The following is a 56,227-nucleotide window of genomic DNA, read 5'->3' on the forward strand; positions in this document are numbered from 1 at the left end:
GAAGACCTCTTAGATTCAGTTGGCAGTTGTGGTAAACCACCAACCTTAGAGGTCTTCACCCTTTCACCGTGTAACCAACGTCCTGTCGCAGTACACCTAGCCGGCGAAGACCAACCGGATGATCAGCAGGACGGCCCCGCCGGCCGAGGCGATCAGGGCAACCAAGCGCAGCCGCCGCGCATCCAGGTAACGGTTGAGCCAGCGCGACAACACGAAACCAACCAGCACCACCGGCGCCAGCCAGAGGAAGGCCGAGACGGTCCCGCTGGTGACGGCGCCGGCTGCCGCCAGCAGGCTCACCGAAACGACGGAACCGACCAGGAAAAACGCGCTCATGGTGCCGCGCAGACGCGCGGGCGGTTGACCTTGCCAGACAATGGCCATCGGAGCGCCGCCGATCGCCGTCGCGGTTCCCATCACCCCGGAGAGACCGCCGGCAGCCACCAGATTGGTCCGGTTCGGGACCGGCCGCCAGCCTAGGAACGCCGAGCCGACTCCGACCAGGACACAGCCGGCCACCAGCCAGGAGAGCGCCGAGGTAGACATCGCCACGGCCAGCCACGCGCCCAGGACGCTGCCCGGGATCCGTCCGGCCAGCGCCCAGCCGGCGCCCTTGAGGTCCAGATGGGCGCGTTCGCGGACGGTCACCAACAGGGTGACCAGGCAGGCCAGCATCACCACCAGCGCCGGCAGAAGTTCCGGCGCCACCAAGGCAATCACCGGGGCAGCCACCAGTCCGGCACCGAACCCGATGGATCCTTGCAGGGCGGTGGCGGCGCAGACCGCCACCGCCAGAATCAGATAATCGGCGGGGTTCACTCCCCAACCGTGGCCGACTGGAGGCCGGCTTCGGCGGCGACGGTCAGCGGGAAGTGGCATTCGGCGGCGTGGGCCGGTGCTGCTGCCCGGCGTACCTGCGGAACGCCAAGCTGGACCAGGCCGTTTTGTTCAGCTGTCTGCGCGGGCGGTGCCTGCCGCGCACAGATGTCCTGCGCTTTCCAGCAGCGGGTGCGGAAGCGGCAGCCCGACGGCGGGTCCAGTGGAGAAGGCAGTTCGCCGCGCAGCACGATCCGTTCGGCGGGGCGCTCGGCCGGGTCCAACTTCGGCGACGCGGACATGAGCGCTGCGGTGTAGGGGTGCAGCGGACGTTCGAAGACGTCCTCGGTGGTGCCGGTTTCGATGATCCGGCCCAGGTACATCACGGCCACGCGGTCGGTGACGTGGCGGACCACTGACAGATCGTGCGAGATAAAGATGTAGCTGACGCCCAGTTTCTCCTGCAGTTCGTTGAGCAGATTGAGCACCTGGGCCTGCACGGAGAGGTCCAGGGCGGAGACCGGCTCGTCCAGGATGATCAGTTCCGGGTTCAGCGCCAGGGCCCTGGCGATGCCGATGCGCTGGCGCTGCCCGCCGGAGAATTCCTGCGGCGATTTCTTTGCGTCCGAGGCGCGCAGACCCACCAGCTCCAGCAGTTCGTGCAGCCGGGCTTCGCGTTCGCGTCCGCTGCGGAAGAGTCCGCGGTGGGTGGCCCAGGGTTCGGCGATGATTTCGCCGGCAGTCATCCGGGCGTTCAGCGAAGCGAACGGGTCCTGGAACACCATCTGTACGCGGCGGCGCCAGGCCATGAGTTCCTTACCGCGCAGGCTGAAGGGATCCTTGCCTTCGAAGGTCACGGTGCCGGAGTCTGGCTTTTCCAGCAGCATCAGGGTGCGGGCGAGGGTGGATTTTCCGCAGCCGGACTCACCCACCAGGCCCAGGGTTTCCCCGCGTCCTACCGAGAGGTTAATGCCGTCAAGGGCGCGCAACTGGTTGCTGCCGGAGCCGCTGCGGGCCACGTGAAAGGTCTTGGTGACGTCGCGGACCTCGAGGGCCGCGGTCCCGGCCTCCTGCACACGGTCGAACTGTGCGGTCATGACTGGGTCTCCTGGAGGGATGTCTCGGCTTCGAGAAGGTCGGAAAAGTGGCAGGCTGCGTAGCGACCGGGGGCGGTCTCGCGCAGGGACGGCCGTTCGGCGCGGCAGAGTTCCTGCGCCAGCGGGCAGCGGTCTTGGTAGACGCAGCCGGAGGGGATGTTCATCAGTTCAGGCGGGCTGCCCGGGATCGAGGCCAACGTCGCCCCGCGTTCGGCCTGGGCCGGGACGGACTCCAGCAGGCCTTTGGTATAGGGGTGACGGGGGTTGCCGAATACCTCGGCCACGGGTCCGGATTCGGCCACCGTGCCGGCATACATCACGCAGACCGTGTCGGCTTCTTCTGCGACGACGGCGAGGTCGTGCGTGATCAGCACCACCGCCATGTCTTCCTCTTCGCGCAGCCGGCGCAACAGGTCCATGATCTGGGCCTGAACGGTCACGTCCAGAGCGGTGGTCGGCTCGTCCGCGATCAGCAGGCGCGGGCCCAGGGCCACCGCCATGGCAATCAGGATGCGCTGCCGCATGCCGCCGGAGAACTGGTGCGGGAAGGCATCCACCCGGGACTCCGGATGGGGGATGCCCACCCGGTCCATCAGCGCGACGGCTTCCTTGCGGGCGTCGGCGGCGGAGAGGCCCCGGTGGATCCGGAAGGCCTCGCCGATCTGCACACCCACCGGGTAGACCGGGTTCAGCGCGGTCAAGGCGTCCTGGAACACGATGCCCAGTTCCGCACCGGCGATCTTGCGCCGCTGCTTGGCGCCCATGCCGGCCAGTTCCTTGCCTTCGAGCTCCATCGAGCCGCCGGCCACGTGCGCCACCGGATCCAGCAGCCCGGCAATGGCCTTGGCCGTCATCGACTTGCCGCAGCCGGACTCGCCCAGCAGCGCCAGGGTCTGGCCGGCCCGCGCCTCGAACCCGGCCTGGCTGACGGCCCGCACCGTGCCCAGCGGAGTGCGGATATCGACGTTGAGTCCGTCGACCCGCAGGACTACCGGATGGGCGTCGTCGGAACGCATGGCATCAGTGGTTGCCGTCATGGTCACTTGGACTCCTTGGCAGAAATACGGGTAATGAACTTCTTGCGGCCCGGCAGCGTCAGCCGCCAGCGCTGACTCGGATCGGTGGCGATGCGCAACCAGGCGGCCAGCATGTTCGCGGCGATGGCAGTAATCACGATGGCAACGCCCGGGAAGATGGACAGCCACCAGGCGGTCTGCAGGTACTGCCGTCCCTGGGCCACCAGCAGGCCCCAGCTGATGTCCGGCGGCTGGATGCCGATGCCCAGGAAGGACAGCGAGGACTCGGCCAGCATCACGTAGCAGAACTCCAGCGTGGCCAGCGTCAGCAGGGTCGGCGCGACTACCGGAATCACGTGCCGCCGGATGATGGCGTTCGGGGTGGAGCCAAAGGTGCGTGCGGCGTCTACGAACGTGCGGCTTTGCAGCTCGGCGGACTCGGCCCGGGCGGTTCTGAGGTAGATCGGGATGCGGGTCAGCGCCAGGATCAGCACAATGTTGGCGATCGAGGGGCTGAAGACGTACAGCACGACGACGGCCAGCAGCAGCGAGGGGAAGCTCATGATCACATCGGCCACCCGCATGGAAACGTTTTCCCGCCAGCCGCGGTGATAGCCGGCCCACACACCCCAGAGTGAACCGATCAGCAGCGCCGCCGCCACCGCCGGAATGGCTACCAGCAAGGTGGTCCGGGTTGCCACGACCAGGCGGGCCAACACGGAGCGGCCCAGTGAATCGGAGCCCAGAAAATACTCCCAGCCATTGGCCGGGTCGAACGGGGGCTTGTTGGCGAACATCAGGTTCTGTTTCGTGGCCAGCTCGCCCATTAACAGGGGGCCGAACACCGCGGTGGCGAGCACGATCAGCAGGATCGCGGCTCCCGTGCTGGCGAACTTGTCGCGGAGCAGCATACGCAGCATGCTGGGGTTGTTGGATTTGGCGGATGCCTTGCCCTTGGCCTGCCGCCGGTCTCCGGCGCCGGGCACGGCTTCTGTGCGCGTGGTTTCGCTCATGGTGTCCTCCTAGACCTGGACCGGAGCGGCAGGGGTGGATTCAGCAGGTTCGGCTTCCGCGGGGGCGGCGGGCCTGGCCGGGGCCTTCTTCCGCCGCCGCGCACCGGCGCTGGCCGGGCGGACCCGCGGATCCAGCAGGGCATAGGCCAGGTCAATCAGGATGTTCAGTACGAAGATCGCGATGGCGGTCAGCAGGACGGCTGCCTGCAGGACGGCGAAGTCCCGCTGCAGGATCGAATCGATCATCAGCTTGCCGATGCCGGGCCAGCCGAAGATTGTCTCCACCACCACGGCACCGTTGATCAGGCCGACGGTCAGGTCACCGGCCACCGTCAGGGCCGGTGCCGCCGCGTTGCGGAGCGCGTGCCGGGTGACCACGCGTGTCTGCGAGGCCCCTTTGCTGCGGGCCAACTTGATATACGGCTCAGACAAAGCCGAGACCATCGCGCCGCGCACCACCTGGACCAGCGCACCGAACGGTCGCATCACCAGCGTGGCGATCGGAAGCACCCAAGCCTCCGCACCGGCGACGCCGGAGGTCGGGACCCAGCCCAGGGTGATCGCGAAGACCCAGATGCCCACAATGGCAAGCCAGAAATCGGGAATGGAAGCCGCCGCCATGGAGACGAAGCTGGCAATCCGGTCGGCGATGCCGTTGGGCTTCAGCGCGGCCCAGCTGCCGACCAGCACTGCCAGGACGATGGCGATCACCATGGTGGTGGCCGCCAGTTGAAGGGTGGCCGGGAAAGCCCGCAGCGCCATGGCTGCCGCGGACTCCCCCGTCCTGAGGGAAGTGCCGAAGTCCAGTTGCAGGACGCCGCCGAAGTAGTCCGCCATCTGCGCCAGCAACGGCTGGTCCAGTCCGTTCCGGGCGGCAAAATCCGCGCGCATCTGCTCGGTGGCATTCAGCGGCAGGTACAGACTGGCCGGATTGCCGGTCAGCCTCGCCAGGGCGAAGACTCCGATGACCACGACCACCAGCGGCAAGGCACTGGAAATGATCCGTTTCCGTAGATAGGTCAGCACAGCTTCCCTCTCCTTCTCAAACTCCGGTAGGCGCGAGGACTACTGGGCGGGGGTGATCTCGGCCAAGCGCAGCTCGTCACCGCTGGACGAGTTCGGCTCATAGTTGACCGTCGCGGCCTTGCCGATCATGCCGGTCTGGTGCGCGATGTGGGCGAACTGCACTACGTCCTCGTTCTGGGCCGTGAAGACCTTTTCAAACGCAGCCTGCCGGTCGGGGCCAGTTGCCGCGTCTGCCTCTTTAATCAGCTTGTCCAGCTCGGGAGTGCCAAAGGCGCTCTGCGCGCCGTCGGTCAACATGTACTGGTCCACCGTGAAGGCGGCGTCGCCGGCCTGGTTGCCGTGCTGGGTCATGTGCAGGATCGCGCCGTCGTCCTCGACGAAGGGGCGTACCTGATACTGCAGGTGCTGGCTGGTTTCCATCATTTTCAGCTTGACGTTCAGGCCGGCCTGGGTGAGCTGTTCCTGAATCACCTGGCCCAGTTCCTCGATCTTCGGGAACTGGGCAGTACGGACAATCAGGCTGATCTGGGCGCTGGTATCGACTCCGTCGGCCTTGGCCTCGGCAACCAGGGACTTGGCCTTCTCCGGATCGTATGACCAGCCCTTGAGTGCTGCGTTGTGGCCAACGACTCCTTCCGGCACCAACTGTGCTGCCACCTGGTCGCGGCCGCCGTACAGGCTGGAAACGATGCCTTCCTTATCGATGGCGTAGTTGACCGCCTCGCGCACCCGGATGTCGGTGAACGGAGCCTTGTCGTTGTGCATGCGCAGCGCCACGGTCTCGTTGTTCGGGTACGGCACGCCCAGATCGCCGATGTTGTCCTCGGGGCTCAGGCCCATCGCAATGTCGGCCTCGCCGGAGGTGACCATGGCGGCGCGGACGCTGCCTTCGGAACGCCACTGGTACTCGGCAGCCGCGTAGGCCGGCTTCTCGCCCCAGTAACCGTCATAGGCGGAGACGGTGATCTTCTGGCCGGCCTGCCACTCGTCCAACTGGTAGGGGCCGGTGCCGATCGGTTCGCGGACCTTCTCGGTGTCCGAGGTCTCGCTCGGGACAACTTCCAGGAAGGACAGACGCAGCGGCAGGATCGGGTCAGCAGCAGCAGCGGTCACCTTCAGCGTGGTTTCATCGACCACCTCGACGCCGAGGTCCTCGTCGCCGAAGACGTAGCCCTCCACGTTGCAGCCCAGCTTGGAGTTGACCGCTCGCTCGATGGTGTGGGCGGCGTCCTCTGCGGTGAAGTCACTGCCGTCGTGGAAGGTCACGCCCTCGCGGAGCTTGAACGTCCACACGGTGTCGTCTTCCGAGCTCCACTCGGTGGCGAGCTTGGGCTCGAGTTCACCCGTGGACGGGTTGCGCTCGACGAGAGGTTCGGTGATGGTGGAGCGGTCGACGACGCCGGTGCTCGTCAGGTTCGATTCACAGGGTTCCAGCGTGGGCGGTTCCTGCTGGAGCACCACGCGGAGGGTTTCCGAAGCCGCGCCGGTGGCTCCGCCGGCTGCGTTCTCCGAGTTGGCCACCGAGCAGCCGCTGAGCACCATGGTGCCGCCGACCGCTGCAGTTGCCACGGCCAGACTCAGGCGACGGCGCTTGGTCGTACCAGTCGTTCCAGACGATCTGGTAGGGGATTCAAACGTCATTGTTTCCTCCGAAGGAGCGAAAGATTGGTGCCGGGCTCGTCTACGTATGAAGCCGGCGGTTGGATGGGTATGCAACAGCTTTGTGAGCGCGATCACCGTACGTCAAGGGCAGACTTTTGCGTCGCACCCGTAACTGCTGCGGAAGATGGCCCGCGGAGCGCCGAAATCCGCGGCGCTCCGCGGCGGATTTGAATCCATGCCACAGGGGTATTGATCAATGCAATCTGTGTGTTGGACGTGAATCACTGGGTTTCTTACTGTTCTTGACATGAGTACCCACACAGCGGCGCAGGCCGAGAACCCTACCGTTATCGGCGGCGAGCAGATCCTCCAGGTCGGACCGGTGAATCCCACCGTGGCCGCTGCGCTGGCCGACGAGTTCGGAGCCGTGCGGCTTCCGGATGGCCCCGAGCGCACAGCGTTCCTGCAGCGGCACGCCGCCGGAATCCGGGTAGCGGTCTGCTCCGGCCGGATCGGTGTGGACACTGCACTGATGCGCCAGCTGCCGAATCTCGAGGCGATCGTGAACTTCGGTGTGGGCTACGATGCGACCGACGTCGCGCAGGCGAACGACCGCAACATCCCGATCAGCAACACTCCTGAAGTGCTCACCGACTGCGTGGCCGACACCGCCCTGGCCCTCTATCTGGATGTACTGCGCCAGACCACCGCAGCCGACAGATTCGTCCGCCGCGGCGAGTGGGAGTCCACCCCGTCCTACCCGCTGACCACCCGCGCTTCCGGCAAAAAGGTCGGCGTCGTCGGCCTCGGCCGGATCGGCAAGGCCATCGCCAAGCGGCTGGAGGCCTTCGGGTGCGAAATCCATTACCACAACCGCCGCCCTGTCGAAGGCTCCGGCTACACCTACCATGCCTCGCCGGCCGAGCTGGCCGAGGCCGTGGACGTGTTGGTCATCGCCGCAGCCGGAGGCCCGGAGACGGCCAACCTGGTGGACGCCGACGTGCTGGCCAAGCTCGGCCCGGAGGGCTACCTGGTCAACATCGCCCGCGGCTCGGTGGTGGACGAAGCAGCCCTGGTCTCCGCCTTGACTGAGGGCCGCTTGGCCGGTGCCGGGCTGGATGTCTTTACCTCCGAGCCTCATGTCCCCGCCGAGCTGATGGAACTGGAGAACGTTGTCCTGCTCCCCCACGTCGGCAGCGGAACCCACGAGACCCGCGCCGACATGGCGGCCCTGACACTTGAGAATCTACGCAGCTACCTGCGCGATGCTTCGCTGGTCACCCCGGTGAGTTGATCCCGGCAGCGCCCGGACCGCCGTTCGGGCTCCGGGCGCTGCCGTCACCGGCTGCCGCCGCCGCCTAGGATGGGCTCAGACAGTGGGAAAGGGGCGCCATGGCGGATCCGGCCGACCATCCATCCGGAGTGCGGGAAGTAAAATCCGCGGCCCGCACCATCGACATCCTCGAAGTGCTCGCGGCCCGCGGCAATGCACCCGTCACCATCCGGGAGCTCTGCTCTGTCCTGGTTGCCCCGCGGAGCAGCATCTACGCACTGCTCCGGACCCTGGTCGACGCCGGATGGGTCCGCACTGATCCTTCCCGGACCACCTACAGCATCGGCATCCGCGCGCTACTGGCCGGGACCACCTACCTGGATGCGGACCCCCTGCTGAAAGTCATCCGGCCCCAACTCGGTCTGCTCGGCAAAAAGGTGGGCGGAACCGTGAACTTCGGGCGACTGGACGGCGGCCACATCGTCTACCTGGCCACCTGGGAGGCACCCGGCCAAGAACGCACCGCCGCACGCGTGGGCCGCAGACTGCCCGCCCATGCCACAGCCCTGGGCCAGGCGGCACTCGCGTCGCTGGACCCCGCTGCGCTGCGGTCGCAGCTGCCGGCCGAACTCACCTCGCTGACCGGCAAGACCATCACCTCGCAGGCCGCCCTGGTCCGCGAACTGGCCGCCGTACGCCGCCGCGGCTACGCCGTCGAACGCGAACAGAACACCGTGGGCATCGCCTGCGTGGCCGTCTCCGTCGACTGCGGGCCGGAGGGCGTCGACGCGCTCTCGGTATCGCTTCCGCTGTCCAAGCTGCGGTCGGCGCGGGAACGCGATATCGCCGCAGCGCTCCGCGAGACGGCCGCCGTTACCGAGGAGATCGTCGGCGGATTGGCCGGCTTGCTGGGCTGAAGGAAAGGCACGCTCCCCGGAAACCGATGGGACTTGTAGAACAAGTTAGCCACTTGTAGGATGAGTTTATTCTGCACCTCCCCGCGTAAGGACTGTCATGCCCTACACACCCGATGCCATCCGGCACGTCAAGCTTTCTACGGCCACGCTGCCGCTGGCCACGCCGATTTCCGACGCCAAGGTCTTCACCGGGCGCCAGAAGCCGATGACCGAAGTCGTCTTCTTGTTTGCCGAAATCACCACCGAACAGGGCCACCAGGGACTGGGCTTTAGCTACTCAAAGCGCGCCGGCGGGCCGGCCCAGTACGCCCATGCCAAGGAAGTTGCCGACACCATGATCGGCGAGGACCCCAACGACATCGCCAAGCTGTACAACAAGCTGCTGTGGGCCGGCGCCTCGGTGGGCCGCTCCGGCGTGGCCACCCAGGCCTTGGCAGCCCTGGACATTGCACTGTACGACCTCAAGGCCAAGCGGGCCGGGCTGCCGCTGGCCAAGTTCCTGGGCGCCCACCGCGACTCGGTCCGCACCTACAACACCTCCGGCGGTTTCCTGAATGCCTCCATCGACGAGGTCAAGGACCGCGCCAGCCGCTCCATCGAGGAGGGCATCGGCGGCATCAAGATCAAGGTCGGCCTGCCCGACTCTGCCGAGGACCTGCGCCGTGTTGCGGCCGTCCGCGAGCACATCGGCGGCGATGTGCCGCTGATGGTGGACGCCAACCAGCAATGGGACCGCGCCACGGCGCTGCGGATGGGACGCCGCCTGGAGCAGTTCGACCTGGTCTGGATCGAAGAGCCGCTGGACGCCTACGACGCCGAGGGCCACGCCGCCCTTGCCGCCGCGTTGGACACACCGATCGCGACCGGCGAAATGCTGGCCTCGGTGGCCGAGCACGAACGGCTGATTGCCGCCCGCGCCTGCGATATGATCCAGCCCGATGCGCCGCGCGTCGGCGGCATCACCCAATTCCTCCGGCTGGCCACGCTGGCCGATCAGGCCGGGCTGGATCTGGCCCCGCACTTCGCCATGGAAATCCACCTGCACCTAGCTGCCGCCTACCCGCGCGAGCCGTGGGTGGAGCATTTCGACTGGCTCGATCCGCTGTTCAACGAGCGTCTCGAGACCCGTGACGGCCGTATGATCGTGCCGGACCGCCCGGGCCTCGGCTTCAGCTTTAGCGACCAGGCCCGTGCCTGGACCACGGACAGCGTGGAGTTCGGCCGCGCCTGACCCGGCCCGCGCTTGGCCCACATGACGACGGCGGTGCCCGCACCGCCGTCGTTCCCCTATCTGTCTCGAAGGAAGCCACCGGATGAAACCCAACCTGACGGCCGCTCTGGTCGATGAGCTGCGCCGGCGCATTGTCGACGGCGAAATCGCCCCGGGCGACAAGCTGCCTAGCGAGAACACGCTGATCGCCGAACACGGCGTGAGCCGCACGGTGGTGCGCGAAGCCATCACCCGACTGCAGGCCGAGGGGCTGGTGCATACCCGGCGCGGCAGCGGCAGCTATGCCCTGACCCCGCCGGTTGAACCGGACGGACCGCGGACCGCCCGGCCGGTGCGCACGCTGCAGGACCGGCGGGCCCTGGTGGAATTCCGCACCGGCGTGGAGAGCGAAGCGGCGGCGCTGGCCGCCGTCCGGCGGACCAAGCAGCAGGTGTCGTCCCTGCGGGCCGCGAATGAGGACTTCTCCCGCTCCGGCGCCAACCCGGCCGCGGCGCTGGCCCACGACTTCGAGTTCCACCGCACCGTTGCCGAGGCCAGCGGCAACCCCTTCCTGCAGGATGCGATAGCCGCCCTCGGCCCAGCTATGATCGCCATGCCCCGCTACCGGCTGGAGGCCAGTGCTGCCGAGGGGGAAAGCACCCGCCTGGCCGAGGTGGCCGCCGAGCACGCAGCGGTGCTGGCCGCGGTCGAGTCCGGCGATGCCATGGCCGCAGCCGCCGCCATGCGCACGCATCTGGTCAACTCGCGGCACCGACTGGAGCGTGAATCCGGCCATTGACCCGCCCGGTCCGTGGTGGACAGCAGAGCGGCAGCAGACAAAGGGTCTGCTGCCGCTTCGATGTTGTCGCGTGGTGTGGCTGAGCTAATCAGCTGCTTTGACGGCCAGCACCGGCCGGTCGGCCTGCAGCAGGATGCGTTGGGCATGCGACCCCATGATGAACTTGCCCACCTGGCTGCGCTGGCGGAGGCCGATCACGATCAGCGAGACCTCGCGTTCCCGGGCCAACTCAAGGATCTCCTCGGCCAAATCATCGCGGTGCGTCGGGCGCAAGACCTCGGCTATCACCCCCGCCGCATCGGCCGCTGTCTTCAGCCGCAGGATGTCGCCCTCGGAGGCGACTGTCTTGTCAACCAAAGCGCCTTCGCGGGTGGAGTTGACGATCAGCAACTCTTCATTGCGGAGTTTTGCTTCCGCGATCCCGGCGGCCACGGCCGCCTCGCCCACTGGAGTGGGTACATAACCGACCAGGATGCTCATGCGTTCTCCTTAGATTTGGTGAGGGAGGCGGTCTGGGTAGTCTTCCTGCGGTCCATGGCGGTCTTGACCATCGGCCACACCGCGACCAGCACGAAGACCACCAGCAGTGTGGCAGAGATCGGGCGGCCCATAAATCCGGCGACGTCTCCGTCGAGCACCAGCAGCGAGCGCCGCAGGCTGGACTCCAGCAGCGCGCCCAGCACGAAGGCCAGCACCAGCGGTCCAGGCTCGAAGCCGAATTTCTTCATCAGGTAGCCGACAGCACCGAACAGGACCACCAGCAGCACATCGAACATCGAGTTGCGGATGGTGTACGCGCCCAGCAAGGTAATCAGGGCGGTAATCGGCGCCAGGATGGCCGCGCGCACCCGGAGGATGCGGACGAACAGGCCGACCAGCGGGATGGACATGATCAGCAGCAGGATGTTGCCGATGTACATCGAGTTGACCACGCCCCAGAACAGGTCCGGGTTGTCGACCATCAACTGCGGGCCCGGGGTCACACCCTGGATGAGCAGTGCGCCAAAGATGATGGCCATGGTGGCGTTGGCTGGTATGCCCAAGGTCAGCAGGGGGATGAAGGAACTGGTGGCCGCGGCGTTGTTGGCGGTCTCGGGGCCCGCAACGCCTTCGACCGCGCCCTTGCCGAAGCGCTCCGGGTTCTTGGCGCGCTTCTTCTCCACCGCGTAGGCAGCCAGTGAGGAGATGGTGGCGCCGCCGCCGGGCAGGATGCCCAGGAAGAAGCCAAGCACCGAGCCGCGACCGATCGCCCCGGCCGACTGCTTGAGGTCCTTCTTGGACGGCCACACGTTGGCCACGGTTGCCGGTGCCTGGGCCGCACGGTGGCGTTCTTCCAGGTTGTAGAGAATCTCGCCGACGCCGAACAGGCCCATCGCCACCGGGACGAAGTCAATGCCGTCCGCAAGGCTCAGGTTGCCGAAGGTGAAGCGTTCGGCGCCCGTGAAGATGTCTCGTCCCACGGTGGCGAGCAGCAGTCCGAAGGCGGCCGCAATCAGTGCCTTGATCTTGGCGCCGTTGCTGATGGTGGCCACCAGCAGGATGCCGACCAGCGCCAGCGCGGCGTACTCCGGGGGGCCGAAGTCCAGCGCGAAGCTGGCCACCAGTGGAGCCAGGAAGGTGAGTCCGATGATGGCCACGGTGCCGCCGATGAACGAGCCAATGGCAGCAATGCCCAAGGCCGTTCCGGCTTTGCCCTTGCGGGCGAGCTGGTAGCCGTCGAAGACAGTGACCACGGAACTGGCTTCGCCGGGCAGGCGCAGCAGCACCGAAGTGATGGTGCCGCCGTATTGCGCACCGTAGAAAATGCCGGCCAGCATGATGATGGCCGTGACTGGCTCGATTCCGTAAGTCAGCGGCAGCAGGATGGCGATGGTCGCTGCCGGACCGAGGCCCGGCAGCACGCCAATGAGCATGCCGATGACGACGCCCAGCAGGCAGTACAGCAGGTTGGAGGGCATAAGGACGACGCCGAAGCCGTCGATGACCGGTTGCAGGAAATCCATGCTAAGACCTTTGGATCAGTGGGCAAGGGTGGAGCGCGAGGGTCCCCGGGCGGCGGCATAGCCGACAGCGGGGAGCGCACCGCCCGCTAGAACAGGTGGGGAATCGAGGTTCCCAAGGCCAGGATGAAGATGCCGTAGAAGGCTGCGACAACCAGCAGGGAGTAGATGATGGCTCCGCGCCAGGTTTCCCCACCGAGGAACTTCATCCAAATCAAGCAGAGGAGCAGTGCCGGGACCTCGAAACCGATCATCGGCATGAGCCACACCATCACCAGCAGGGTCACAAACCCGATGGCCGCCAGCCAGGACAGCTTGGAGAATTTCTCGCCGTCGCGGCCCCCGCGCCGCCCAATAATCAGCTGGGCGAGCGCGAGGACGGCGATGATCAAGCTGACCACGAACGGCCACATTCCGGGCTTGGGCTGGGAAGGAGTTCCCAGCCCCAGGCCGACCGACATGACGAGCCCTGCCACACCCAGCGCGAGCACCACAAGGGATGATGCGAGGTTGGCGATGGGTCCTGCCGGCGGCGGGGCTTCGGCCTCCCATTGGGCTGCCAGTTCCTCCGGTGTCAGGTCGTCGTCGACGACGGTGACCGCCTCGCTGCCTTCTGCTGGCGTCTCGCGGTGGGGCGTCATGGTTTACTCGATTCGCTGTGAAGGCCGGTCGGCCTTACGTGGGTGGTGCTACTCGCCGGCCAGCGAGATGTCGTACTTCTCGGTGAGCTCCTTGTACTTGGCAGCCAAGTCGTTCCACTGCTGGACGACTTCCTCGCCGGAGATCTCCTTCGGGGTCAGCATGTTCTTCTCGTTGAACGCCTTGTAGCTGTCGGTGGCCTGGGCGGCCTCGACGGATGCGACCAGCTTCGCCTTCACGTCCTCCGGCAGACCCTTCGGGGCGGCCAGGGCGCGGTACTGGGACACCGGAACCTCGTAGCCTTCTTCGATGGCGGTGGGGACGTCCGGCAGGAAGGTGTTGCGCTCGTCGGAGAAGACGACGATCGGCTTGACGGTGCCGGCGTCGATCTGCGGCTTGGCCTCACCGAGCTGGATGGTGGCCAGCTGGACCTGGTTGCCCATGACAGCGGTCAGCGCGGGCGAACCCGAATCGAAGGGGACCGCGGTGCCCGTGATATCGGCCTGGGCGAACAGGATGGCCTGCGACAGCTGCGAGCCGGTGCCCACGCCAGTGGTGCCGAAGGTCAGCTTCTTGGAGCTCTTCTTGATGTCGTCCAGGTTTTCAAAGCCGGAGTCGGCGCTGGCCACCAGCACGTAGTCGTCCTGGGACAGGCCCTTGATCACGTCCACTTCGTCCAGGGTGACGGCTTCGCCTTCGGACACTGCCAGCGGAGTGATGGTGATCAGCGAGGCATTCAGCAGAACGAGGTTCTGTCCGTCGGGCTCCATGGCTGCGACCTCCTGGGTCGCGAGGGCTCCGTTGGCGCCGGGCTTGTTGACCACCGGCACCGCGACGCCGAGCTCGTCCGCCATGCCTTCGGCCGCAGTGCGCGCGATCAGGTCCGTGGAGCCGCCGGGAGCCTGGCCGACTGTCAGGGTGATCGGGCCGTCGGGGAAGGTCCCCCCTTCGGAGGCGGTGCTGCCGCCGACGTTGCCGCCGCAGGCAGTCAGCGCCAGCGCTGCAGAGGCGGCGGTCAGACCTAGAACGGTCCGGCGGATGGAGAGTGCTTTCACTTCGGGCTCCTTGCTCGATGAACAGCGTTGTTCGAACGGGTCGTGGCCGTGACGCGGTTCATATGAAGCAGGTCACTGTGGCTCGGACATCGAGCTTAGAAAGAGACTATGATGCATGTCCAAGCCCATTAGTGCATTGAATGATACTTGAAAGGCATCATGTTTACCCTCGACCAAGCCCGCGGTTTCATCGCCGTCGCCGAAGAACTGCATTTCGGACGAGCCGCCGAGCGGCTGAGCATGACCCAGCCTCCGCTCAGCCGGCAGATCCAGAAACTGGAGCGCAGCATCGGCGTCGAACTGCTGGAGCGGGATAACCGCAAGGTGGCGCTGACCGCTGCCGGGCACGCCTTTCTTGCCGAGGCGCGGAAGCTGGTGGTGTCGGCCGACCGGGCACCGCGGACGGCGCGCCGCATCGCCGCGGGCCGGGCGGGCGAAATCCGGATCGGCTTCACAGCCGCCACCGCCTTCAGCGTGCTGGGCCCCTTGCTCGCCGAGATTGCACAGGAACTGCCTGAAGTCGACGTCGAACTCGAGGAACTCGTGACCGGAGAGCAGGTCCGGGCCATCATGGACGGCGACCTCGACCTGGGGCTCGCCCGTCCGCCCTTTGATACCGAGCTTTTCGAGTCGCACCTCATGCTCTCCGAGAACCTGATGCTGGCTGTTCCCGGCGGGCACCCGCTGGACCAACTGTCGCGTCCGCTGGCCCTGGCCGATCTGAAAGACGTGCCGCTGATCATGCATTCACCGATCAAGGCCCGCTATTTTTACGATCTGGTGGTGCGTCAGATTCCGATCGAACACGGCAACGTGGTGCACACCGTGAGCCAGATCCTGACCATGGTGGCGCTGGTGGCGGCCGACCGCGGCGTCGCCTTCGTGCCCGAGTCAGCTCAACTGCTGGGAGTCGAGGGCGTGAGCTACTTGCATCTGCCGGGGCTGGCGCCGGACTCGGTGGAGCTGCACGCCATCTGGAACCGGACCGCCCACAATCCCGCGCTGCGCAGGATGCTCGACAGTGTCTGGAGCAAAGCGGCGTAGCCGCCGGGGCCCGGTCCCGCTGCCCACCCACAGCAGGGCAATACTCTTAGTGCATCAATCCATACAAAAGTGGGCTTGGACAGGCATCATCCGGGCTTCCTAGGGTGGAACCAACGCATTCAACCCCGCCGCTACCGGCACCCATGCAAAGGAAGATGCACGTGGCCCAGTACACGCCCCAAGAACTCGCAGACAAGCTCAAGGACGGGCTGCTGTCCTTCCCGGTAACGGCCTTCGACGCGGAATTGAACGTTGATGAAGCTGCCTACCGCAAGCACTTGGACTGGCAGTCCAGCTTCGACGTTGCCGGCCTGTTTGCCGCCGGCGGCACGGGAGAAGGCTTCAGCCTGACGCCGGCAGAGTCGGCCCGCGTGGTCCGCATGGCGGTTGAGGAAGCCGGTAGCCGGGTTCCCGTCCTCGCTTCCGCCGGTGGTTCCACCGCCCAGGCGATCCAGAACGCCAAGGACGCCGAGGCCGCTGGCGCCGAAGGGCTGCTGCTGCTGCCGCCGTACCTGACCGAATGCGACCAGGCCGGCCTGCTGGCCCACGTGTCCGCCGTCTGCGCCGCCACCAACGTCGGCGTCATCGTTTACAACCGCGCCAACGCGATCTACGCCGCGGACACCGTGGCCGCGCTGGCCGACCGGCACGCGAACTTCATCGGTTTCAAGGACGCCCTGGGCGACATCGAACACCTCACCAAGGTCTACGCCAAGAACGGCGACCGGCTGTTCTACCTGGGCGGCCTGCCGACGGCGGAGACATTTGCACTGCCGCTGCTGCAGTTGGGCATGAGCACCTACTCCTCCGCCATGTACAACTTCGTGCCGGAGTTCGCGCTGGACTTCTACCGCGACGTCCGCAACCAGGACCGCGATGCCGTGACGGAGAAGCTCAACCGCTTCGTGCTCCCGTACCTGGACATCCGCGACCGGGTCAAGGGCTACGGTGTCTCCATCGTCAAGGGCGGTTTGAAGGCCATCGGCCGCGACGGTGGCCTGGTCCGTCCGCCGCTGCAGGATCTGACCGAGAAGGACATTGCCGACCTGTCGGCCCTGATTGACGCCGCCGGCATCCGCCCGGCGGACACCGTCCTGCAGAACGCCTAGGTTCCATGCCCCGAAGCGGCCGCCCGATACGGGCGGCCGCTTTCCGGCCCTCAGCCACAGCCGACCACCCGCAGCAAAGAAGCAGTAAAGAAGGAGCATCCGATGCCCACCACGCAGACAACTCTGACAGGCCATTCGATCATTGCCGGCGAATCAGTCACCGGCACCGGCGGTACCGTCAACGGCTTCGACCCTGCCAGCAACGAAGTCCTCGAACCCGCCTACAGCCTCATTGACGCAGCCCAGCTCGCCACCGCCACTGCTGCAGCCGAGGAAGCGTTCGCCTCCTTCAGCTCGCTGGATCCGGAAACTCACGCCGTCTTCCTGGAAAAGATCGCCGACAACATCGAAGCCGTCGGCGCCGAGCTGGTCGAGCGTGCGATGGCCGAAACCGGACTCCCGGCTGCCCGGCTGAACGGCGAACGCGGCCGCACCACCGGCCAGCTGCGTCTCTTTGCGGCGGTGGTGCGCCAGGGCGACCACCGCGGTGTCCGCATTGATCCGGCCCAGCCGGACCGCCAGCCGATGCCGCGCGCCGACATCCGGCAGCGCAAGGTTCCGCTGGGTCCGGTTGCCGTCTTCGGGGCGAGCAATTTCCCGCTGGCCTTCTCCACGGCCGGCGGCGACACCGCCTCGGCGCTGGCCGCCGGCTGCCCGGTGGTCTTCAAGGCCCACAACGCCCACCCTGGCACCAGCGAAATCGTCGGCCATGCCATTGCCGACGCCGTGCGCGACTCCGGCCTGCATCCCGGTGTGTTCTCGCTGATCTACGGTCCCGGTGCCAGCATCGGCCAGTCCCTCGTCTCCGACCCGGCGATCAAGGCCGTCGGCTTCACCGGCTCCCGCTCCGGCGGCACCGCTCTGGTGGCCACCGCCGCCGCACGGCCGGAACCTATCCCGGTCTACGCCGAGATGAGCTCGATCAACCCGGTCTTCTTCTTCGACGGCGCACTCAAGGGCGACCTGGACGCGCTGGCTGCAGCCTACGTCGGCTCGGTCACCGGCTCCAGCGGCCAGCTCTGCACGGCGCCGGGCCTGGTCTTCGTTCCGGCCGGCGAAACCGGAGATACTTTCGCGGCCGCGGTGCACCGCGCGATGGCCCCGTCCGCCGGACAAACCATGCTGACCCGCGGCATCGCCGAGTCCTGGACCGCCGGCGTCGATTCCCTCGGCAAGCAGGATGGCGTGGATCTGGTGGCCCGCGGCCAGGCCGGAGCCACGCAGAACGCCCCGGCGCCGGCCGTGTTCGGCACCGATGTCCCCACGTTCCTCTCCAACGACGTGCTGCACGAGGAAATCTTCGGCGCGGCGTCGCTGATGGTCCGCTACACCTCCACGGACGACCTGCTCGCGGCCGCCAAGCGGCTGGAAGGCCAGCTGACCGTCACTCTGCACATGACCGATGAGGACCAGTCCACTGTCGCGCCGCTGCTGCCGGTGCTGGAGCGCAAGGCAGGCCGCATCCTGGCCAATGGCTGGCCTACCGGCGTCGAAGTGGGACACGCCATGGTCCACGGCGGCCCCTTCCCTGCCACCTCGGATACCCGCACGACGTCGGTGGGCACCCTGGCGATCGAGCGGTTCCTCCGCCCGGTGGCGTACCAGAACATTCCGGACGCCCTGCTTCCGAAGGCCCTGCAGCAGTCCAACCCGTGGCAGCTGAACCGGCGCATCGACGGCACCATCGAAGGCGCAGGAGAGTAAAGCATGAGCAACCAACCCACCATTGCCGCCGTCGAGGTGGTCCCGGTTGCCGGGCACGACTCGATGCTGCTGAACCTCTCCGGTGCGCACGGTCCGTTCTTCACCCGGAACGTGGTCATCGTGACCGATTCCGACGGGCGCACCGGCCTGGGCGAAGTCCCCGGCGGCGAGAAAATCCGCACCACCATCGAGGATGCCGGTGCCATGATCACCGGCCGGCCGGTGGCCCGTTTCCGCAGCCTGCTGCGGGAAATCGCCGCAGCGTTCGCCGACCGCGACTCCGGCGGCCGGGGTCTGCAGACTTTCGACCTGCGCACCACCGTGCACGCCGTGACGGCCATCGAATCGGCGCTGCTGGATCTGCACGGACAGTTCCTGGGTGTCCCGGTGGCCGAACTGCTGGGCGATGGCCAGCAGCGGGATGCGGTGCCGATGCTCGGCTACCTGTTCTATGTGGGCAACCCCGACGCCACCGATCTGCCGTACCTGCGTGAGCCCAACGGGGCGGACGCCTGGGAGCGCGTGCGCCGCGAAGAGGCCATGACGCCGGAGGCCGTGGTCTGCCTGGCCGAGGCCGCACAGGCCCGCTACGGCTTCCAGGACTTCAAGCTCAAGGGCGGCGTGCAGGCCGGCGACTTGGAAGTCGACGCGGTGACCGCGCTCAAGGATCGCTTCCCGGATGCCCGCATCACGCTGGACCCGAACGGCGGCTGGCTGCTGCAGGACGCCGTCCGGCTGGGCAAGCGCATGCAGGGTGTGGTGGCGTACGCCGAAGACCCGTGCGGCGCCGAAGGCAAGTTCTCCGGCCGTGAAGTCATGGCGGAGTTCCGCCGGGCCACCGGACTGCAGACGGCCACCAACATGATCGCCACCGACTGGCGCGAAATGGCACATGCGGTGCGCACCAACGCCGTCGACATTCCGCTGGCCGATCCGCACTTCTGGACGATGGCCGGCTCCGTCCGGGTGGCGCAGTTGTGCAACGAGTTCGGCCTGACCTGGGGCTCGCACTCGAACAACCACTTCGATGTCTCGCTGGCCATGTTCACCCAGGTCGGCGCGGCTGCTCCGGGCGAGATCACCGCGCTGGACACGCACTGGATCTGGCAGGACGGCCAGGGCCTGACCAAGGAGCCGTTGCTGATCCGCGACGGCGAGATCAAGGTGCCGCAGGCCCCGGGTCTGGGCGTCGAGCTGGACCGCGAGCGGCTGGCCGAGGCGAACGCACTGTACCTCGAGCATGGCCTCGGCGCGCGCGACGACGCCGTCTCCATGCAGTACCTGGTTCAGGGTTGGGAATTCGATCCCAAGCGCCCCTGCCTGGTCCGCTAGGACCTTCCGCCCGCCCCGCGCACCGCGGGGCGGGCGGATTTTTCTGTTTTACCGTGTGAGGCTCTGTCCGGTCGGCCGCTTCTGGCCGGCCGGACATTGCCGTGATGTGAAGGAGGTTCCGTGGAAGGAGTACTGCTCGGCTTCGGCGTCGTGCTGGTGATCGTGGCGGTGGGCTTCGCGGCCGCAGCCATCTTGCCGCAGAAGGCGCCGGACATGCAGCGCGGGCTCACGCCGGTGATCTTCTACATCACCAATCCGGCGCTGATGCTGGTGTTGCTCGCGGACACGGACCTGGCATCGGTGATCGGTGTGTACACCCCGATCGCGCTGATCACAGCCGCTGTTGCCGGCGCGGCCTACGCGCTGTTCAGCCGCTTCGTGCTGCGCCGTTCGGCCGCACAGACGGCCGGCGGCGCCATGGCCTCCACCTACGTGAACGCCGGGAACATCGGTGTGCCCATCGCCCTCTACGCGGTGGGCAGCGCGGACCCGGTAGTCTCGGTGCTGCTGGCCCAACTGCTGGTCATTGCGCCGATCTACCTGTCCGTCTTCGCGTGGTGCCAGCGGAAGGCCGCGGCCGCTAAGCCCTGTCATCCCGACGGCGGTGCTCCCGCGACTGTCCCGCTGTGGCGCACCGTGGTGCGGTCCATCCTGAACCCCGTCACCGTTGCCACCGCCGTTGGCGCCCTGATGTCGCTGACCGGGCTGCACTTTCCGGAGGTGCTCTGGGCACCGATAGAAATGGTGGGCAACGCTTCCATTCCCCTGCTGCTGATGCTGTTCGGCATGAGCCTGTACGGGCAGAAGCCGCTAACCCAGCGGAGCCTGCGCGCAGATGTGGCACTGGGCACCGTCGTGAAGCTCATCCTGATGCCGGCCCTCGCGTGGGCGATCGGGCATTTCCTCTTCCAGTTGGACGGAGTCCCGCTGCTGGGCGTTGTGGTCATGGCCGCCTTGCCCACAGCGCAGAACGTCTTCCTGTTCGCCAGCCAGTTCAGGATGCAGTCCACCCTGGTGCGGGACATCATCTTCCTCACCTCGCTGCTCTCGCTTCCCGCAGTCCTGCTCGTAGCCCTGCTGCTGGGCTAACCTCTGGGGTCCAAGAGCGATGCGGCCCGCGGTGTCGATGACACCGCGGGCCGCAGGGGACTCACCGCATTTATCAGTTTGCCGGGCTGACCGCAGCCAGCCTCAGTTCGTCCCCGGTAGCGGAGTCCGGCTCGTAGTCCACACCCGCGGCCTTCGCCAAGACACCGGTCATCCGCGCGATGTAGGCGAACTGCACCACCTCGTTCCGTTCATACGCGAAGGCGTCGGCAAAGGCCCGCTGCCGCTCCTCGCCAGTCTGTGCCGAGGCCTTGGCCAGGACGTCGTCGAACGCTTCCGTGCCGAACATGCTCATCTGGCCGTCGGTTGTCATATAGGAGTCGACGCTGAAGGACGCATCGCCGGCCTGATTGCCGTGCTGGACGACCATCGCAATGGCACCCTCGTTCAGAATGAACGGACGCACCTGGTACTGCAGTCCGGTAGAGGTTTCAACGACCTTGGCTTCGGCATTGAGGCCAATCTGCTTTAACTGTTCCTGCAGCACTTCGGTCAACTGGTCGATCTTCGGGAACTGCCCGCTCCGGGCAACAATGGTGATTTTCTGGTCCACTGGCACGCCGTCGGCTTTTGCTTCCGCGACCAGTTCCTTGGCCTTTTGCAGATTGAATTCCCACGGTTCAAGATCGTCGTTGTAGCCAACGACGCCCGGCGGAATGATCTGTGAGGCCGGTTCGCTCTTGCCCGCGTAAAGGGACTGGGTGATGCCGGTCTTGTCGATGGCAAAGTTGATCGCCTGCCGGACCCGAATGTCGTCCAAGGGTGCAATATCGCCGCTGAACCGCAGCGCGACCGTCTCGTTGTTCGGATAGTCGATGCCCAGTTCTCCCGCGCCGTCGTCAGTGCTGAGGCCCATCGCAATGTCGGCTTCGTTTCCGGTGACCATCGCGGCCCGCACGGTTCCCTCCGACCGCCATTGGTACTCGGCACGTTGGTAAGCGGGTGCGCTGCCCCAATAGTCCTCGTTCCGCTGGAGCGTGATCTTGAGTCCCGCATCCCAGCTGTCGATGGCGTAAGGGCCGGTGCCGATGGGTTCGCGGACCTTGGCCTCAGCGTCGGTCGGGGCTCCGATCTCAATGAAGGAAAGGCGAAGCGGCAGAACCGGGTCCGGGTCAGGAGTGCTGACCTTGAGGGTGAGGCTGTCCACGGTCTCGACGACCAGATCCGCGTCGCCAAAGATCTGCCCTTCGACGTCACAGCTGAGATCGCCATTGACGGCACGGTCGATCGCGAGGGCAGCCGCTTCAGCGTTGAAGGGTGTCCCGTCCTGGAAGCTGACGCCCTCGCGCAGCGTGAAGGTCCATTCCGTGTCTCCGGTTGCTTCCCAACTGGTCGCGAGCAGCGGATGGAGTTCGCCGCTGGTCGGATCCCGCTCGATGAGTGGTTCCGTGATGTTGGATCGGACGACGACGCCGGTGGAAGCCAGCGACGAATCGCACGGCTCGAGCGTCGTCGGCTCCATCGGCAGCACCAGCCTGAGCGCCTGCCCGCCGGCGGGAGAATCTGCCGCAGAATTGGCCACTGAACATCCGGATAAGGCCAGTGCTGCCGCAGCAGCGATCACGATCGGGGCACGGAACGGACCACGCCTCGTGTTGCGTGCATCAGAAGAAAACATCGTTGATTCCTTAGGAAGATGGGGATAGATATTTGAGCCCGGGCGGCCGGGCCGGTCCGGAAGATCATGAGCGGTACCCGACACCTCGACTCTGGAAAGGTGAACTAAGCTGACCAGCATGACCTCGTTGCCGGACGCTGTTTCCTTGTCCCCGTTGCCCGCTATGGGGCCGGCACCGACCCGCTCCGGCCTGATCGTCGAGTCTCTGAAGAGCGCGATCTTTTCGGGCACGCTGCGCCCCGGTGAAACCCTCGTGGAACGAAGGATTGCCGACCAGTTGGGCGTTTCCAAAACCCCAGTCCGGGAAGCCCTGATCGTCCTGGAGCGGTCCGGCTTGGTGGCCACGGCTAACCGGCGCATCGAAGTGCGGCGGCTGAGCTTTGCCGATGTCCGCCATATTTACGAGCAGCGGGTCCTGCTTGAACCGTGGGCCATCGAGGACGCAGCCCGGATCGATCCAGGCTTTACCGCCGCGCTCCAGGCCTTGGATGATGCGCGGCAACACGCCAAGGAGGGAAACACGGCGGGCCAGGCGCTGGCGAACCGCCGCTTCCACCGCGGAATGTACTCGAACTGCGAGAACGACTTCGTGGTCAAGGCCTTGGACAGCCTCCAAGACCTCACGGCCCTCGCCGTCGTCGGCGTGCTCTGGGAACGCTGGCCGCGCGGTGCTGCCGAGGCGGCCGAGCACGAGGCGATCTACGAGGCTGCACACCGAGGGGATGCCAAGGCGGCCGCCGCCATGATGCGTGACCACATCACGGCCTCCATAGACCTTGTCAGGCAGCACGAGCGCCGCTCGGATGCTCATTCCGCGAAGCGCGACAGCTTGTCCTGGTAAGCCTGGCGAACCTGCTCGTTGGGCGGATAGGTTCCGCGCAACGGCTTTCCGCCTGCAATCTGTTCCAGGATGAACCCTTCAAGGCGTTCTTGCTCCAGGGCGTCCCGGGCAACTTCTTCCGCAAGATGCCGCGGAATGCAAACGACGCCGTCCCGGTCTCCGACCATGATGTCGCCTGGGTAAATTGGCACCTCGGCACAGCCGATGGGCACCTGGACGTCAACCACATGGTGCTGCGCCAGATTGGTCGTCGGCGAGGCGCCGGCGGAGAAAGTCGGCAAGTCCAGATCCTCGAACCCTGCCATGTCCCGGAAAGAGCCGTCGGTGACAATCCCCTCGGCTCCTCTGACCTTCAGCCGCGTGGCCAGGATGTGCCCCAGCGACGCCGCCCGTTTGCGCCCGCGCGAATCGACGACCAGAACCTGGCCGGGCTGCACAGCTTCGACGCCGGTGCGCTGCGGATGATCGTAGTCCTGAAAGATTTCGGGAATATCGATGTCTTCCCGCGCAGGAATGCACCGCATGGTGAAGGCTTCGCCCACCATCCGCTGACGGGAGGGATTAGAGAACGCCAGGCCCTCGAGATACGTATTACGGTAGCCGCGGGACATCAATTGTGTGGTGATGGTGGCGGTACTGACGCGGAGCAACGCCTCCCGCACGGTGGAACTCAACGGAACGCGGATTTGCTGCTCTCCCTCTGCTGGCGCAGAAGGGACAAGGCCTAGGGACATGGGCTTCCTCTCACTCGATATCTTGGTATACCAAGATATCGAGGAGCCTAGCGCAGAAGTAGCAGGAAAGGAACGCCTCCCGGCTACCGAGCGCCCGGCCTTGCCAGAACGACGGGGCGCTCACGCAGCGCGGAGGCACTCCCCCACAGAACGGTCCCCGAGCTCTACACCGAGGGCAAGGCGGATGCCCTCTTTAGATGCCAAGGTGTCCGCCAGATACTCCGCCAGCCCGCGTGCGGTGACTAACCGGCGATCGGCGATAATTCCGCCTTGCAACACCGCCTGCGTGCGACCGATGTCAGCAGGGGTGAAGCTGGCACCTCCGACGCCGTCTTCCACCATCAGTTCGATACTGTTGCGGAAGACCCGCTCGTCACCTTTGTGTGGCGACGCCGTCAGGGTGAAAACAATCTTGCTCTGTGTCACATTTACCTCCTAAAAAAATTAGTGCGCGGCTTATTATGCAGATCGCGCCCGTTACGCTCTGCTAGCGCCTTTCCGGTTTTTCCCGGCTTTCTTCCCGCGCTGCGACCTGAGGATTTTGGAAAAGTGAATTGCCGAGAACTCCGTAGGCGCCGACGGCAGCGAGAATGAACCCGACGACGGCGACTGCCAAGAACTTAGCAGCGGGTCCCACGGGCAGGACCATGATCCCCATCAGCAGCACCAGCGACAGCCAGACATGACGAGCCTTGACCCTAGTGCCGCCGGATCCAGCCCGCAGTTTCTGCGCAAGATCAGGGTCGTCCAGGCTGAGATAGTGCTCTATGGCCTCGAGCTGTTCTTGTTCTTCAGGGGATAAGGGCATCCGCATCTCCTCACGGGCTGCACCGCCGAGAGCTTGCGTCGTCGTGGTGGTCTTAGGCGTTCGCCGCGACAAAACGGTCCCACAGAATCATCACGACGTCAGGTAGGGGTAGCCCTGCAGACCTAGGGTGATGGAAGTTTGAAAATCAATTTCTTTCATCGGTTCCGAAAAGCAGGAATTTCACTACCTACTCGGATTGTATCCAGTGGCATGGCATTAAGCTAATAATCGGGTTCGCTGCGAGCGAATGGGGACAGCAAGAGAGTTTGTTCGTGTCTATTCAATCATTCGCGGAGCATTCTTTTCGTGACCGGAAAGTGAATGCACAATATCACCTGGCCGTTAAATGCCAACGGCACCCGGACTGGTCGAGACCAGAATCCGGGTGCCGCCGTCGATGGTGTGGTGGTGGCTCAGCCCCAGGGGATGGCACCGAGCAGGATCCCGACCGCCAGCATGACCAGCGAGACGATGGCCGCGCGCCAGAGCACCTTCTTGTGGTGGTCGCCCAGCTCCACGCTGGCCAGCGAGACCAGCAGCAGGATGGCTGGGACCAGCGGGCTCTGCATGTGCACCGGCTGGCCGGTGATCGAGGCCCGGGCCATCTCGGCGGGGGCAATGCCGAAGTGGGCGGCGGTCTCGCTGAGCACCGGCAGCACGCCGAAGTAGAACGCGTCGTTGCTCATGAAGAAGGTCATCGGGATGCTGAGCAGGCCGGTGATGACGGCCATGAACGGGCCCATGGAATCCGGAATGATGTCCACCAGCCAGGCCGCCATGGCGTCCACCATGCCGGTGCCGTTGAGCACGCCGGTCAGCACGCCCGCTGCCATCACCATGGAGACGACGGCAACAATGCTTTTGCCGTGCGCAACCAGCTGGGTTGCCTGCTCCTTGACGTTCGGGAAGTTGACCACCAGGGCGATCGCGGCGCCCACCATGAAGACGTAGGCCAGCGGGACGATGTCCAGCACCAGGATCACCATGACGGCAACGGTCAGGGCCAGATTGAACCAGAACAGCTTCGGGCGAAGGGTGGAGCGGTTGGGATCCAGGGCCGAATCGGTCAGCGATCCGCCGGCGGCCTCCTCCTCGGCAGGCGCGTCCAGCACAGCCACCGAGCCGCCGGCCGGAGCTGTGCCGGCCGGGGAGGTGCCGGGGACCGGCTTGCGGGTACCGGCGCCGCGGCCTCCGCCGAAGACCGAGCCAGCGTTTCCGCGGGCGGTGCCGGCACCGCCGTCGTTGTTCTCCGCAGCTTCGGCCCACAGATCGGGCTTACCCTTGGCCGTGGCCTTCGGGTTGCCGCCGGCCAGGCGCTTGCGCTCGCTCAGGCCGAGCGTCCAGGCGAACACCATCACAATGATCATGCCGGCCAGCAGCGAGGGGATCATCGGAACGAAGACATCGGTCGGCGAGACATCAAGCGCCGCGGCAGCGCGGGCAGTCGGGCCGCCCCAAGGCACAATGTTCATGGTGCCGTTGGCCAGGCCGGCCACGCAGGTCAGCACCACCGGGCTCATGCCCAGCCGCAGGTAGATCGGCAGCATCGCGGCCGTGGTCAGGATGAAGGTGGTGGAACCATCGCCGTCCAGCGAGACGACGGCGGCCAGCACCGCGGTGCCCAGCACCACCTTGGCCGGGTCATTGCCCAGGGTGCGCAGGATGAAGCGCACCAGCGGGTCGAACAATCCGACGTCGATCATCAGGCCGAAGAAGATGATGGCGAACATCAGCAGGGCTGCTGTGGACGTCAACGACTTCATCGACTCGAGGACCATGTCGCCCAGACCAAGGCCTGCCCCGGCGAAAAGGCCGAAGATGGTGGGCACAATAATCAGGGCCAAAACGGGTGTCAGTTTCTTGGTCATGATCAGCGCCATAAAGACCGCGATCATTGCGAAGCCGAGAAATACCAGCACAGCAACTCCTTTGTTCTAACGCAGCCGGTGTGACCGGCCCTACAGACATTAGGGTGGTCCGCGTCACGGATGGCGGTTTTGCTCCCTTCAGGTGCATACTGCTTATTGCGCACGTTTTGCTCATTTAGCTCACAGCCGGCGGAAGCCGCACCCGGGAGGCACCATGGAGGACGGGGGCGGCCGCCGTCCGCGGATGGGCTTCTCCGGCCGCATGCTGCTTCTCCAGATGGCCGTGGTGGCGGTGGTGCTGCTGCTCTCCGCCCTCGTCACGGGCTGGCTCACCTACCAGCGGCTGGGCGAAGATGCGGAGGGCCAGGCGCTTGCCGTGGCCCGCACCGTGGCGGCCTCGGATGCCGTTCGGGCCGGGACCGCCGCACTGGCTGACGCCGGGCCTGAACAGCTGTCCGGCAAAGCGCTGGCCGGAGGGCCGCTGCAGGAGTTGGCCGAAGATATCCGGCTGCGGACCGGGGCGCTGTTCGTGGTGATCACCGATGATTCCGGCCTGCGGCTGGCGCACCCCAATCCGGCGGAGCTGGGCCGGATGGTCAGCACCGACCCCTCCGAAGCGCTGGCCGGACGCGAAGTCACCGTGCAGGAACAGGGCACGCTGGGCCACTCGGCGCGCGCCAAGGTGCCCGTGTACGCCCCGGGTTCCACGTCCGTGGTGGGCGAGGTCAGCGTGGGGTTCTCCAGCGAGGACGTCCTGCAGTCCCTGGCCAGCAGCATCCTGCCCGTCGCCGCTACCACCGCGGGAGCGCTTGCGCTGGGTCTGGCGGCATCGCTGCTGCTGGGCCGGCGGCTCAAGCGGCTGACGCTTGGACTCGAGCCCGAGGAGATCGCCGCCCTCACCCAGGACCAGGAGGCGGTGCTGCGCGGCGTGGACGAGGGCGTCATCGGCGTTGCCGCCGACCGCCGGATCACCGTCTTCAACCGCGAAGCCAAGCGGCTGCTGGGCTTCGCCATTGATGCCGAACTGGTCGGCCAGCCGCTGGCGGGACTGCAGCTGCCGGGCTTGGAGGAATCCGTTGTGCCGGACGCGCTGGGCCAACTGCTCGATGCCGCCGACCCGCAGTCCCCGACCGTGGAACTGGTGGTCGGCTCCCGCGTGCTGATCCTCTCCGCCCGGGAGGTGCAGGCCAGCCGGACTCCCGGCCGGCGCGGCTACCGCCCCGGGACGGGCATCGGCGCGGTGGTTCCGCGCGCCCCCGAACTGGGCTGGGTGATCATGTTGCGCGACCGTACGGCGGTCCAGTCGCTGACCCGCCAACTGGATGCCGTCGGTGCGCTGAGCACCGCGCTGCGAGCGCAGCGGCATGAGTTCGCCAACCGGCTGCATACGATTTCCGGCCTGCTGGCCACCGGGAATCCCGACCAGGCGCAGGACTACCTCACCTCGATCATGCAGACCGGTCCGCTGAACTACCCCGCCGAACAGGCCGAACTGCTGCAGGATGCGTACCTGCAGGCCTTCGTCGGAGCCAAGAGCATGGAGGCGGCCGAGCGCGGAGTGACGCTCCGGGTGGGCCCGGAAACGCTGGTCCGCGGCCGGGTCACCGATCCGCAGGACGTGACCACCGTGATCGGGAACCTGGTGGACAACGCCGTCCGGGCGGCGGTGCACGGGAGCGATCCGGACCGATGGGTGGAGGTGGAGATCATGGACGAACTGACCGACGGCGGCGGAACGCTGCATCTGGTGGTCGCGGACTCCGGGGACGGACTGCCCGGGCTCGCCGACGGCGCGGCAGCCGACGACGGCGGCTCCGGGCTTGAGCGGATCTTCGCCGAAGGATTTTCGACGGCGGGCGGCTCCTCGAACGGGACGGCGGAAGCGGCGGCGGACGCGGGGTTAGCCGAGGCCGATCCGGCGGTCCTGCCGGACATCCACGGCCAGGGCTTCGGCTTGTCGCTGATCCGTCGGCTCGCGCGTCGCCGGGGCGGGGACGTCTGGGTGGCCGATCCCGGACATCCGGGCGGCCCGGGGGCCGTCTTCTGTGCCCGGCTGCCGGGCACCGTCGAACCAGCATCACCAGGAGCAAACCATGACTGACTTATCGGTACTGATTGTGGACGACGACTTCCACGTGGGGCGCCTGCACGCCAGCTACGTGGATTCCGTCCCAGGATTCAGCGCGCTCGCGCCGGTCGGAACGGCGGAGCAGGCCTTGCGCACCGTGCACGGCCATGCCCCGGACCTGATGCTGCTGGACGTGTACTTGCCGGATGCGCTGGGCCTGGACCTGCTGCGCAAAGTGGACGTGGACACCATCATGCTGACCGCGGCAGCGGATGCCCCATCGGTCCGCAAGGCCCTGCGCCGCGGTGCGCTCGGCTACCTGATCAAACCGTTCACGGCCGAGGAACTGGCGCGGAAGCTGCGCGCCTACGCCCGTTACCGGCGGCTGTTGGCCGAGCAGCTTGCGGTGGACCAGGACACGGTCGACCGAGCGCTGCATGCGCTGCATCCGGCCGAGGCTGCGGTGGCTGCCCGCACCCGGTCCGCCACCGAGGCCGCCGTGCTGGAGGCGCTGGCGTCCGGGCTGCAGCGTTCGGCGGCGGAAGTGGCCCAGTCGGTCGGTGTCTCCCGGGCCACCGCGCAACGCTACCTGTCCGCCCTGGCCGACGACGGCGCGGTGGAGATCCACCTGCGCTACGGCAGCACCGGGCGGCCCGAGCACCGCTACGGACGGGCCGGCTGACGGCGTGCGGACAATCCACCGCATCGCACCGCACCGCTGCGCCGCTGTGGCCGGACTCAGGCACCGCGGCATGAACGGGAGCGAAGGATGATTGGATGGCAGGCATGACCATTGGCTTGGTACTGGACCTCTTCGGCACGTTCTTCTTTGCCATGTCCGGTTGCATCCTGGCGGCCCGCCGGAAATTCGACATTATCGGATCGTTGTTCCTGGGCACGTTGGCAGGGCTGGGCGGCGGGATCATCCGGGACTTGATCCTGGACACCGTCCCCAGTGCCTTCACAAATCCGCTCTATTTCGTCCCGCCGGTACTGGCCGCGCTGCTGGTGTTCTTCCTGTTCCGCAGCGTGGAGCGGTTCCAGCGCCCGCTGTTGATTTTCGACGCCGGCGGGCTGGCCCTGTTCTGCATCACCGGAACCGTCAAAGCTCTGACTCTTGGCATGAACCCCGTTGCTTCGGCGCTGCTGGGCCTCACTACAGCCGTTGGCGGTGGAATGCTGCGCGACGTCGTCGCCAACCGGGTCCCGCAATTGTTCAACCCGGATGACCTGTACGCCGTGCCGGCCATGCTGGGCTCGGCACTGGTGGTGGTGTTGTGGTCCGCCGGGATCTACGGCACGGCGGCCGCGGTGGGCGTGGCCGCCGTGGTGTTCGGACTGCGTGTGGTCTCGCTGCACTACGGCTGGCACATTCCGCACGCCGCGCCCGTGCGGTACACGGACCGGCACGGCGACTGATGGGAAGCACGATGGTTGAGTTGAGCTGGTTGGAAAAGCAGATTGTGGCTGCGCTACAAGTCGATCCGCGGGCGTCCTGGCGCACCATCGCCGCCGTGCTGCGGGAGCCGGAACGAACTGTAGCCCGTCGAGGCGGTGACCTACTGGCCTCCGGTGTTGTGGCCGTGCGCGGGATCCAGTTGAAGCCCAAACCGGTCCTCGTCGAGATGCGCTGCGCCCCGGGCACATCGCGGATGGCTGTCCAGGCGCTGTCCCAGCGCACTGATACTTCCTTCGTTTACACCATCACCGGCAGCAGCGACTGTGTTGCCGAAATACTGACTGACCGTGCCCGGCTGCATACCGCCCTCTCTGATGAGTTGCCGGCCATCGTTGGGCTCCAGCGAGTGAATACCTATCCCATCCTGCGCTACTTCAAGACTCTCCGCGCGTGGCAGCCAGGTATTCTGACCGCGGAACAGCGACGGGCGCTCCGTCCGGTCCCGCTCAACGATCCGAAGATTTTCGGTGAGCATCCTTCCCTGACGGAAACAGACAGGCAGATCGTGGCCGCCCTCTGTGAAGACGGTCGAATGTCATTTGAAGCGATCGCCAGACGCGCCGGTACCTCTGAAGCAACCGCACGGCGAAGGACGGATTGGCTGCTGGAGACCAACTGCTTGAACCTGCGCGCTTTGGTGGAGCCCTCGTCATTGGGACTGCCCGTGGAAGCCCTGCTCTGGATCAAAACGGCACCGGATCGACTGGAGTCGTTGGGCCGGAGACTGGCCCAACTCATGGAAGCCCGCTACGTTGCCGCGATTACCGGCGAATACCAGATTCTCGCCGACGTGACGGTGGCCAGCAATGAGGCGCTATACGACTTCACCAGCAGCAGCGACTGGACGGTCGACGTTGCCGAGCTGAGCACGTCGCTACTGCTGGATGCACGAAAACGTGGCGGGCGGCTCAACCCGGTCTTGTCTTAGGTCCCGTCCGGACGACGCTTTTCGCCACCCGGCCGCCTTGACGGCTGCCCGGTGACGGAATCGGCCAGAAAAGTGACCGTTTCCTTCACGTCTTGCACCGGTATGGCTGATACAAGCAAGGTTGGTCCATCCTGTCCTAGCTTTTGAGACGTGCATCACGCCGGAGGAAACATGTTGACCCATTTGGTACCGACCGCCGCCGGCGGCGGCAGCTCTACGGATGTGCTGGCTTTAGCCAACATGCCGCTTCTGTGGATCTGCGCGGCCGGCGTCTTTGCCGTCATCGCCGTGCAGTCTGTCATCTACATGAAGGCCGTACGCAAGGCTGCGCCTGCGGCAGGCATCACGCAGGAGGAACTGAAGGTCTCGTTCCGCTCCGGCGCCATTGCCGCCATCGGTCCGTCGCTCGCCGTCGCACTCGTGGCCGTTGCCCTGCTGGCCGTCTTCGGGACGCCGGCAGTGCTGGTGCGGATCGGCTTGATTGGGTCGGCCGCCTACGAGACCGGCGCAGCGAGCATCGCCATTGGAACCACCGGAGCCGAGCTGGGCGGCGCTGGCTACACCCAGAACGCCTTCGCCATTGCCTTCTTTGCCATGAGCTTGGGCGGTGCCATGTGGATGCTGGCCACCCTGGTCCTGACGCCACTGATGAAGCGAGGCGGCAGCAGGCTCGCCAAGACCAGCCCGGTGGCGATGGCAATCGTTCCTACCGCCGCCCTGCTCGGCGCCTTCGTCTCGCTGAGCATTGCCGAGGTGCCCAAGTCGCTGGTTCACGTGGTCGCCCTTCTCACGGCCGCAGCTGTCATGGGGATCTGCGCCGTGATCGGCCGGTCACCCAAGCGAGCATGGCTTCGCGAATGGAGCCTAGGCTTCGCCATCGTGGCTGCTCTTGCGGTCGCCTACGTTGTCCACACCGCCGGCATGCCCGCGGCCTGACCAGACCCGACGCGAGAAGGAACCGAAATGTCTTCACCTGTTGTTGCCACAATTCCGGAAGCCGCCGCAGGGCTGGCCGAATTCGACCGCACCACGTCCCGCTGGGGACGTTTGACCATGCTCGCCGGACTGCTGGTGTCGCTCGCGGGTCCGCTCTACCTGGTGTTCTTCGCTGACTTGGACGTGACCGCCGCCCAGCTGTGGACGGCCTTCGGAGCAGTGGCCGCGGTGTTCATGATGATCTGGCTGGTAGAGCCCATCACCTACTTCCCGATCCTGGGTCCGGCCGCAATGTACCAGGCGTTTATGATCGGCAACATCTCCAGCAAGCTGCTGCCCTCGGCGCTGGTAGCCCAGAACCGGATCGGCGCCAAACCCGGCACGCCGCGCGGCGACTTCGCAGCCGTCGCCGCCATCTGCGGAGCGGCGGCCCTTCACTTGCTCTCGCTGGCCGTTTTCGTCGGTCTGCTGGGTACGTGGTTGATCAGCATCATTCCCGTCGACGTGATCGACGTGGTCCGGCTGTACATCCTGCCCTCGGTGCTGGGTGCCGTTGTGGTGCAGGCGATCATCTCCGTCAAGCAGCCGCGGATCACCGCTGTGGCTGTGGCTGTCTCACTGCTGGTTCAGTTCGTCCTGGTGCCGCTGGTTCCCGGCACAGCCTTCCTCGCCACGGGAATCGCAGTCATGGCCACTATTGCGGTCTCGTGGCTGGTCCGGGAACGCATGCCGCAGCCCGCCGTCGAGCACTGACCCGCCCCAAAGAGCCCCATCCCACGCGATCCACCGGAGAGACATGACAGACATACTCGCATCCCAGTCCACCCCCCAAGCCACCCTCGCCTTAACAGGCGAAGCCCAGGCGGAGATGCACGACCTGTACAAGCACCTACACGCGCACCCGGAGCTCTCGATGCAGGAGCACAACACCGCTGAACTGATCGAGCAACGCTTGGCAGGACTGGGCGTCGAACACTTCCGCTGCGGCGGAACGGGCGTGGTGGGCATCCTGCGCAACGGCCCCGGCCCCATCGTCGGCTTCCGGGCGGACACCGACGGGCTTCCCATTCAGGAAGACACCGGCCTGGATTACGCCAGCACCGCCACCGGCACCCTGCCGGACGGAACGGTCGTGCCGGTGATGCACGGCTGCGGGCACGACACCCATGTTGCGGTGCTGCTGACCGTGGCGGGCCTGTTCGCCGAAGCGCGCAGTGCCTGGTCGGGCACGTTGGTCCTGATCTTCCAGCCGGGCGAGGAAACCGGGGCCGGCGCGGCGGCCATGGTGGCCGACGGCCTGTGGGAGCGCGCGCCGCAGCCGGAGATCATATTCGGCCAGCACGTGATGCCCGGTCCGGCGGGAACGTTATCTCTCTCGGTGGGCAGCGCGATGGCGATGGCGGACTCGCTCAAGGTCACGGTCCGCGGCCGCCAGTCCCATGGGTCACAGCCGCAGGATTCGATCGATCCGATAGTTTTGGGCGCCCACATGGTGGTCCGGCTGCAGACCATCGTCGCTCGCGAACTGGACCCGCGGAAGTCCGCCGTCGTGACGGTGGGAACGTTCCAATCCGGACTCAAAGAAAACATCATCCCGGCCGCGGCGGAATTTACGTTGAACATTCGGACTTTCGACGACGATGTGCGCGCCCAAGTGCTGGCATCGGTTCGCCGCATCATCGCTGCCGAGGCCGTAGCCTCCGGCGCCCCGGAGCCGCAGGTCGAGGAGCTCTACACCTTTCCAGCCTGCTACAACGACCCGGACGAAGCTCAGACACTGGCCGCCGTCTTCGGCGAAGCACTCGGCGAGGAGGCTGTGTCGGTACAGCCTGCGCTGATGGGAAGCGAAGACTTCGGGCATCTAGGCACGGCCATCGGGGTCCCGTCCGTGTTCTGGATGTTCGGGGGCCATCCGGCTGAGGTGGTGGACGGTCCGGGCCCGGTGCCGATGAACCATTCGCCGTTCTTCGGACCGGCCATGGAACCGACGTTGTCCACGGGAGTCAACGCGGCGGTCACGGCGCTGCTCTCGCGGCTCGCGGCCTGAGCTGGGTCAGCCGCCCGAATCAGCTGCCCGGATTCCTATCCCGGTTTTGCCGGTGGATCTCCTCGATGATGCGGATGGCCGCGAGGGCATCCGCCGGCTCCACCGGCACAGGGGCGCCGTCGTTGATGGCCGCGGCCAATTGCCGGTAGAAGTCCGGGTACGCTCCGCGCTCGGACTGAACCTGGCGGACGTCGCCCGGCGTGCCGAGTGTGCCCCACCGCTCTTCGGGTTCCACTCCGTAGCGGTCCGTCCCGGGCACCGCACCGGCAATCAGCGCGGCCTCCTGGCCGTCGGTCCCCCAGGATGTGAAGGCCGCGGCCGAGCCAAGGACGTGGAACCGCGGTGCGGGCAGTGCGGAGATCAGATTCATGGATAGCCGCGAGCGGACACCGGATTCGTGCAGCAGCGAGACAAACGCGTCCTCGTCCGCTCCGGATCCGGCCGCGGCCCCCGACGCTGGTTCGGCCGCGCCTCGGGCGGACGCGGTGTGGCGGGCAGTCTCCCCGTAGACTGTGACGGCCGGGCCGAAGAGCGTGAGCGCCTGGTCGATCAGGTGCACGCCCAGGTCGAACAGGATGCCGCCGCCCTCCGCGGTGTCCGCCGTGGCCTTCCACGCCCGCAGCCCCTCCGGCTTCCACCGCTCAAAGCGTGATTCGAAGGTGTACACCCGGCCCAGTGCGCCGTCGTCGATGAGTTTCTTCAGGGTGAGAAAATCCGCGTCCCAGCGGCGGTTCTGGTACACCGAAAGCACCACGCCGGACTGCCGGGCCTTGGCGATCAGGTCCTCGCCCTGGGCTGCAGCCGGTACAAAGGGCTTGTCCACCACCACGTGCATCCCGCGGTTAATCGCCGCCTCGGCGAGCGCGTAATGGCTGCTGGGCGGGGTGCCGACCACCACCAGGTCCAGCAGCTCCGGCGCCGCGAACAGTTCGTCCGCCGTCGCCACGATCCGTGCGTCGGGGTGTGCGGCTGCTGCCTGCGCCGCCCGCTCTGGACTGGAGGTCACGATGGCATCCAGCGAATAGTCCTCGGAAGCTTCCAGGAACGGCGCATGGAAGACCCGGCCGGAGAGGCCAAAGCCAATCAGCGCGGTGCGCAGCGGCCGATGTGCGGCCATGGACAACTCCTCGCGTGTATCCGGGTGCCGGCCCGGGGTGGCGGCTGCGTCCGAGCCTACCGCGTGCGGCCAACCCACCAACTGCCTTGCGTTCCCGACTGCTCCCGAGCTACCGGCCGGCCTGCGGCTGCTCGCGCAGCTTCTGCGTGAGCTTGTGCGCTTCCTCCAGCAGCAGCTTGCCCAGGAACTCCTGCCTGTCCGGGCGGAAGCGCTGCTCGATGCCGGTCAGCGACAGCGCCCACGCCGGCCGGCCTTGCCGGTCAAAGACGGCGGCGCCCATCCCCCAGCTGCCTTCCAGGATCAGTCCGGGATTGACCGTGTAGCCGCGCTCCCGGGTCGCCGCCAAGTTGCGGCGGATCTGTTCCGGCGCATGGGCCGGGCCGAACCGCTGCAGCCGGGCACCGCCGTCGTCAAGCAGCCGGTCAATCTCCTCGGCCTCCAGGAACGCCATGATGGCCAGCCCCGCGGAGGCAATGCCCAGCGGGAAGCGGACGCCTTCGTGCAGCACGAACGAGCGCACCGGGAAGCTTCCCTCCACCCGGACCAGGCAGACCGTCTCGTCGCCGCGGCGGATGGAAAGGAACGCGCTCTCGCCGGTCTCGTCCGCCAAGCGTTGCAGGCTCGGCCGGGCCAGGTCTTCGATGGCGAACCGACTGGCGGCCACCGAGCCGAGCACGTAGAGCTCCGGCCCCAGCTGCCAGCTGCCGGTTTCGGCATGGTGGTCCAGCAGCCCCTCGGCGGCCAGCGAGTTCAGCAGCCGGTAGACCGTGGGCCGGGTGAGGCCGGATGCCTGCACAATGTCGCCGAGGGCGGCCCCGGTCTCCGGCGCGCGGCCCACGATCCGCAGCAGCCTGGCCACCCGGCTGACCACTTGGGCGCCTTGCACTTGCTTGTCTGGCATCAGGTTCCCTTCCCGGCCGGCGGACGCCCGCCAGCTGCCTTTTCACTGCATCAATCCACAATGTGGACAGTCTATCCGGGCTTGTCCATAGTGTGAATACGGGCTCCGCGCCGTCGTTGACGTGGCCTGCGCAACACCTCTAGGCTGCCGGATAGAAGGTGTCCACAAGATGGACAACAGAGCAGGAACCGGTGGACCCCCCGCAGGGGAAAGCACTCAACGAGGAGGAAAGCAGATGTCCAAACTGACCGCAGGACCCGCCGCCGCGCTGGCAGGCGTGCTGCATGACGGCATGACCATTGCGGTGGGAGGGTTCGGGCTCTCCGGCATCCCCGCGGACCTGATCGACGCGGTGCGTGATTCCGGCGTCAAGGACCTGACCGTGGTGTCCAACAACATGGGCATCGACGGCAAGGGCCTGGGCGTGCTGATCGAGGCCGGACAGGTGCGCAAGGTGCTGGCCTCCTACGTGGGCGAGAACAAGTTGTTCGCCCAGCAGTTCCTGGCCGGCACCTTGGAGGTCGAGTTCAACCCGCAGGGCACCCTCGCCGAACGGCTCCGCGCCGGCGGGGCCGGCATCGCGGCCTTCTACACCAAGACAGGCGTCGGCACGGTGATCGCCGAGGGCAAGCCGCACCAGGAGTTCGACGGCGAGCTCTACGTGCAGGAGCGGGGCATCGTGGCCGACCTGGCGCTGGTCCATGCGCACACCGCTGACACCGACGGCAACCTGATCTACCGCCACACCGCCCGCAACTTCAACCCGGTGGTGGCCACCGCGGGCCGCGTCACCATTGCCGAGGCCGAGGTGATCGTCGAACCGGGCCAGCTGGACCCGAACCACATCGTCACCCCGAGCGTGTACGTGCAGCGGCTGGTGCAGGCGTCCGGCCGCGTCAAGGACATCGAGCAGCGCACCGTCCGCCCCCGCCCCGCCGTCGTCGGCGCCTGAAGACAACCCCCGAAGGAGAGAACCATGGCCTGGACACGAGATGAAATGGCGGCCATCGCCGCCAGCGAACTGAACGACGGCGACTACGTCAACCTGGGCATCGGCATTCCCACGCTGGTGGCCAACAACCTGCCCGACGGCGTCCGGGTGGTGCTGCAGAGCGAGAACGGGCTGCTGGGCATGGGCCCGTTCCCGTACGACGGCGACGAGGACGCGGACCTGATCAACGCCGGCAAGCAGACCGTTACGGTCCTGCCCGGCGGCTCCATCTTCGACTCGGCCACCAGCTTCGGCATGATCCGCGGCGGCCATGTGAAGATCGCCGTGCTGGGCGCCATGCAGGTCTCCGCCACCGGCGACCTGGCCAACTGGACCATCCCGGGCAAGATGGTCAAGGGCATGGGCGGCGCGATGGACCTGGTGGCCGGCACCCCGCGCGTGCTGGTGCTGACCGAGCACGTGGCCAAGGACGGCACCCCCAAGATCGTCAACGAGTGCTCGCTGCCGCTCACCGGCGTGCGCGTGGTGGACCGGATCATCACGGATCTGGCGGTCTTTGATATTGAGAACGACGGCGGTGCCGCCTCGCTGCGGCTGGTCCGCCTTGCGCCCGGGGTCACCGTCGCAGAGGTGCGGGAGAAGACCGAGCCGGACTTCGCCGTCGCGCCCGAACTGGACGAGGCTCCGGAGACCGCTCTGGAAGCCGCATTGGAAGGAACGCACTGATGAGCCTGCAGGAACAATTCGGCAAGGACATCCTGCTCACCGGCTGGGGGCACACCCCGTTCGGCAAGTTGGTGGATGAGACGCTGGAGTCGCTGATTGTCGGCGTGGCCCGGGATGCCATTGCCAACGCCGGGCTGGAGCCGGGGCAGATCGACGAGGTCTACCTGGGCCAGTTCAACTCCGGCATGGTGCCTCTGGGCTTCGCGTCCTCGCTTGCGCTGCAGGTCTCGGATGAGCTGGCCAACGTGCCGGCCACCCGGGTGGAGAATGCCTGCGCGTCCGGCTCGGCCGCGGTGCAACAGGGCGCCAAGTCGCTGCTGGCCGGCACCGCCCGCAACGTGCTGGTGATCGGCGCGGAGAAGATGACGCACGCCGGTGCCGACGTGGTGGGTGCCGCCCTGCTCGGCGCCGATTACGAGGCGGCCGGCAAGCCGAGCTCCACCGGCTTCGCCGGACTGTTCGCGGAGACCGCCAAGCACTACCAGAAGCGCTACGGCGAGGTGGGCGACGTGCTCGGCTCGATCGCGGCAAAGAACCACCGCAACGGCGTGGCCAATCCCTACGCCCAGCTGCGCAAAGACCTGGGCGAGGAGTTCTGCCAGACCATCTCGGACAAGAACCCGGTGGTTGCCGAGCCGCTGCGCCGGACCGACTGCTCGCCGGTCTCGGACGGCGCCGCCGCGGTGGTGCTCAGCACGGAAGCGCCGCGGTCCGGGGCCGCAGCTGCTGCCGTTCGGCTGGCCGGATTCGGCCATGCCAACGACTTCATGCCGGCCGAGAAGCGCGATCCCACGGCTTTCTCGGGCAGCCGGGCCGCCTGGCAGCGTGCGCTGGGCATGGCCGGTGTGGGCCTAGTGGACCTGGACCTGGCCGAGGTGCACGACTGCTTCACCATCGCCGAACTGATCATGTACGAGGTCATGGGGCTGACCGCTGCGGGCGAGGGCCGGCGGGCCATCGAGGAGGGCCTGGTGTACCGCGACGGCAAGCTGCCGGTGAACCTGTCCGGCGGGCTCAAGGCCAAGGGGCACCCAGTCGGCGCCACCGGCGTCTCGCAGCACGTGGTCACCGCCATGCAGCTTTCCGGCACGGCCGGGGACATGCAGCTGGCCGGTGCCCGGCGCGCGGCCGTGCACAACATGGGCGGGCTGGCGATCGCCAACTACGTCAGCGTGCTCGAAGCCGTCTAGCCAGCGGCCGCTGCCGGTCCACCATCGACTGTACCGATCTGGCCCTTCCGGATTGTCCGGGAGGGCCAGATCGGTGCGGTCGGTCGTGTTTTCGATGCGCCCGTTGTGCTTAACCCAGAGCGCGCAGATACCGCTTGCGGGCGAAGCGCTGCGCGATCAGAAGCAGCGGGTAGAGGGTCCGCCACGGCTGTTGCGGCGCTGCCCGGGTCAGCGAGCGCACCGTGAACTGCACTTCCCCGCCGTCGCGGTGCACGATGAACGCTTCCTCACCGTTGACGGGATGACCCGGCCGGGTGCGGTAGGCGAACCCAACCCGGTCCGCGGTTTTCACGACGGCCACGACTTCAATTGGCTCCTCGATGCTCACGCCGAGCAGGCTGGCCGTGATGAGAACCTTCTCTCCTTGGCGCACCGGACCCCTTGAGTCCAGCGAAAACCCGCTCGCGGTTTTCACTTTCCAGCGCAGCACGTCCCTGGTGGCCCGTTCCCACAGGTCATCCCCGCTACCCATGACCGCGGAAACCTCCGAGCGGCGGAACGCAGGGTTGGGTGGCGGCCATACCGCGAGCTCGGGGCTGGTCATTCCGGGCTCCGGACTGGTCATGCCGCGGCCTCCGGGCCGGTCGCTACGCAAGGTCCGGTCCGGTTATGCCGCGCATCCGCGCATCCGCGCAGCCGGCGCAGTCGTGCTCGCAGTCATTGGTTCCTCCGGATGACGCCGGTATCCAGCAGGTCCTGCAGGCCTTGCCGAAAGAGTTCCTTGCCGCCGTGGGCGGGGTGGCGGATCTTGGGCACGTCCAGCCCGCTGGCGGTAACGCTCCGGTGCCCGATGTTCCCCACCGCCACGACGGAGTCGATCCCGAACAGCCGGGCCAGGTCCTGCCAGAAGATCAGGCCGGCCGCGATCTCCGGTGCCGAGGGCGTGCGGTTGGACTGCGGCCGCCCGGGCTGGTGAGGATGGAACGGATAGGCGCTCCACAGCAGCGGCAGGAAGTCCAGTTCCGCCAGCACGTTCCACATCACCGTGGCGGAGGGCTCGGCCGGCACGGTCAGCACCTCCGGGGGCATCGTGTACCCGTTGTCCGGCCCGAACATGCCGAAAGGATCGTTGCCGGAAATCAGCGCCTTGTTGGTGAACGGGACGCCGGTGACGGTCATGCCGCGGTAGCCCGGGGCCTCCCCCACCAGCAGGACGCTGGGCCGGCGTTCCAGCATCTGCTCGAAGTAGCGGGTGATGTTATGCCTGCGGGCCGCGTTCTCAGGCAACTCCGTAGAGAAGAAGTTGCGGCTGGCGGGCCCGGCTCTGAAACTCCCCAGCCGTTCCACGAACTCCCGGATCCCCTGCTCCGTCATCGATGCCGTCCCATCATGCTTCGAGCCTAGCTTCGGGGTGGGCGCCGATCGAACGGACACAACGAGTGGTGAGGTGGGTTTGCGCGCGGGGGGATATGGGGTTTGTGCGCGCGGGGAGGTGGGTTTGCGCGCGTGCATTAGCGCGGCTACAACTGGGTCTCGCCGCGCACACAACAAACGCCGGCACCCACGGCGAGGAAGAATCCCCACCCGGGCACCGGCGTCGTGCTGTGAAGTTGTCAGGCTGCGGCGCGAAGCCTGCCGCCCATCCGCTAGGCGCGGGAGGAATCCTTGGGCAGCCGGGCCGCCAGCTTCCAGGCGGCCGGCATGGCGGCGGCCGCGATCAGGGACTTCACGATGCCGCCAATGATGAACGGGTACAGGCCCCACTCGAGCGTCTGCTGCAGATCGGCGCCCAGCGAGATGGACAGCCAGGCCATGCCGAAGACGAAGGTGGTCACGGTGCCGGCGAGGAAGGAGACCGTGGCGCCCAGGAACTTCTTGTCCCAGTTGCGCTTGGCCAGCCAGCCGGTCAGGCCTGCCGCCGCAACGAAGCCCACCAGATAGCCGCCGGTCGGACCAACGGCAGCGGCCAGGCCCGAGGAAGCCTCAGAGAACACCGGCATGCCGGCGACACCGGCAACCCAGTACAGCGCCATCGCCAGCATCCCGCGGACCGGGCCGAGGGTGCTGCCGACCAGCAGCACGGCCAGGGTCTGGCCGGTGATCGGGACCGGCCACAGAGGCACGGCCAGCTGCGCCATCACGGCGGTCAGGCCGGCGCCGCCGATAACCAGGGCGGTGTTGGTCAGGGCGGTGCTGGGGACGAGGGCATCGGCCAGAACACCCTGGCGTGCGACGACGGCTGTACTCATGTTTGCTCCTTCTCGAGGGGTCTATCCCTGCGATACTCCGGATCCGGATTTGGCACCACTGTACCGGCAGCCCCGAACGGCATCACGGTTTGTGGCGCAGATTACGGCTCAGGCGGCAATGCCTCGGGCCTGCGCGGTCAGCTCCAGGGCGCGCAGCCGCTGCGCGACGGTCGGGGCCTGGAACGCCACGATCAGCTCGTCGGCACCGGCGTGCTTGGCAAATCCCTCCAGGTACTCCGTCACGGCATCGGGCGTGCCGACGGCCGAGTACTTGACCATCTGCTCCACGTGCTGGCCCTGCGGCGAGTCCAGGATCAGGTCGGCTTCCTCGTCCGTGAACTTCCGGTCGCGGCCGAACAGCAGTGAGACCCGGCTGCGCCGGACAATCCGGAACTGCTCCTGCGCCTCCTCGTTGGTGTCCGCGGCGATGGCATTCACGCCGGCAATCACGTACGGCTCGGCGAGCTGCTCCGAGGGCTGGAATTCGCGGCGGTAAGCGGCCACGGCATCCTGCAGCGCATTCGGCGCGAAGTGCGAGGCAAACGAGTACGGCAACCCCAGCGCGGCCGCCAGCTTGGCGCCGAACAGCGAGGAACCCAGGATGTACAGCGGCACGTTGCTGCCCTTGCCCGGAGTCGCGTCCACGCCCTTGATCCGTGTTTCTCCGGTGAGGTAGCCCTGCAGTTCCAGCACGTCCTGCGGGAACGAATCTGCGCTCATCGGATCGCGGCGCAGCGCTCTCAGCGTGTTCTGGTCGCTGCCCGGTGCGCGCCCCAAACCCAGGTCGATCCGGCCCGGGTGCAGCGCCTCCAGCGTGCCGAACTGCTCGGCAATGGTCAGCGGGGCATGGTTGGGCAGCATGATCCCGCCGGCGCCCAGCCGGATGGTGCTGGTGTGCGCGGCAACGTGGGCGATCAGCACGCTGGTGGCGGAAGACGCGATCGAGGCCATGTTGTGGTGCTCGGCGTACCAGACCCGCCGGTAGCCCAGTTCCTCGGCCCGCTGCGCCAGTGCCACGCTGCCGGCCAGGCTTTCGCCCACGGTTTCGTTCGTTCCGATGGTTGCCAGGTCAAGGATGGACAGAGGTACGTTCACGCCGGCAGGCCTTTCGTTGCGGGATGACCCACGGTAGTTGCCGCGGGCACACGTCGGGCATAACGACGGCGGTGCCCGCCTTATTTCTTCCCCTCCCCCTCGGCGGGTCGTGGCTGACGGCCAGACCATCGCCGTCGTGCGGATGAAGCAGCCGAGGCGTTCTGTGCGGAGCGTCCCCCGGCGTAAAGTCTGAACGCATGGAACACAGCCATCAAGGCCAGGCGGAGGATCCAGACCAGTTCTGGGAGTCCTTTTACGCCGAGCGGGACCAGATCTGGAGCGGCCGACCCAACGCCATGCTGGTCCGCGAGCTCTCCGGTCTGCGCCCCGGCACCGCCCTGGAACTGGGATGTGGCGAGGGCGCTGATGCCATCTGGCTCGCCGAACAGGGCTGGCAGGTCACCGGTCTGGACATGTCCGGGCTCGCCTTGCGGCGGGCAGCCCGGCACGCTGAGGACGCCGGGGTGGCGGACCGGATTCAATGGCGCCGGCAGGACCTGGCCGGCTGGGAAGCCGCCGAGCAGTACGATCTGGTCTGCGCGCAGTTCCTCCACTCACCGGTCGAGCTGCCGCGGAACGCGATCCTCGCAGCGGGAGCCCGCGCCGTCTCCCCCGGCGGTGAGCTGCTGATTGTCGGCCACGAATCGTTTCCGCCGTGGTCCAGGCATCCCGAGCCGGAGGAAGCGCTGCCCACCGCGGCCGAGCTCGCCGCTGAGCTTGGGCTCGACGGTCCGGGCTGGACCCTGGAGACAGTGGACTCGGTGGAGCGCGACGTCACCGGACCGGACGGCGACAGCGGCACGGTGACGGACAGCGTGCTGCGCGCGCGCAAGCTGGCTGTTTAGCCGGCAGCGCGTTTGTCACCGGGTGGCGCGCGCTGGCGAGCCTGCCCGGCAGCGCTTATCCGGCCGCGTGCTCGATGCTGCAGTCGGTGCCTGGGAAGACCACGCTCTCGTGTCCGTCGTCGAATCTGACGAAGTAAGGCGGGGCGCCGCCGGCGCCGCGGACCTCGATGACTTCACCGTGCCGGTCCGAGGATTCCACCGTCTTTCCCCTGATGACGATGCGGTCTCCGGGTGCTGCGATCATGACCGCTCACCTCCCTCCCCCATAGCGTAGGGCAACGAGGTGCCGCCGACCAGAGTCAGCGCACCCAGCGGTGCGGAGCGGGACGCCGGGTGCTGGGCAGCGCGTTGTTCTCCCGCCATTCATGCAGCCACTCGGGCAGCACCAGGTCGGCCGGCGGTTGCTGGCCGGTCGCCGCGAAGATCTCCTCATTAGCAACCGGCCCCTGCTGGGACACCAGCCGGGTGGCAACGTAGGCGCGGGCATAGATCTCGCCGCCGGATACCATGCGCTGCTCAAAATAGATGGCCCGGTCGTCGAAGCCGATGATCCGGGTTTCAATGCTGTACCGCTGGCCGAGCGTGAGCGACTTGCGGAAGGCTATGGTCTCCGCACTGACCACCGGCGACCAGCCCTTGCGGCGGAAGACGTCCCAGACGCCGGCGCGCACCATCAGCTCGAAGCGCCCAAGGTCCATCAGCGAGAAGTACATCCCGTTGTTGACGTGCAGGGCAATGTCGATGTCGGTAGGCAGCACCCGCAGGGGCAGGGTCGACGAATCCCAAATTCCCAGCGCGGGCCGGCGTCGCGCCATGACAAGCAGCAACAGTGTACGGAAGATCAGGTGCATGCCGTCATGCTACCCGCTGGTAACTTAGCTGCCCAGCACCCGTGTCGGTCGCTTGCGACGACGGGCCTGCGGGCGGCTGGGCCATGCTCCGTACTCACGGACTAAACTTCTGCTGTGCAGAACATGAACATCGTGAAGAAGCCCGGCTACGCAGTGGACTCCGTCGACCGGGCGCTGCAGCTGATCATGCTTCTCCAAGAGCGGGACTGGCTGCGGATCACCGACGCGGCCAAGGCACTGGACGTGGCCCCGTCAACCGCCCACCGGCTCATGGCCATGCTGGTGTACCGGGGTTTTGCCTTGCAGGATGACCAGCGGCGCTACTGCGCCGGTCCGACCCTGCGAACCGACCCCGCCGCCGACCCTGCCCGTAGCGCCGCCACGATCGCCCGCCCACATCTTGAGGCGCTGGCGCTCTCAGTGCGCGAAACGGTGAACCTCGTTGAGCGGGTCGGCGTCACCGCCCGCTACCTGTTCACGGCCGAGGGCCCTCAGTTGCTCCGGGTCGGCAACCGCACCGGCACGGTCCTTCCGGCACACCTCTCCTCCGCCGGCAAGGCCATCCTGGCCACACTGCCGGAGCCGTCGGTCGCGCAGCTCTACACCGGCCGGCAGGCGCAAAAAACCGGCGGCAGCCTCGCAGCGGCGGAGCTGGAGGGCCTGCAGCGCGAGCTGGCGGAAGCGCGGACTCGGGGTTACGCCGTCAACCTCGGGCGCACGGAAGCGGACCTCGCGGCGGTCGGCGCACCGCTGGCCACAACGGATCGGCCTGCAGCCCTGGCCGTATCGATCAGCTCGCCGTTGTCCCGCAGCGGAGATATCCAGCAACCGCAGGTCATCCAGGCCCTCCATGCCACCTGCGAAGCAGTGTTGGGCGACCTTCAAGCGGAAGGCGTTCCGCCCTCCCCATGACATTCTGCCGGACAGAATCTCTTGGCTGATGCGTTGCGCCGGTCACTACCATGTGGTGCAACGCGACCGACGCAGCCCGCAGACGAGGGCCAACCAACCAGCAGGAGCATCATGCAGTTTTATCTCGACGGCTACCATCCAGGCGACCCCGAACTACGGCCGGCCGCGGAAGGCCGCCCGGACAGCCAGGGCGTAATGCCGGACGAGGTGGATGTCCTGGTGGTTGGTACCGGACCGGCGGGGGTAGTGCTGGCCGCCCAACTGGCCGAGTTCCCGGGAATCACCACGCGTGTGGTGGAACGGCGGGAAGGCCCGCTGGCGCTGGGGCAGGCCGACGGCGTGGCCTGCCGGACGGTCGAAATGTTCAACGCCTTCGGCCTGGCCGAGCGCCTGGTCCGCGAAGGGTACTGGGTCAACGAAACCGTGTTCTGGCGGCCGGATGATCAGGACCGTTCACGGATCGTCCGCAGCGGCAGGGTCCAGGACGTTGCGGAGGGGTTGTCCGAGTACCCGCACGTGATCGTCAACCAGGCCCGGATGCAGGACTATCTGCTGGAGCACATGCGCAAGTCCCCCACTCGGCTGGAACCGGACTACGGCTTGGAAGTCACCGGCGTCGAGGCCGAAGGATCGGGTGACTACCCGGTCAGCGTCACCATGCGCCGGACCAACGGCGAGGAACCGTCGGAAGAGGTTACCGTCCGCGCCAAGTACGTGGTGGGTTGCGACGGCGCCCGCAGCTCGGTCCGTCGGTCGATCGGTTTGGAACTGCGCGGAGACGCCCGCAATCATGCCTGGGGCGTGGCTGACGTCCTGGCCATCACCGACTTTCCGGATGTCCGCTTCAAGGCTGCCATCCAGTCGGCACAGGATGGCAACATCCTGTTGATCCCGCGCGAAGGCGGCTACCTGATCCGCCTCTACGTGGACCTGGGCGATCTTGATCCGGGCGATCGCGAGGCCCGGCAGCGGTTCACCTCGGACATGATCATCGAGGCGGCGCAGCGGATCCTGCACCCGTACACGCTGGAGGTCAAGGACATCGCCTGGTGGTCGGTCTACGAGGTGGGCCAGCGCATTACCGACCGGTTCGACGACGTCGCACCGGAAGAGCGCGGCCAGCGCACCCCGCGCGTCTTCATTGCCGGCGACGCCTGCCACACGCACAGCGCGAAGGCGGGCCAGGGCATGAACGTCTCGATGCAGGACGGCTTCAACCTGGGCTGGAAGCTCGCGGCCGTCTTGGAAGGCCGCAGCCCCGAGTCCCTGCTGGATACGTACTCGGGCGAGCGCCACGCCGTGGCCCAGGAGCTGATCGACTTCGACATCCGCTGGTCCAAGACCGTGAGCTCCCGCCCGAAGGACCCGAACCGGCCCGACGACGAAGGTCTGGAGCCGGCCGAGCTGGAGCGGCAGTTTGTTGAGGCCGGCCGCTTTACTGCTGGCTTCGCCACCGACTACACGCCGTCGATGATCACCGGTGAGGACACCCATGAGCATCTGGCCAAGGGTTTCCCGATCGGCCAGCGGTTCTACTCCGCCCCGGTTGTCCGGCTGGCCGACGCCAAACCCGTGGGCTTGGGCCACACCGCCCGGGCGGACGGCCGCTGGCGGATCTACGCCTTTGCCGACTCCGCTCACCCCGGTGCGGCAGGCTCCCGGTTGGCCGAACTGTGCCGCTTCCTGGCCGAGTCCGAAGACTCGCCGGTCCGGCGCTACACCCCGGCCGGCGCCGACGCCGACGCCGTCTTCGATGTCCGCGCCGTCCTCCAGCAGGGCCACCGGGAACTGGACGCCAACGACGTGCCATCTTTCCTGTTCCCGCAGAAGGCCCCGTTTGGCCTGAAGGACTACGAGAAGGTCTTCACTCCGGACCAGAAGTCCGGGGAAGACATCTTCGATCTGCGCGGCATCGACCGCCAGCAGGGCGCCATGGTGGTGGTCCGCCCGGATCAGTACGTCGCCCACGTCCTTCCGCTCGACGCGTACCAGGAACTCTCGGACTTCTTCGCCGGCGTCCTGCAGGAGTAAGGGGAACCGACTACAAGCGGCGGCGGACACGTACCCGCAGGTTCCGTGTCCGCCGCCATCAATGTTGTCGCTGCTTAAAGCCCATAGTGCTCAGTCGGCAGAGTCGTCCCAGCCGTAATCCGGGTACTCGAAAAAGTCGTCTCCGTCGAGCGTATCCACCTCGCCGGTGGCCATTGAATCGATCAGCGACTCCAGACCGGTCTGGACCGTCTTAACCAGCATGCCCTTCATCTTCTGGCCGAATGTATTCGACTGGCCTCGGACCTCAAAGAGGACCGTAGCCGAACCGTTCATCGCAAACGCGGAGCGGCCCTGCCCGGCGTATTCACGTTCCTCCGGGTGAAGATAGCGGCCCACAGCGGCCAGCGGCGACTGGGAACCGTAGCTGTCCTTGATCCCGTCTGCCACCGCCAAGGCATACCGCCTGGACTTATCTTGATCAAGCAGCGGCCAGTCCTCCTTGTAGGCAGCACCATCGTTGACACCCAGCGGCGGGTAATCCAAAGCCACGGAAATGTGTTTGCCGTCCTGTTCGCCTCCCGTCTGAACGTTGCAGGGGCCCATGTGGTGTAAATCGACGACGGCGTCTACTTCGCCGAATTCGGCCCGCAGGTCAACATAGACGTCCCTGATGGCCTGGGATTCCGGAGCGAGAAAGAAGCCCGCATCGACCTGGCGTCCCGGCATGTCTTCCGGCTGCGGCACATATTCGAGGTCCGGGTTGAAGTCCCGGTTCAAGTCAAAGCCGGGTACGTCTGTGCCGCCGTTGCCCGTCCGGTAGTACCAGGCAGGGATGGACCCTTCAAGCTGCGGATGCAGGCGCTCCACTTCATCCCAAGACAGCACGTTGGTGCGGCGATTCAGTTCACCGCCATCAGGGTTCACCATGGGCATGGCAATGAGGGTGACTTCTTCCAATGTCCGCTGGGTCTCAGCATCATTGCTGGAGCCTAGCTTCTCGACGATCGCCAGAAGCGCTTCGGTTCCGGTCCGCTCATTGCCATGAACGGCGCTTTGGATGAGCAGCACACGGTCGCCGCTGCCGACACGGGCGGTATAGAGGTCGCGGCCGAGAGAGGACTGGCCCACCACATCCACTTCCACGCGGCCCTCGCTCTTCTGTTCAATACGATCAAGCCGGGACCCGAGCTCCTCATAGCTGGTCCACCCGCTGAACTGCGGGGAGTCCGACGTCTTGCATATTCCGTGGCCCGGCGCGTTGGACTTCACTGGTGCCGCTCCAGCCGGGACGGCGGTGACCATCGTGCATACCAACGCCGCTGCGCCGATGGCGCCGAATAATCTGCTGGGATTGTTCACTGGTTCTCCTGTGGCGAGTGATTGAGACAAGTCAACCGTTTACCCAGAAGAGGCGGTGGTCAAGAGCCACCAGTCCGATTCGGCACGAGAGCAGCGAAGTAGCGGGCCGGCCCCTGTCGACGGACATGACGCGCTGTTGACAATCCGCAGTACGTAACCGCAAGCCAAGGCCCGGAATTGCTCGTCGGCTTTCACGTCTGGGGCCTATCAACCGCGGAGAACAACGGAGCGGGGCCGGTGAACATTCGCCGGCCCCGCCCTTCTTGGTTTAGCTACGGATGGTGTCCGTGTTTCTTTCCGTCGCCGACGTCTTCGGGAAGGCCGCCGGCAGGATGGTTCGGCCCGCCCGAACCATTCGTGAACCGCGGCTCGTCCGCTTCGACCACATTGATTTCCGACGTGGTCGTCGGCACCGCAAACGGCACATTGCTGGGCACACTGACCGCGCCGCGCACCGGCCCCAGGCGCCGCTGCCGCAATGGATCTCGGCGCAGGTCCACGTACAGCGACACGCACAAGCCGATGATGATCAGCACGAAAGGCGTCGAGGCCAGAATGGTGAACGTCTGCAGCGCGTCCAGTCCGCCAACGAACAACAGCACAGCCGCCACCGTGCCGGTGAGAACGCCCCAGAGGATGACCAGCGGCGTCCACGGATCCTTGCGGCCGCGGGAGGACAGCGTCCCGAGCACCACGGCGCCGGCGTCGGCGCCGCTGACAAAGAACACCGCAGTCAGCACCATCACGATGATGGCCGCGCCGATGAAGAACGGATAGTGCTGCAGCACCGCGAAGAAGGCGGCCGCCTCGTTTCCTGCCCCGGCAATGTCTTCCCCGCCCAGTTGCAGGTTGATGCCGGCGCCGCCGAAGATGGAGAACCAGATCACGCTTACCGCGGTGGGGACCAGCAGCACGCCCAGGACGAATTCCTTGATCGTCCGGCCGCGGGAGATCTTGGCAATGAACGTGCCAACGAAGGGCGTCCAGGAAATCCACCAGGCCCAGTAGAAGATGGTCCAGTTGGACAACCATTCGGTGCCGCCGAAAACGGCCGAGTGGAAGCTCATGGGCACCAGGTTGGCCAGGTAGTCACCGATCGAGGCCGGGATCAGGTCAAGGATGAAGACGGTGGGCCCGACGACGAACACAAACAGCAGCAGGACAAAGGCCAGCACCATATTGGTGTTGCTCAGCCATTTGATACCCCGGGAGACGCCGCTCGCAGCCGAAATCACCACGCCCACGGTCAGGACGCAGATGATCAGGATGGGGGCGGCCGCTCCCGGATTTTCGTCGAACTGGCCCGTCCGCAGCAGCGACAGGCCGGCGGCGATCTGCAGTGCGCCCAGGCCCAATGAGGTCGCGGAACCGAACTTCGTGCAGATGATGGCCAGGATATCGATCGGCTTGCCCCAGCCCTTTTTCTCGATCCGTTCCCTGCCGAAGAGCGCCTGGAAGGGCGAGCTCATCAGGTTGCCCCGGCCCATCCGGTAGGTGGAATAAGCAAGCGCCAGACCCACCACCGAGTAGATGGCCCACGGATGCAGGCCCCAGTGGAAGAGCGTGTAGGCCATCGCGTTGTTCGCCGCCTCGGGCGATCCCGGGGCAGCATCAACGAAGGGGGGCGGCGAGGCCAGGTGCGTGACCGGCTCATAGACACCAAAGAACATCAGGCCGATGCCCATGCCCGCGCTGAACATCATGGAAATCCAGGACAACGTGGAGAACTCGGTCGACTCGCCTTCGCGCGAGAGCGGGATATTGCCATACCGGCCAAAGGCGAGCACCAGCGCAAACGCCACGAAGCCTGTGGCTCCGAGGATGAACAGCCAGCCGAAGGTGCTGGTCACCCAGCTGAGAAGGGCTCCGGCGACTTCGGTAACCTGCTCCGTAGCGAAAATGCCCAGCAGGCAGACGGCGACAATTATGCCGCCCGAAACGAAGAAAACCGTCTTGTCGACGGTCTTCCAGCCCCGCCGCCCGTCGTCCGATTCCTCGGAGACAGTCGGCAAGGGGCCAGTGTATTCGTTGCTCATCATGGTCCTCACTATTGTCACCGGTTGTGCCTTGCGCAGCCCGGGCTTCCTGTGGCTCTTCGATGTCAAACGTCCCGTAAGTATAGTTGCAGGCATGAATGAGCGTGGCGAATCAGCAGCGGACGACCAGACGGCAACCGATCATTATGGAGACACCGGACGCACCGTTTTCGGCAGCCACGGCGAAGTGTCCAAGAACGATCCGAGGGTGGTCGCGCACGCCGAGGTGGATGCCGCCAACGCCGCCGTGGCAGTGGCCATGGCGGGCGGCGGGCTGCCCGCCGAGGTCAACGCGATGCTGGTCAGCGTGCAGAACGACCTGTTCGACCTGATGGCCGACCTGCTGGTGCCGTACCCCAGCAACCTCGCCGTAGACGCGCGGATCATCCCGGAGCATGCGGAGCGGCTGGAACGCGCCATCGAACACTTCAGGCAGGAAGCCGACGATCTCAGCGGCATGCTTCTTCCCGGAGGAACACTCTCCGCCGCACTGCTCTACCAGGCCCGCACCGCGGTGCGCCGGGCCGAACGAACGGTGTGGGCCGCACTGGACGAACACGGCGACGTGGTCAACCGCGAGACCGGACGCTACCTCAACCGGCTGTCGGGCCTGCTGTTCGTGATGGGCCGGGCGGCGAACGCCGAGCACGGCGACGTGATGTGGGTCCCGGAGTCCTCCGTGCTGGGTGTACTCGAGGACCGCCCCGACACGGACTGACGGCACCGCTACGCACGGTGTAACCGACATCACGGTCAGGGGGTGCCCCGGGTATCCTCTCCAGTGATGACCATCACCAGCGAGCCCGCTCTCCGGCCCCCTGCAGAGCAGTCCGTGCGCACCTTGGCGCGCGGACTGTCCGTGCTGAGCGTGTTTGACCACGGCAATCCGTCCATGCGCGCCGCCGACGTGGCTGCCCGGACCGGGCTGAACCGGGCGGCCACCGCCAGGGTGCTGCGGACGCTGGTCCAACTGGGCTATGTGCGCTGCCGCGGGGAGAAGTTCGCGCTGACCCATCAGGCACTGGAGCTGGGCTACGGCTATCTGTCCGGCTCTCCCCTGGTGCTGGCCTCCCGCGAAGGCGTCGAGTGGTTGACAGGTGAATTCGAGGAACCGTGCACCGCAGGCGTGCTGGCGGACGGCGACGTCATCTGCATCGCAGCCACCCGGGTTCCCGGCATGATCCGGGCCGGGCTGACCGTTGGCGCACGCATTCCGGCCCATGCATCCTCGATGGGCAAGGTGTTGATGGCCGGACTCAGCGAGGATGAATTCCGTGCCGTCCTGGCGGGCAGCCAGTTCAGCCGGCTGACCGAGCAGACCATCGACAGCACCGAACGCTTCCGGCTGGAGATCGAGCAGGTCCGCCGGCAAGGCTACGCGGTCAACGACAGCGAACTGCAGTCCGGCCACCGCACCGTTTCCGTGCCGGTCAGGGACGCCGCCGGAGCGGTGATCGCCGCCGTCGGCGTCAACATGCTGGCCACCCCGGACACCCTGCACGCGGCGACCGCCGCCCATCTTCCACCGCTGCGCCGTGCGGCCGAGCGGATCGCCGAAGGCTGCACACCCGTTTAACGCCACGACGGCTGTGCCGAGGGTGGGATGCGAATCCTCACCCAGGCACCGCCGTCGTTCTTCCGTGGTTTAGCGGATCAGGGCACCGGATCCGCTGCCGCCGCGAACTGGGACATGTAGAGCCGGTAGTACGGTCCTTCGGCGGCCAGCAGCGCGGCGTGGTTGCCCTGCTCCACGATCTTGCCCTCCTCCATGACCAGGATCACGTCCGCGTCCCGGATGGTGGAGAGCCGGTGCGCAATCACAAAACTGGTCCGGTCGCTGCGCAGCGCGGCCATCGCATGCTGGACCAGCAGCTCGGTGCGCGTGTCCACCGAACTGGTGGCTTCGTCCAGAATCAGTAGCGACGGGTTGGCCAGGAACGCGCGGGCGATGGTGATCAGCTGCTTCTCGCCGGCGGAGACGTTGTTGCCCTCCTCGTCGATCACCGTGTCGTAGCCGTCCGGCAGCGCCCGCACGAAGCGGTCCACATAGGTGGCCTTGGCCGCCGCCATGACTTCTTCCTCGGTGGCCTCCAGGTTGCCGTAGCGGATGTTGTCGAAGATGGAGCCGCCGAACAGCCACGCGTCCTGCAGGACCATGCCCACCTTGGACCGCAGTTCGGCCCGGCTGAGCGCGGTGATGTCCACACCGTCCAGCGTGATCCGGCCGGCGTCCAACTCGTAGAACCGCATCACCAGGTTCACCAGCGTGGTCTTGCCCGCGCCCGTGGGCCCGACGATGGCCACCGTTTGCCCCGGGGCCGCCGAGAAGGAGAGGTCCTCGATCAACGGCTTGTCCGCCGTGTAGCTGAAGCTGACGTTGTGGAACTCCACGTGCCCGTCGGTCTTGGCCGGCAGCGTCTCGGTGGCCGTGTCCGGCTCCTGCTCCTCGGCGTCGAGCAGTTCGAACACCCGCTCCGCGGAGGCAACGCCGGACTGCAGCATGTTGGCCATGCCCGCCATCTGGCTCAGCGGCTGGTTGAATTCGCGCGAGTACTGGATGAACGCGGTGGCATCGCCCAAGGTCATGGACCCCGACGCCACCCGCAAGCCGCCGACCACGGCGATGCCCACGTAGCTCAGGTAGGAGATGAACTGCATCACCGGCATGATCATGCCGGAGACGAACTGCGCACCGAATGAGGCCTTGTACAGTTCCTCGTTCTTCTCGTCGAACTGTTCCACCGATTGCTGCTCGCGGCCGAAAGCGCGGACCAGATCGTGGCCGCTGAACGACTCCTCGATGTGACCGTTCAGCGCACCGGTGTGCTTCCACTGCGCGGTGAACAGCTTCTGGCTGCGGGTGCCGATCAATCCGGCGCCGACGGCGGACAGCGGCAGCGCGATCAGCGCGATCAGCGCAAGCTGCCAGGAGACGATGAACATCATGATGGTGATGCCCAGCAGGCTCAGCGCGGACATGATCAGCTGCGCGAAGGCCTGCTGCAGTGCCTGCTGGATATTGTCGACGTCGTTGGTCACCCGGGAGAGCATGTCGCCGCGTTGGCGGGTGTCGAAATAGTTCAGCGGCAGCCGGTTCAGCTTGGCTTCCACGTCCCGGCGGAGGCCGAAGACCACCCGCATCACAATCCGGTTCAGCAGCCAGCCCTGCAGCCACATGAACAGCGACGAGACCACGTACATCCCCAGCACCAGCAGGATCAGGTTGCCCAGCAATTGGAAGTCGATGCCCACGCCGGGCACCAGTTCCATCCCGGAGAGCAGGTCCGCGAACTGGTCCTGACCCTGCGCGCGCAGCCCGGCAATGACTTCTTCCTGACTGGCCCCGGCCGGCAGGTTCATGCCGATGGCGCCGTTGAAGATGACGTCCATGGCGTTGCCCAGCACCTTGGGCGCAATCACGTTCAGCACCACGGCCACCAGCACCATGGCCAGCACCAGGGTGATGCTGGCCTTCTCCGGCTTCAGCAGGCCGAACAGACGCTTGGCGGACGGCCAGAAGTGCTGTGCCTTGCGGGCCGGGGTCCCGGTCATGAAGTCCTGGTCGGCCTCGCCGGGCTGGAACTGCTCCTCCAGGACCTCGGCCTCGGCCTCCGCGGCAGCCGCCGGGGTGGGAGCTGTTACCGGGTCCGGCCCGGTGGCCAGCTCGGACTGGGTTTCCTTGTCCGGGCTCATGCCACTTCCTCCACCGCGGTCTGCGAATCAACGATTTCCTGGTAGGTTTCGGAGCTTTCCAGCAGTTCCTCATGGGTGCCGCTGGCAACGATCTGGCCGTGCTCCATCACCAGGATCTGGTCCGCCTCGATGATCGTGGCCACGCGCTGGGCCACGATGATCACGGTCGCGTCCCTGGTGGTTCCCTTCAACGCGGCCCGCAGCCTGGCGTCGGTTGCCACGTCCAGCGCGGAGAATGAGTCGTCGAAGAGGTAGACCTTGGGCTTGGCCACCAGCGCCCGGGCAATGCACAGCCGCTGCCGCTGCCCGCCGGAGACGTTGGTGCCGCCCTGCGAGACGGCTGACTCGAGCCCATGGTCCTTGGCGCGGACGAAGCCCTCGCCCTGGGCCACGCGCAACGCTTCCCAGAGCTCATCGTCCGTGGCATCCGGATTGCCGAAGCGCAGGTTGTGGGCCACCGAGCCGGAGAACAGGTACGGCCGCTGCGGCACCAGGGCAACCCGGTCGGTGATGTCGGTGCGGGCCATCCGGGTGACCGGAACGCCGTCGATCAGCACGTCGCCGCTGCCGGCGTCGATGAGGCGCGGCAGCATGCTGATCAGCGTGCTCTTGCCGGCGCCGGTACTGCCAATGATCGCCGTCGTCTGGCCGGGCCGGGCGGTGAAGCTGACATCGCGCAGCACCGGCACTTCGGCGCCGGGATAGGCGAAGGTCACGTTGCGGAACTCGACCACTCCGGCGGGCTCGCGCGCCGTCTCCGGTTCGGTGGGTTCATGCACCGAGGGCTCGACGTCGAGCACCTCGCCGATGCGTTCGGCACAGACCGAGGCGCGCGGGATCATCATCGCCATGAAGGTACCCATCATCACCGCCATCAGGATCTGCAGCAGGTACTGCAGGAAGGCTGTCAGCGCGCCGACCTGAATGTCCCCGGCGTCCACGCGCAGGCCGCCGAACCACAGCACGGCGGCAGTGGCCAGGTGCAGGATCATGCCGATCGAGGGGAACATCAGCACGAACAGGTTGCCAACCGAGACCGAGACGTCGGTCAGTTCACGGTTGGCCTTCTCGAAGCGCTTGGCCTCGTACGGCTCGCGGACGAACGCCCGGACCACGCGGATGCCGGTGATCTGCTCGCGGAGCACGCCGTTGATGCCGTCGATTTTCTGCTGCATGCTGCGGAACAGCGGCATCAGCTTCCAGACCAGCAGGCCAACCACCACGAACAGCAGCGGCACCGAGACCCATACCAGCCAGGACAACTGCAGGTCTTCGCGGACCGCCATGATGATGCCGCCCACGCACATGATGGGAGCCATCACCATGAAGTTCAGGCCCATCAGCACCAGCATCTGCACCTGCTGCACGTCGTTGGTGCCGCGGGTGATCAGGCTGGGAGCGCCAAACTGGCCCACCTCGCGGGCAGAGAACCCGGTGACCTTGTGGAAGATGCCGCGGCGCAGGTCGCGGCCCACCGCCATCGCTGCCTTGGAGCCGAAGTACACGCCGGCGACCGCAGCGGCCACCTGGACAAAGCTGACGGTCAGCATCACGCCGCCGGTGCTCCAGATGTAGTCGGTATCGCCGCGGGCAACGCCCTGGTCGATGATCTGGGCATTAAGGCTGGGCAGATACAGCGCGGCGATGGTGGCAATCAGCTGCAGCACCACCACCGCGAACACGAAGGGAAGATAGGGGCGCCCATAATGGCGGATTAAACGGAGCAGCATCTGGATGTGACGCAACTTTCGGGCAAAGGGTTGAAGTGAGGCCAGATAGAGGCTACACCTTTTCACTGGTTGGCGAAACTCAATCGGAGGGGTATTTCTGGCCAGAGTTGAAACGATTTAGCGCGAAAACAAGCCGCGACGGCCCCTGTGGCTGGCCTCATATGTACGCGCACTGGAATACTGAGCCGGACCAAACCGCTACTTGGGGAGGACCCAATCTTGGACGACCAGACTTTCCAGATCATCGCCATGCTGATTTATATGGCAGGCATGCTGGCCATCGGCTGGTGGGCGTACCGGCGCACCAGCGATCTTGACGACTACATGTTGGCCGGCCGCGGCCTCAAGCCCGGCGTGGCAGCTTTAAGCGCCGGCGCCTCGGATATGTCGGGCTGGCTGCTGATGGGGCTGCCCGGCGCGCTCTACGTCGGCGGTCTGTTCGAGGCGTGGATTGCCATCGGCCTGACCATTGGCGCCTGGCTCAACTGGAAGTTCGTGGCCCCGCGGCTGCGTTCCTACACCGAAGTATCCAAT

53 protein-coding genes (1 of these 53 cut by a window edge) are annotated in these 56,227 nt (G+C 66.4%); 26 read left to right on the forward strand and 27 right to left on the reverse strand.

Annotation, left to right across the window (positions count from 1 at the left end):
- Positions 1-96 precede the first annotated feature (96 nt).
- The 6 genes from AB0N75_RS16605 to AB0N75_RS16630 are packed head-to-tail and all read right to left on the reverse strand — an operon-like array spanning position 97 to position 6,537.
- The gene (locus tag AB0N75_RS16605; protein ID WP_364652052.1) at positions 97-819 is read right to left on the reverse strand and encodes a sulfite exporter TauE/SafE family protein; all 723 of its coding nucleotides are present in this window, start codon (positions 817-819) and stop codon (positions 97-99) included.
- A complete protein-coding gene (locus tag AB0N75_RS16610; RefSeq protein ID WP_364652053.1) occupies positions 816-1,913 on the reverse strand; it encodes an ABC transporter ATP-binding protein in 1,098 nt (365 codons plus the stop codon). Before AB0N75_RS16610 ends, AB0N75_RS16605 begins: the two co-directional genes overlap by 4 nt.
- Positions 1,910-2,950: an ABC transporter ATP-binding protein gene (locus AB0N75_RS16615; RefSeq protein WP_364652054.1), complete on the reverse strand. Its 1,041-nt coding sequence runs from the start codon at positions 2,948-2,950 to the stop codon at positions 1,910-1,912. Before AB0N75_RS16615 ends, AB0N75_RS16610 begins: the two co-directional genes overlap by 4 nt.
- A gap of 2 nt (positions 2,951-2,952) precedes the next feature.
- Positions 2,953-3,942 carry an ABC transporter permease gene (locus AB0N75_RS16620; protein ID WP_364652055.1) on the reverse strand — a complete coding sequence of 330 codons (990 nt, stop codon included), beginning with the start codon at positions 3,940-3,942 and terminating at the stop codon, positions 2,953-2,955.
- Positions 3,943-3,951: 9 nt separating this feature from the next.
- Positions 3,952-4,968, reverse strand: coding sequence for an ABC transporter permease (locus AB0N75_RS16625; RefSeq protein WP_364652056.1), 1,017 nt, complete (start codon positions 4,966-4,968; stop codon positions 3,952-3,954).
- Between the two features lie 39 nt (positions 4,969-5,007).
- Positions 5,008-6,537 (reverse strand): ABC transporter substrate-binding protein, encoded by a 1,530-nt coding sequence (locus AB0N75_RS16630; RefSeq protein ID WP_364652057.1) that lies wholly within the window; start codon positions 6,535-6,537, stop codon positions 5,008-5,010.
- Between the two features lie 340 nt (positions 6,538-6,877).
- On the opposite strand from AB0N75_RS16630, the gene AB0N75_RS16635 reads away from it, so the two are divergent.
- The 4 genes from AB0N75_RS16635 (at position 6,878) to AB0N75_RS16650 (ending at position 10,769) form a co-directional block, all read left to right on the forward strand.
- The gene (locus AB0N75_RS16635; protein ID WP_364652058.1) at positions 6,878-7,864 is read left to right on the forward strand and encodes a 2-hydroxyacid dehydrogenase; all 987 of its coding nucleotides are present in this window, start codon (positions 6,878-6,880) and stop codon (positions 7,862-7,864) included.
- A gap of 98 nt (positions 7,865-7,962) precedes the next feature.
- Entirely contained in the window at positions 7,963-8,760 is a 798-nt protein-coding gene (locus AB0N75_RS16640) for an IclR family transcriptional regulator (protein ID WP_364652059.1), read from the forward strand.
- Positions 8,761-8,857: 97 nt separating this feature from the next.
- The gene (locus AB0N75_RS16645; RefSeq protein ID WP_364652060.1) at positions 8,858-9,991 is read left to right on the forward strand and encodes a mandelate racemase/muconate lactonizing enzyme family protein; all 1,134 of its coding nucleotides are present in this window, start codon (positions 8,858-8,860) and stop codon (positions 9,989-9,991) included.
- An 82-nt stretch (positions 9,992-10,073) separates the two neighbouring features.
- Positions 10,074-10,769 (forward strand): FCD domain-containing protein, encoded by a 696-nt coding sequence (locus tag AB0N75_RS16650; protein WP_364652061.1) that lies wholly within the window; start codon positions 10,074-10,076, stop codon positions 10,767-10,769.
- A gap of 84 nt (positions 10,770-10,853) precedes the next feature.
- Here AB0N75_RS16650 and AB0N75_RS16655 read toward each other — a convergent pair whose 3' ends face one another.
- From AB0N75_RS16655 to AB0N75_RS16670, 4 genes are all read right to left on the reverse strand, one after another.
- Positions 10,854-11,249 carry a universal stress protein gene (locus tag AB0N75_RS16655; RefSeq protein WP_364652062.1) on the reverse strand — a complete coding sequence of 132 codons (396 nt, stop codon included), beginning with the start codon at positions 11,247-11,249 and terminating at the stop codon, positions 10,854-10,856.
- Positions 11,246-12,772, reverse strand: a complete 1,527-nt coding sequence (locus AB0N75_RS16660) for a tripartite tricarboxylate transporter permease (protein WP_364652063.1) — start codon at positions 12,770-12,772, stop codon at positions 11,246-11,248. The genes AB0N75_RS16655 and AB0N75_RS16660 overlap by 4 nt, the downstream gene beginning before the upstream one ends.
- Before the next feature lie 86 nt (positions 12,773-12,858).
- Complete coding sequence (locus AB0N75_RS16665; protein ID WP_364652064.1) at positions 12,859-13,410, reverse strand: tripartite tricarboxylate transporter TctB family protein; 552 nt, start codon at positions 13,408-13,410, stop codon at positions 12,859-12,861.
- Positions 13,411-13,458: 48 nt separating this feature from the next.
- Complete coding sequence (locus tag AB0N75_RS16670) at positions 13,459-14,463, reverse strand: tripartite tricarboxylate transporter substrate binding protein (RefSeq protein WP_364652065.1); 1,005 nt, start codon at positions 14,461-14,463, stop codon at positions 13,459-13,461.
- A gap of 159 nt (positions 14,464-14,622) precedes the next feature.
- Here AB0N75_RS16670 and AB0N75_RS16675 point away from each other — a divergent pair, with 159 nt between their 5' ends.
- From AB0N75_RS16675 to AB0N75_RS16695, 5 genes are all read left to right on the forward strand, one after another.
- Positions 14,623-15,507 carry a LysR family transcriptional regulator gene (locus tag AB0N75_RS16675; protein WP_364652066.1) on the forward strand — a complete coding sequence of 295 codons (885 nt, stop codon included), beginning with the start codon at positions 14,623-14,625 and terminating at the stop codon, positions 15,505-15,507.
- Between the two features lie 161 nt (positions 15,508-15,668).
- Entirely contained in the window at positions 15,669-16,616 is a 948-nt protein-coding gene (kdgD, locus tag AB0N75_RS16680; RefSeq protein WP_364652067.1) for a 5-dehydro-4-deoxyglucarate dehydratase, read from the forward strand.
- 102 nt (positions 16,617-16,718) lie between these two features.
- The gene (locus tag AB0N75_RS16685; RefSeq protein WP_364652068.1) at positions 16,719-18,320 is read left to right on the forward strand and encodes an aldehyde dehydrogenase (NADP(+)); all 1,602 of its coding nucleotides are present in this window, start codon (positions 16,719-16,721) and stop codon (positions 18,318-18,320) included.
- A 3-nt stretch (positions 18,321-18,323) separates the two neighbouring features.
- On the forward strand, positions 18,324-19,652 hold the full coding sequence (locus AB0N75_RS16690) for an enolase C-terminal domain-like protein (RefSeq protein WP_364652069.1): 1,329 nt from the start codon (positions 18,324-18,326) through the stop codon (positions 19,650-19,652).
- Positions 19,653-19,772: 120 nt separating this feature from the next.
- On the forward strand, positions 19,773-20,741 hold the full coding sequence (locus AB0N75_RS16695; RefSeq protein ID WP_364652070.1) for an AEC family transporter: 969 nt from the start codon (positions 19,773-19,775) through the stop codon (positions 20,739-20,741).
- A 73-nt stretch (positions 20,742-20,814) separates the two neighbouring features.
- Here AB0N75_RS16695 and AB0N75_RS16700 read toward each other — a convergent pair whose 3' ends face one another.
- Positions 20,815-22,377: an ABC transporter substrate-binding protein gene (locus AB0N75_RS16700; RefSeq protein WP_364652071.1), complete on the reverse strand. Its 1,563-nt coding sequence runs from the start codon at positions 22,375-22,377 to the stop codon at positions 20,815-20,817.
- Between the two features lie 118 nt (positions 22,378-22,495).
- On the opposite strand from AB0N75_RS16700, the gene AB0N75_RS16705 reads away from it, so the two are divergent.
- Positions 22,496-23,218 (forward strand): GntR family transcriptional regulator, encoded by a 723-nt coding sequence (locus AB0N75_RS16705; RefSeq protein WP_364652072.1) that lies wholly within the window; start codon positions 22,496-22,498, stop codon positions 23,216-23,218.
- On the opposite strand, the gene AB0N75_RS16710 is transcribed toward AB0N75_RS16705, so the two are convergent.
- From AB0N75_RS16710 to AB0N75_RS16725, 4 genes are all read right to left on the reverse strand, one after another.
- Entirely contained in the window at positions 23,185-23,952 is a 768-nt protein-coding gene (locus AB0N75_RS16710) for a ribonuclease activity regulator RraA (RefSeq protein ID WP_364652073.1), read from the reverse strand. The genes AB0N75_RS16705 and AB0N75_RS16710 overlap by 34 nt on opposite strands.
- A 120-nt stretch (positions 23,953-24,072) precedes the next feature.
- Entirely contained in the window at positions 24,073-24,378 is a 306-nt protein-coding gene (locus tag AB0N75_RS16715; RefSeq protein ID WP_364652074.1) for a hypothetical protein, read from the reverse strand.
- Positions 24,379-24,439: 61 nt separating this feature from the next.
- Positions 24,440-24,760 carry a DUF3040 domain-containing protein gene (locus AB0N75_RS16720; protein ID WP_364652075.1) on the reverse strand — a complete coding sequence of 107 codons (321 nt, stop codon included), beginning with the start codon at positions 24,758-24,760 and terminating at the stop codon, positions 24,440-24,442.
- A 413-nt stretch (positions 24,761-25,173) separates the two neighbouring features.
- On the reverse strand, positions 25,174-26,679 hold the full coding sequence (locus tag AB0N75_RS16725) for a CitMHS family transporter (RefSeq protein WP_364652076.1): 1,506 nt from the start codon (positions 26,677-26,679) through the stop codon (positions 25,174-25,176).
- Positions 26,680-26,842: 163 nt separating this feature from the next.
- Here AB0N75_RS16725 and AB0N75_RS16730 point away from each other — a divergent pair, with 163 nt between their 5' ends.
- The 7 genes from AB0N75_RS16730 (at position 26,843) to AB0N75_RS16760 (ending at position 34,066) form a co-directional block, all read left to right on the forward strand.
- The gene (locus tag AB0N75_RS16730) at positions 26,843-28,729 is read left to right on the forward strand and encodes an ATP-binding protein (RefSeq protein WP_364652077.1); all 1,887 of its coding nucleotides are present in this window, start codon (positions 26,843-26,845) and stop codon (positions 28,727-28,729) included.
- Positions 28,722-29,378, forward strand: a complete 657-nt coding sequence (locus tag AB0N75_RS16735; RefSeq protein ID WP_364652078.1) for a response regulator — start codon at positions 28,722-28,724, stop codon at positions 29,376-29,378. Before AB0N75_RS16730 ends, AB0N75_RS16735 begins: the two co-directional genes overlap by 8 nt.
- A 95-nt stretch (positions 29,379-29,473) precedes the next feature.
- A complete protein-coding gene (locus tag AB0N75_RS16740) occupies positions 29,474-30,115 on the forward strand; it encodes a TRIC cation channel family protein (protein ID WP_364652079.1) in 642 nt (213 codons plus the stop codon).
- A gap of 11 nt (positions 30,116-30,126) precedes the next feature.
- Positions 30,127-31,083 (forward strand): AsnC family transcriptional regulator, encoded by a 957-nt coding sequence (locus AB0N75_RS16745; protein WP_364652080.1) that lies wholly within the window; start codon positions 30,127-30,129, stop codon positions 31,081-31,083.
- Positions 31,084-31,254: 171 nt separating this feature from the next.
- On the forward strand, positions 31,255-32,019 hold the full coding sequence (locus tag AB0N75_RS16750) for a DUF5058 family protein (RefSeq protein WP_364652081.1): 765 nt from the start codon (positions 31,255-31,257) through the stop codon (positions 32,017-32,019).
- A gap of 27 nt (positions 32,020-32,046) precedes the next feature.
- On the forward strand, positions 32,047-32,772 hold the full coding sequence (locus AB0N75_RS16755) for a hypothetical protein (protein ID WP_364652082.1): 726 nt from the start codon (positions 32,047-32,049) through the stop codon (positions 32,770-32,772).
- 115 nt (positions 32,773-32,887) lie between these two features.
- Positions 32,888-34,066 (forward strand): amidohydrolase, encoded by a 1,179-nt coding sequence (locus AB0N75_RS16760; RefSeq protein WP_364652119.1) that lies wholly within the window; start codon positions 32,888-32,890, stop codon positions 34,064-34,066.
- A 19-nt stretch (positions 34,067-34,085) separates the two neighbouring features.
- Here the strand turns inward: AB0N75_RS16760 and AB0N75_RS16765 are convergent, their stop codons facing one another.
- A complete protein-coding gene (locus tag AB0N75_RS16765; RefSeq protein ID WP_364652083.1) occupies positions 34,086-35,183 on the reverse strand; it encodes a Gfo/Idh/MocA family oxidoreductase in 1,098 nt (365 codons plus the stop codon).
- Between the two features lie 109 nt (positions 35,184-35,292).
- The gene (locus AB0N75_RS16770; protein ID WP_364652084.1) at positions 35,293-36,084 is read right to left on the reverse strand and encodes an IclR family transcriptional regulator; all 792 of its coding nucleotides are present in this window, start codon (positions 36,082-36,084) and stop codon (positions 35,293-35,295) included.
- 235 nt (positions 36,085-36,319) lie between these two features.
- On the opposite strand from AB0N75_RS16770, the gene AB0N75_RS16775 reads away from it, so the two are divergent.
- From AB0N75_RS16775 to AB0N75_RS16785, 3 genes are read left to right on the forward strand one after another with little or no spacing between them, the layout of a single operon-like run.
- Positions 36,320-37,036 (forward strand): CoA transferase subunit A, encoded by a 717-nt coding sequence (locus AB0N75_RS16775; protein ID WP_364652085.1) that lies wholly within the window; start codon positions 36,320-36,322, stop codon positions 37,034-37,036.
- 24 nt (positions 37,037-37,060) lie between these two features.
- Complete coding sequence (locus AB0N75_RS16780; protein WP_364652086.1) at positions 37,061-37,762, forward strand: CoA transferase subunit B; 702 nt, start codon at positions 37,061-37,063, stop codon at positions 37,760-37,762.
- Entirely contained in the window at positions 37,762-38,952 is a 1,191-nt protein-coding gene (locus AB0N75_RS16785) for an acetyl-CoA acetyltransferase (RefSeq protein WP_364652087.1), read from the forward strand. The genes AB0N75_RS16780 and AB0N75_RS16785 overlap by 1 nt, the downstream gene beginning before the upstream one ends.
- Positions 38,953-39,061: 109 nt before the next feature.
- Here the strand turns inward: AB0N75_RS16785 and AB0N75_RS16790 are convergent, their stop codons facing one another.
- From AB0N75_RS16790 to AB0N75_RS16805, 4 genes are all read right to left on the reverse strand, one after another.
- Positions 39,062-39,535 carry a DUF1990 domain-containing protein gene (locus AB0N75_RS16790; protein WP_364652088.1) on the reverse strand — a complete coding sequence of 158 codons (474 nt, stop codon included), beginning with the start codon at positions 39,533-39,535 and terminating at the stop codon, positions 39,062-39,064.
- A gap of 113 nt (positions 39,536-39,648) precedes the next feature.
- On the reverse strand, positions 39,649-40,305 hold the full coding sequence (locus AB0N75_RS16795; protein ID WP_364652089.1) for a uracil-DNA glycosylase: 657 nt from the start codon (positions 40,303-40,305) through the stop codon (positions 39,649-39,651).
- A gap of 272 nt (positions 40,306-40,577) precedes the next feature.
- Positions 40,578-41,180 (reverse strand): biotin transporter BioY, encoded by a 603-nt coding sequence (locus AB0N75_RS16800; RefSeq protein ID WP_364652090.1) that lies wholly within the window; start codon positions 41,178-41,180, stop codon positions 40,578-40,580.
- Positions 41,181-41,288: 108 nt separating this feature from the next.
- Positions 41,289-42,275, reverse strand: a complete 987-nt coding sequence (locus AB0N75_RS16805) for an LLM class flavin-dependent oxidoreductase (RefSeq protein ID WP_364652091.1) — start codon at positions 42,273-42,275, stop codon at positions 41,289-41,291.
- A 197-nt stretch (positions 42,276-42,472) separates the two neighbouring features.
- On the opposite strand from AB0N75_RS16805, the gene AB0N75_RS16810 reads away from it, so the two are divergent.
- On the forward strand, positions 42,473-43,120 hold the full coding sequence (locus AB0N75_RS16810) for a class I SAM-dependent methyltransferase (RefSeq protein WP_364652092.1): 648 nt from the start codon (positions 42,473-42,475) through the stop codon (positions 43,118-43,120).
- 55 nt (positions 43,121-43,175) lie between these two features.
- Here the strand turns inward: AB0N75_RS16810 and AB0N75_RS16815 are convergent, their stop codons facing one another.
- Together AB0N75_RS16815 and AB0N75_RS16820 are read right to left on the reverse strand one after the other, a co-directional pair.
- Positions 43,176-43,364, reverse strand: coding sequence for a DUF1918 domain-containing protein (locus AB0N75_RS16815; protein ID WP_364652093.1), 189 nt, complete (start codon positions 43,362-43,364; stop codon positions 43,176-43,178).
- Between the two features lie 55 nt (positions 43,365-43,419).
- Positions 43,420-43,971 carry a thioesterase family protein gene (locus tag AB0N75_RS16820; protein ID WP_364652094.1) on the reverse strand — a complete coding sequence of 184 codons (552 nt, stop codon included), beginning with the start codon at positions 43,969-43,971 and terminating at the stop codon, positions 43,420-43,422.
- 123 nt (positions 43,972-44,094) lie between these two features.
- Here AB0N75_RS16820 and AB0N75_RS16825 point away from each other — a divergent pair, with 123 nt between their 5' ends.
- Both AB0N75_RS16825 and AB0N75_RS16830 read left to right on the forward strand, forming a co-directional pair.
- Positions 44,095-44,883: an IclR family transcriptional regulator gene (locus AB0N75_RS16825; RefSeq protein ID WP_364652120.1), complete on the forward strand. Its 789-nt coding sequence runs from the start codon at positions 44,095-44,097 to the stop codon at positions 44,881-44,883.
- A gap of 111 nt (positions 44,884-44,994) precedes the next feature.
- Positions 44,995-46,914: an FAD-binding monooxygenase gene (locus tag AB0N75_RS16830; RefSeq protein WP_364652095.1), complete on the forward strand. Its 1,920-nt coding sequence runs from the start codon at positions 44,995-44,997 to the stop codon at positions 46,912-46,914.
- A 90-nt stretch (positions 46,915-47,004) separates the two neighbouring features.
- Here AB0N75_RS16830 and AB0N75_RS16835 read toward each other — a convergent pair whose 3' ends face one another.
- Together AB0N75_RS16835 and AB0N75_RS16840 are read right to left on the reverse strand one after the other, a co-directional pair.
- Positions 47,005-48,234 carry a M14 family zinc carboxypeptidase gene (locus AB0N75_RS16835; protein WP_364652096.1) on the reverse strand — a complete coding sequence of 410 codons (1,230 nt, stop codon included), beginning with the start codon at positions 48,232-48,234 and terminating at the stop codon, positions 47,005-47,007.
- Positions 48,235-48,506: 272 nt separating this feature from the next.
- Complete coding sequence (locus AB0N75_RS16840) at positions 48,507-50,246, reverse strand: BCCT family transporter (RefSeq protein ID WP_364652097.1); 1,740 nt, start codon at positions 50,244-50,246, stop codon at positions 48,507-48,509.
- Positions 50,247-50,364: 118 nt separating this feature from the next.
- On the opposite strand from AB0N75_RS16840, the gene AB0N75_RS16845 reads away from it, so the two are divergent.
- Complete coding sequence (locus tag AB0N75_RS16845; RefSeq protein ID WP_364652098.1) at positions 50,365-50,988, forward strand: cob(I)yrinic acid a,c-diamide adenosyltransferase; 624 nt, start codon at positions 50,365-50,367, stop codon at positions 50,986-50,988.
- A 66-nt stretch (positions 50,989-51,054) separates the two neighbouring features.
- Positions 51,055-51,846: an IclR family transcriptional regulator C-terminal domain-containing protein gene (locus tag AB0N75_RS16850; protein WP_364652099.1), complete on the forward strand. Its 792-nt coding sequence runs from the start codon at positions 51,055-51,057 to the stop codon at positions 51,844-51,846.
- A 77-nt stretch (positions 51,847-51,923) separates the two neighbouring features.
- Here AB0N75_RS16850 and AB0N75_RS16855 read toward each other — a convergent pair whose 3' ends face one another.
- Together AB0N75_RS16855 and AB0N75_RS16860 are read right to left on the reverse strand one after the other, a co-directional pair.
- Positions 51,924-53,822, reverse strand: coding sequence for an ABC transporter ATP-binding protein (locus AB0N75_RS16855; protein WP_364652121.1), 1,899 nt, complete (start codon positions 53,820-53,822; stop codon positions 51,924-51,926).
- Between the two features lie 137 nt (positions 53,823-53,959).
- Positions 53,960-55,693, reverse strand: a complete 1,734-nt coding sequence (locus AB0N75_RS16860) for an ABC transporter ATP-binding protein (protein ID WP_364652100.1) — start codon at positions 55,691-55,693, stop codon at positions 53,960-53,962.
- A gap of 219 nt (positions 55,694-55,912) precedes the next feature.
- Here AB0N75_RS16860 and putP point away from each other — a divergent pair, with 219 nt between their 5' ends.
- Positions 55,913-56,227: the beginning of a sodium/proline symporter PutP gene (gene putP / locus AB0N75_RS16865; protein WP_364652101.1), read on the forward strand. The gene runs 1,197 nt beyond the window's last position; only the first 315 of its 1,512 coding nucleotides appear in the window; it begins with the start codon at positions 55,913-55,915; its stop codon lies off the right edge, out of view.

It is taken from the genome of Arthrobacter sp. NPDC089319 (assembly GCF_040684925.1).
Lineage (GTDB): Bacteria > Actinomycetota > Actinomycetes > Actinomycetales > Micrococcaceae > Crystallibacter.

Coding starts and splice junctions, on each gene's coding strand:
- AB0N75_RS16610 (WP_364652053.1), bottom strand. CDS start 1,913: ATGACCGCACAGTTCGACCGTGTGCAGGAGGCCGGGACCGCGGCCCTC.
- AB0N75_RS16615 (WP_364652054.1), bottom strand. CDS start 2,950: ATGACGGCAACCACTGATGCCATGCGTTCCGACGACGCCCATCCGGTA.
- AB0N75_RS16620 (WP_364652055.1), bottom strand. CDS start 3,942: ATGAGCGAAACCACGCGCACAGAAGCCGTGCCCGGCGCCGGAGACCGG.
- AB0N75_RS16635 (WP_364652058.1), top strand. CDS start 6,878: ATGAGTACCCACACAGCGGCGCAGGCCGAGAACCCTACCGTTATCGGC.
- AB0N75_RS16640 (WP_364652059.1), top strand. CDS start 7,963: ATGGCGGATCCGGCCGACCATCCATCCGGAGTGCGGGAAGTAAAATCC.
- AB0N75_RS16645 (WP_364652060.1), top strand. CDS start 8,858: ATGCCCTACACACCCGATGCCATCCGGCACGTCAAGCTTTCTACGGCC.
- AB0N75_RS16650 (WP_364652061.1), top strand. CDS start 10,074: ATGAAACCCAACCTGACGGCCGCTCTGGTCGATGAGCTGCGCCGGCGC.
- AB0N75_RS16655 (WP_364652062.1), bottom strand. CDS start 11,249: ATGAGCATCCTGGTCGGTTATGTACCCACTCCAGTGGGCGAGGCGGCC.
- AB0N75_RS16660 (WP_364652063.1), bottom strand. CDS start 12,772: ATGGATTTCCTGCAACCGGTCATCGACGGCTTCGGCGTCGTCCTTATG.
- AB0N75_RS16665 (WP_364652064.1), bottom strand. CDS start 13,410: ATGACGCCCCACCGCGAGACGCCAGCAGAAGGCAGCGAGGCGGTCACC.
- AB0N75_RS16675 (WP_364652066.1), top strand. CDS start 14,623: ATGTTTACCCTCGACCAAGCCCGCGGTTTCATCGCCGTCGCCGAAGAA.
- AB0N75_RS16685 (WP_364652068.1), top strand. CDS start 16,719: ATGCCCACCACGCAGACAACTCTGACAGGCCATTCGATCATTGCCGGC.
- AB0N75_RS16690 (WP_364652069.1), top strand. CDS start 18,324: ATGAGCAACCAACCCACCATTGCCGCCGTCGAGGTGGTCCCGGTTGCC.
- AB0N75_RS16700 (WP_364652071.1), bottom strand. CDS start 22,377: ATGTTTTCTTCTGATGCACGCAACACGAGGCGTGGTCCGTTCCGTGCC.
- AB0N75_RS16705 (WP_364652072.1), top strand. CDS start 22,496: ATGACCTCGTTGCCGGACGCTGTTTCCTTGTCCCCGTTGCCCGCTATG.
- AB0N75_RS16710 (WP_364652073.1), bottom strand. CDS start 23,952: ATGTCCCTAGGCCTTGTCCCTTCTGCGCCAGCAGAGGGAGAGCAGCAA.
- AB0N75_RS16720 (WP_364652075.1), bottom strand. CDS start 24,760: ATGCCCTTATCCCCTGAAGAACAAGAACAGCTCGAGGCCATAGAGCAC.
- AB0N75_RS16730 (WP_364652077.1), top strand. CDS start 26,843: ATGGAGGACGGGGGCGGCCGCCGTCCGCGGATGGGCTTCTCCGGCCGC.
- AB0N75_RS16735 (WP_364652078.1), top strand. CDS start 28,722: ATGACTGACTTATCGGTACTGATTGTGGACGACGACTTCCACGTGGGG.
- AB0N75_RS16740 (WP_364652079.1), top strand. CDS start 29,474: ATGGCAGGCATGACCATTGGCTTGGTACTGGACCTCTTCGGCACGTTC.
- AB0N75_RS16745 (WP_364652080.1), top strand. CDS start 30,127: ATGGTTGAGTTGAGCTGGTTGGAAAAGCAGATTGTGGCTGCGCTACAA.
- AB0N75_RS16750 (WP_364652081.1), top strand. CDS start 31,255: ATGTTGACCCATTTGGTACCGACCGCCGCCGGCGGCGGCAGCTCTACG.
- AB0N75_RS16755 (WP_364652082.1), top strand. CDS start 32,047: ATGTCTTCACCTGTTGTTGCCACAATTCCGGAAGCCGCCGCAGGGCTG.
- AB0N75_RS16760 (WP_364652119.1), top strand. CDS start 32,888: ATGCACGACCTGTACAAGCACCTACACGCGCACCCGGAGCTCTCGATG.
- AB0N75_RS16765 (WP_364652083.1), bottom strand. CDS start 35,183: ATGGCCGCACATCGGCCGCTGCGCACCGCGCTGATTGGCTTTGGCCTC.
- AB0N75_RS16770 (WP_364652084.1), bottom strand. CDS start 36,084: ATGCCAGACAAGCAAGTGCAAGGCGCCCAAGTGGTCAGCCGGGTGGCC.
- AB0N75_RS16775 (WP_364652085.1), top strand. CDS start 36,320: ATGTCCAAACTGACCGCAGGACCCGCCGCCGCGCTGGCAGGCGTGCTG.
- AB0N75_RS16780 (WP_364652086.1), top strand. CDS start 37,061: ATGGCCTGGACACGAGATGAAATGGCGGCCATCGCCGCCAGCGAACTG.
- AB0N75_RS16785 (WP_364652087.1), top strand. CDS start 37,762: ATGAGCCTGCAGGAACAATTCGGCAAGGACATCCTGCTCACCGGCTGG.
- AB0N75_RS16790 (WP_364652088.1), bottom strand. CDS start 39,535: ATGACCAGCCCCGAGCTCGCGGTATGGCCGCCACCCAACCCTGCGTTC.
- AB0N75_RS16795 (WP_364652089.1), bottom strand. CDS start 40,305: ATGACGGAGCAGGGGATCCGGGAGTTCGTGGAACGGCTGGGGAGTTTC.
- AB0N75_RS16800 (WP_364652090.1), bottom strand. CDS start 41,180: ATGAGTACAGCCGTCGTCGCACGCCAGGGTGTTCTGGCCGATGCCCTC.
- AB0N75_RS16810 (WP_364652092.1), top strand. CDS start 42,473: ATGGAACACAGCCATCAAGGCCAGGCGGAGGATCCAGACCAGTTCTGG.
- AB0N75_RS16815 (WP_364652093.1), bottom strand. CDS start 43,364: ATGATCGCAGCACCCGGAGACCGCATCGTCATCAGGGGAAAGACGGTG.
- AB0N75_RS16820 (WP_364652094.1), bottom strand. CDS start 43,971: ATGCACCTGATCTTCCGTACACTGTTGCTGCTTGTCATGGCGCGACGC.
- AB0N75_RS16825 (WP_364652120.1), top strand. CDS start 44,095: ATGAACATCGTGAAGAAGCCCGGCTACGCAGTGGACTCCGTCGACCGG.
- AB0N75_RS16830 (WP_364652095.1), top strand. CDS start 44,995: ATGCAGTTTTATCTCGACGGCTACCATCCAGGCGACCCCGAACTACGG.
- AB0N75_RS16845 (WP_364652098.1), top strand. CDS start 50,365: ATGAATGAGCGTGGCGAATCAGCAGCGGACGACCAGACGGCAACCGAT.
- AB0N75_RS16850 (WP_364652099.1), top strand. CDS start 51,055: ATGACCATCACCAGCGAGCCCGCTCTCCGGCCCCCTGCAGAGCAGTCC.
- AB0N75_RS16855 (WP_364652121.1), bottom strand. CDS start 53,822: ATGACCGGGACCCCGGCCCGCAAGGCACAGCACTTCTGGCCGTCCGCC.
- AB0N75_RS16860 (WP_364652100.1), bottom strand. CDS start 55,693: ATGCTGCTCCGTTTAATCCGCCATTATGGGCGCCCCTATCTTCCCTTC.